We start from the raw sequence: 55,270 nt of genomic DNA, 5'->3' as shown, positions 1-55,270 counted from the left end.
CCCCCCCCCCCCCCCCCCCCCCCCCCCCCCCCCCCCCCCCCCCCCCCCCCCCCCGTTTCTGTGTCTGCTCCTGCCCTCTCTCCGCCCTGAAACAAGAGCCGGACGCCGGACCTGTATCCAGGTCCGGCGTCCGGCTTTCTGTCTGAGGCTCAGGCCTTCTGGGCCGTGCCCTCTGTTTTGGCCGCCGCCTCCGCCTTTGGCTGAGGCTTGGGCACAGGGACGACCTTCTCCCCCAGGCTGTCCTGGGGGACCAGCTCCCGGCCGGCCACCGCGTCGGTGATGCTGCGGCCGCTGGCCTGCTTAGCGTGGCCCTCCACATCCATCCGATTGCGGGGGCTGCGCACCAGACAGCCGGCCCCCTGGACACAGCCGCCGTCACAGGCCATGCCTTCGATGAAGTTGCCGTCCAGCACGCCCCGTTTCGCCTTCAGCAGGGCCACCTCGCAGGCTTCGATGCCGCTGCACGGCACTGCCTTCAGCTGGAACTCCTTATCCAGCCCCTTCTCCTTCAGGGCCTCCGCCACCGCCTGGGCCACACCGCCGCTGCGGGCGAAGTTCCGGCCGAAGGGGCTTGCCTCGTCCAGCGGGGCCTCCTCCAGGGATTCCAGGTCGATGCCGCGGGACTCGAACATGGCGAACAGCTCCTCGTAGGTCAGGGCGCAGTCAATGGCGTTCATGGTGCGGCCCAGCTGGAACTCCTTCTTTTTCGCCACGCAGGGGCCGATGAAGATCACCTTGGCATCCGGGTCCTTCTCCTTGATGTGCAGACCGATCATCACCATAGGGGACGGGGTGCGGGAGATCAAATTCTCCATCTCCGGGTGCTTTTTCTTGATGTACCCCACAAAGCCGGGACAGCAGGAGGAGCACAGCATCCCCTTCTCCACCAGCTCTTCCGACTCCCGATCTGCCACCATATCAGCCCCCAGAGCCACCTCGGCCACTCCGTTGAAGCCCAGCTTCTTCAATCCGGCCACCACCTGGCCGTAGGAGGCGGGGGCGAACTGCCCCACGATGGAGGGGGCCAGCACGGCATAGGTCTTGTAGCCCCAGTGCTCAGCACCCATGATCATGTGGATGGCATCGGTGATGAAAGACTTGTCCTGAATGGCGCCGAATGGGCACTGATACACACAGTTCCCGCAGGCGATGCACTGGCTCACGTCAATGGATGCTTTCCGGTCCGGGCCCATGGAGATGGCCTTGGCCGGGCAGCCCTTCTCACAGGGCCTCTGGGTCTTGAGAATGGCGCTGTACTGACAGGCGGATACACATCGGCCGCAGGAGATGCACTTTTCATGGTCGATACAGGCCCGGTGATTCACAATAGTGATGGCATCCTTGGGGCAGGCATGGACGCACCGCGTGGCCAGGCATCCCCGGCAGGAGGGCCCCACGGTGATCTCGGTCACCGGACACTCGTCACAGGCGATAGGCAGCACCTCCACCAGGCAGGGGTTGCTCTTGTCCCCTCCCATAGCCAGCTTGACCCGGCTGTTGATGATGGCCCGCTCCTTATAAATACAGCAGCGCAGCGTGGCCGTGGGCCCGGGGATGATCTTCTCCGGGATGTCCAGAATAGCAGTCCCGGTCTGGAGCCTGTCCTCCCAGGTCAGGCGGGCCACCTCTGTAAGCACCGCGGTCTTCAATTCCTGGATCTTCGTTTCAAATGTACGCATTGTCTCCCTCTTCTCTCTGCCAGTCCCGTTTTCCCGGTTTTTCCGCTGGCATCTTCTCTTCTTCCCTCAACTTTTGCAAGTTTTCTTTCATTTTTTATGTCATTTTATCGCAACTCTTCCACCTCTGTCAATACAAATTTCCAACAGTTTTCCACCCATGTTTCTTTTTCTCTTTGGTCACCCAAGTCCCGCCGCACCTCTCCCCCCTCCGCCGCATAGTCTGAGATAGAAAATCAGAGGCACGGGGGAAATTTTCCCTCCGGCGCCCAAAAACGGAGGGTCGGCCATGTCACCTGTCAATTCGATACAGTATTTTCTGGGGGCAAACTCCCCCACAGGATTCTATTCTCTCTACGACCAGCTTCTTCCGCCGGAGCAGGCCTCCGCCATCTACATCCTGAAGGGCGGCCCCGGCTGTGGGAAATCCACCCTGATGCGCCGCGTGGCTGCCCTGGCCCAGGAGGCAGGCGAGCCCGTGGAGTACATCCTCTGCTCCGGTGACCCGGATTCCCTGGATGCCATCCTCCTCCCAGGCAAAAAGGCCGCTCTGGTGGACGGCACCGCCCCCCATGACACAGCACCATTAGGACACCCGGCGAAAAAAGTCAGGATTTGCAAGGGGTTGCGGGATCAGCTTTTGGACGGCACAAGCACCGGGCACGGTTACTTAGGACACTTTTGTAGGACAAGCTATTTGATAAGAGGCGTAACTGCTCAAAAATAAATTTTCCGAATTCGGAAAATTTAACGAAAAATCAAATCAACTTTTCTGAGTTCGGTATTTATTCGAAAGAGAAGGGTAAATGAAGGGTTGCCTATAGAAAACGCCTGCGCTTCAAGAGTTGGAAACCAAACCATTCAGGTGTGGTATTCACGGCGGAATTCGAACCCATATACCATTACACATAACGGATTTTGAGTCCGTTGCGTCTAACATTTCCATATGGGGCAGTTTAAAAGTGAATATACACGGATTGTAAAGAGGAGTGCGCCTGGCCGTGCTCCCTTAACTTTATCTATTGGGAGGAGAAAAGATGGTTGCAGGACACTTGCAGCAGAAAAAAGGCTATTGGTACATGGTACTCAATTTGCATGACCAGGCCGGGAGACGAAAGACGAAGTGGATCGCCACCCATCTCCCGGTACCGGGCAATCGAAAGCGGGCGGAGGAACTGCTCTTTCAGACCCGGCATCAATATGCGGATTCCAAGGGGGAAAGTGGGCTGCTGTTTGCGGACTATATGCTCCAGTGGCTGGGGATCATGAAAGCAAAAGTATCCCCCACGACCTATACCGGCTATCGGAATCTGGTGGAAAACAGCATCTGCCCTTACTTTTGGGAGAGGCGTATCACACTGGCCGGGCTTCGCGCGTCAGATGTCCAGAGATACTACGACGATCTCCTTGCGTCCGGGGTATCGGGCAATACGATTCTCCACCATCACGCCAATATCCACAAGGCACTGAAAGACGCGGTGCGGCTGGACCTGGTGGACCGGAACGTAGCCGATATTGTGGAGCGGCCAAAGAAAGTACCTTATATCCCGCGGTACTACTCACTGGAGGAGGCAAATGAACTGCTGGACAAGCTCCGGGGGCACTGGCTCTGGCTGCCCGTGATGCTGTGCCTGTTCTACGGCCTGCGCCGCAGCGAGGTGCTGGGGATTCAATGGCGGAGCATTGATTTCTCCGTGGGCACCATTCAGATCCAGCATACCAGGGTCTATCAGGAGGTGGATGGCCGAAAGGTCTCCGTGGGGAGAGACACCATGAAGCAGAAAGCCAGCTGCCGTACGCTACCCATGCCGGAGGAGATCGCCGCCATTTTGCAGGAGGAAAAACGAAACCGCTATGGGGAGGAAACCCCGCCGCCGGAGAACTACCTCTGCCTGAATCCGGAAGGAGAGCCCATCGCGTCCAACTACCTCAGTCAGAGCTTCAAACAGTTTCTCCGGGAGCATAGCCTGCGGGAGATCCGCCTGCATGACCTCCGGCACACCTGTGCATCCCTCCTGATCCAGAGGCGGACGCCCCTGATTGAGGTGCAGCAATGGCTGGGACATAGTACGCTGTCCACGACGGCGGACCTGTATGCCCACCTGGAATATGAAACAAAACTGGCCAGCGCACAGACGCTGAAAAAAATTTAACTGGAGGAATATGCCATGACGATTCAAGGGATTTTGAAAAACCTGTCGGCGGAGGATCTGGAACTCACCAAACGGTATTACAAGAGCATCCAGCCATTTACGGTCCAGCCCAGCGATACCTGTGAATTTGATGCGGAATTCCCAACCGAAGACGGGGAGCGCATCATCGCGGAGATCACATTGGACGAAAACGCAGAGATAGAGGATCTGTACTGCACCTGCCGCGCCGGCGGTCTCTGCGTCCATCTGGCGGCGATGATGTGCGATATGGAGGAACGTAAGACGGTGTTCTTCTCCGGGCGTATGCAAGAGTAAGATGCCAAAAGAAGCTATAAGTCAAGAAAAATATAAAAGCGGCATATTTTTCTTGACTTAACTACAAATTAAAGATATGCTGTACTCGTGAGGTGAGGAATGTGAAGCGCAAGATCGAGGAACAGCTGATTGCCTGGAAACAAAAGACTGCCGACCGCCTGCCGCTGATTGTCAACGGCGCTCGTCAGGTGGGAAAGACCTATATCCTCCGCAAATTCGGAGAGGAGCAGTTCCAGAATGTCGTCTATATCAATCTGGAAACTAATCTGACGATTGCGTCTTACTTCAATGAGAATATCCAGCCGGAGCGCCTCCTGCGGTATCTGGAGGCGTCCACCGGGGAGCGCATCATTTCGGGGGAGACGCTGATCATTTTCGATGAGATCCAATCCTGCGAGCGCGCGCTGACCTCCCTGAAGTATTTCTGCGAGGAGACGCCGGAGTTCCATATCGCGGCGGCCGGGAGCCTGCTTGGGGTGGCGATCAACCGTCAGCATTACTCTTTTCCAGTCGGTAAGGTGGAGACTATCACCCTCTATCCACTGGATTTTGAGGAGTATCTCTGGGCAAGGGGCAAGGAATTTCTCAGCGAGGAGATCCGTGCAGCCTATGACGCCATGGAGCCGCTGCCCGATGCTCTGCATCAAGAGGCTATCGAGTTGTATCGGGAGTATCTGATCATCGGTGGGATGCCCGCCTGTATCAATGCCTTTCTGAAAAGCGGCAGTTTTCTGGATGTTCCGCTGGTACAAAATGAGATCCTAGATAACTATATCGCGGACATGGCCAAGTACGCCAGCAATACGGACAGCGTGAAGATCCGGGCCTGCTACAATTCCATTCCGGCGCAACTGGCTAAGGACAACAAGAAGTTCCAATACAAGGTGGTGCAGAAGGGCGGCAGCGCCACGCTGTTCGGGGCTTCTATCGAGTGGCTGAATCTGGCCGGTGTCGTGCTGAAATGCCAGCGGATCAGTCAGGCCTTTGAGCCAATCGCCGTCTATGCGGATCTCTCAGCGTTCAAACTCTACATGGGTGATGTGGGACTGCTGACCATGAAATCCGGGATTTCACAGCAGACGGTGCTCTCTGGCGAAGGGAATACCTTCATGGGTGCCGTTGCGGAGAACTATGTGGCCCAGCAGCTGGCCGCCAAGGGCTATGACCTCTACTACTGGGAGAGCAGCAGTACCGCAGAACTGGATTTTGTGCTGCAAAAGGGCAACCAAATCATCGGTATCGAGGTTAAAAAGGGGGAGCATGTCCGTTCTCGTAGTCTCAGTGTCTTTATGAGCAACTATAAGCCTGCCTACTCCATCCGGCTGTCGCTGAAGAACTTTGGAGAGAAGGATGAATTGAAAGCCATCCCTCTATATGCGGTGTTTTGTATTTAAGATGCCAATATAGACGGGTCTGTTTCAAAATAGGATTTTGAAACAGACCCGTTGTTTATGAACTGATTATATTCAACTTAACGATAGGATCCCTACACTGTCTGTATGTACCAAGCCTTCAAGGTGCTATTATACGTGGATTTGGGATTCCTCTTTTTCGCAAAGGCTTCATATGTGACATAAATATCAATTCCATTAGTTCCAAATGTGTCCATAATAATACAGTTAGCCTGATTGTTTGTAATGTGGTCTAGATTCCTACTGTTCCAAGCATTGTAGTTCAAGTATTCACTTTTAGCATTTCCGAAGAGTGTCAGTTTCGGCTTTAAAACGTCTAGATAATTAGAGTTTCCTCCAGTTTTTCTTCCGTGATGTGGTGCGAGCAAAATATCAATGTCAGTAACATCGTCTTTGTGGTTTTGCAAAATGTAGTCCCACGTGTTTTCTGCCGAGTCTCCAGCGAAAACTATTTTCTTATTGTTTGTTTTATATAGAATAACATATGAGCAGTCATTATAATCGCCAGACTTATTTGCGGCATCAACTAATCCTTTGGTCGGAGCTAATATATATAAACCATCTGCCCCAGCGTTCCCGTCTTCATCCTCGTTATAGAACTTTGCATGAGCACCTGCATAGTTATAGAGTACCTTGGGATCTGAGTCTGATTTTCTAATTTCTTGATAAAATTCCCAATCTTCTTTCTTGTATTTTCCCCACGAGCTATTGGGGTCAATAACCTTCGTGTTTGCTGTATCCCAGAAGTTTAAGATACTAAAACTATCAAACAATGATTTCATGCCGTCCATATGATCCATATCTGGGTGTGTTAGTATAAAGCGGAAAATTGTAGAGACACCGAAATCTTTTAAATATTGAATGGGATTGACAGGGTAATTCTTCTGTTGATGATTTCCAGAAGCGCTTGCAAATTCGGTAATTGCAGCGGCAGCAGACACATCTATAATGGTGTTCCGTCCAGACGCATGATGAATCCACGTGCAGTCACCTTCATTAACGTTAAGAAAATGAATAATACCCATACTATCAAAGCTCCTTTCTATATTTTATTGAGATGAACTATGCTCATTCATGTATTTCTCAACTTGCTTTTTGACATATTCAGTCTGCTTTTTATAGCTCTTTATAAACAGGATAATCAAAAACACTCCTCCGACCAAGGCAACCAACTTGTTACCTACGGCACACTTCTTAATGATCCAATCATAGATGAAAGAATCATAGAAATAAAATGCGCCTATGCAAATAAGAAGAGAGATTGTTGTCCGATAAGTATTATTCGTTTCCGATAATGTTGCAATGAAGGGATTTGCCTCCGAGGCAGTAGTATATTGCTTGTAATCTGCAAAAACCAAATACGGTTTTCCCTTAATCTTTATTTTTTTCAATGTATCTTCTACAAATATTGAACCTATTCGACTAATAACCATTCCAATGAAATACCACATAAAAAATTGTTCTATAATAGTATCTGTTGCAAAATTGAATCTAGTAATTTTAGTCATGACTGAACAAAAAATAATACCAGGGAACAGGTTATTAAATATGTTGTAGGATGATATTTTTTCAGAAATGGATTTCAGGATCTCTTCCATCTCGCAACTCCTTTTCACTTTTTATTTTATTATACAGCAAGACTTATAAAAGCGAAAGAGGTCGCGACAACATTTCACGAAATCAAGCACAAAAAAACAACCTAAGATCTGACCGTATTATATGCTGGAGAAACAGTTCAAAGCGCTATCGTTTATAAGCAAGTAGGATAATCTCACATTATGTGTTTGCTCATCAAAAGTCAGAAAGGTATGCAAGTTGGCATATTCTTTCTGGCTTGAATTTATGGTCATATACAACCTGTGTTTTTATAATCTCCGCAACAAAGGTGATTTGCTGCGGAAATTATAAAGCTAACATCCTTTTCATATCTAATAAAACTGACTCATAAATTTCCCTGGAGGCGATTTTATGAAAGATCCAACTCTCATCTTAACGGAACAACACCCGTCCAACGATCCGCTCTATACCAGTACCATCATCCAACAAACCATCACCGCCTGGCTCACAAAAGAACTCACCAAATGATCCCTACGCTGCGTTTTGGCGGCGTAGGGATTTCAAATAATTTCTTGCCGGGTAGCTGCTCTTGTGCTACGATCAAGGGGAGCAGTTACGCCTTTAAGGAGGTGTAACATATCCTTTGTGCAATCTATACACGGCTGAGTAAGGAGGACGAAGACAAGTATAAAACGGAATCTGAGAGTATCCAGAACCAGAAATCTCTGCTGATCCACTACGCCGTGGAGCGGGGATGGGACATCTACCACATCTATTGCGATGAGGACTACTCTGGGGCCGACAGCCTGCGGCCTGACTTCAACCGGATGATCCGGGCGGCCCAGGAAAAGAAGTTTCAGATCCTCCTCTGCAAGAGCCAGTCCCGGTTTACCCGGGACATGGAATTGGTGGAGAAGTACATCCACGGCCTGTTTCCCATCTGGGGAATCCGCTTCATCGCTGTGGCAGACAACGCCGACACGGAGATCAAGGGCAACAAAAAAGCCCGCCAGATCAATGGACTCATCAACGAATGGTATCTGGAGGATCTGTCGGAGAACATCCGCATGGTCTTTGACATGAAGCGGCGGCAGGGGCAGTACATCGGCGGTTTTCCCATCTACGGCTACCGAAAGGACCCGGACAACAAGGGCCATCTCCTAGTGGACCCGGAGGCGGCAGAGGTAGTGCGGCAGATCTTCCGCTGGTCCCTGGAGGGCCACGGCAAGCAGAGTATCGCCCACATGCTCAACGATCTGGGGGTGGTTAATCCCACCCGGTATAAGGCGGAGCGGGGCTGGGACAGCAACCACTTCTGCAAGCAGGATTTCGGGCTCTGGAACAAGAACACCGTATGGCGGATCCTCCGTAATGAGATCTACACCGGCGTCATGGTGCAGGGCCGGACCAAAAAGGCCAGCTACAAATCCAAGGCCATTATCGTCATGCCCCGGGACCGCTGGTTCCGGGTGGAGGGCACTCACGAGGCCATCATCGACCGGGAGACCTTTGAGACCGTCCAGCGGAATCTGGACATCCGCTCCCGGGAGGACGGCACCGGCATGGTGCACCCCCTGGCGGGCCTTGTGAAGTGTATGGACTGCGGCAGCACCATGAGCAAGACCTCCAATGGGAAAAAGGGGAAAGAACGGGTGTATTATCTGCGCTGTAAGCTCTATGCCGACAGCGGGACAAAGAAGTTGTGTACCCGCCACTCCATTCGGCTGGACCGGCTGATAGAACTGGTTTCCCAACGCATCCGGGACTACATCGGGGCGTACTACCATTTGGAGGAACTGGAGCTCCCGCCACCAAAGGACGACCACCGGGAGGCCCTGCTGCAGGAGCAGAAGACCCTGAGTGCCCAGTTGGAGAAGCGGAGCATGGCCCTGAAAAACCTGTACCTGGATAAGGTTTCCGGTGTGCTCAGTGAAGGACAGTTTGTGGAGCTGAACCAGGACTTCCTGGAGGAAAAGAGCCGCCTGGAGCGGCGGCTGGCCCAGATCGATCAGGAGCTCTCCGGTCAGGAGCAGCCCCGCAATCAGGAAGAGGTCATGGCCAAGGCCCGGGAACTGCTGGAGCTGAAGACCCTCCCCCGGGAGCTGGCGGTGATGCTCATCGAGAAGATCGAGATCGGTGAGCAGGATCAGGAGACGGGGCGGCAGGAGGTCAAGATCCATTGGAAATTCTAAGAAATATGGGGTCCCCGCCGAAGCCCAGCGGCAGCGGGTTCGGTGGAGAGAGGAGCCGCGCCGGAATGAGTGCGCTTTCGCAGCAAGGCGGAAGCGAAGGATATGAAGGCCGCGGCGACGAGGTGTCCTAAAGGGACAATACCCATGTGGTGGAGCCGAAATATCCAGGGGTGGTGGAGCAGTACATCAATCTGGGGAAGTGCTATGACCACAACGGGATGGAGGGACTCCGCACCGCCATTATTTCCTGTATGCGAGGCTACAAGGGGCACTACCAGCGGGCATACCGCTGTCTGGATGCGGCTGCCGAGCTGATGTACGACGTCCGCTCCACCTTGGACTCCGACGCGCTGGAGGAAAAGCTGTCCAAACGCGCCCGGGGCATCCTGGATCGGGAGCTGAAGCCCCGGAAGGGGGCGCCCGCCGGCACGGTGAAACAGCGTTTTCTCGGCGCCGTCACCCACCGCGGGCAGATGTGCCTCTGGGGGACAGTGGAGTGCCAGTGCCAGCGGATCTATGAGCTCTCCGACCGGTATGGCTTGGCCCACCGAATGCTGGCCCATCTGCTCTCGGGTACCCTGAAGGCAGGCTATGATGTGGTGGCCTGCCCCTCTCCCATGGCGCCGGACCGGCTGGAACACCTGCTCATCCCCCAGCTCTCCCTGGCCTTTCTTTCCTCCTCCCCGGCGCACCCCTACCCCGGCAAGGCCTATCGTCGCCTCCTTCTGGACAACGCCGTCTCCGCCGATCTGCTCCGCCGCAGCAGGCCCCGGCTGCGCTTCTCCCAAAAGATCACCAGCGCCCTGATGGATGAGGCTGTGGATTCCCTCTCCCAGGCCAAGGCCATGCACGACGACCTGGAGGCCCTCTATCACCCCTATGTCAACTTCGAACTGGTAGACGAGACCGCCCTCGCCATTGCTGCGGAGCTCTCCCTCCTTTGAAAGCTGTTTTCTACAGCAAAGCGGCACGCCGTCCCAGATGGCGTGCCGCTTTGTTATGGTGGTCCTATAAAAAGGGGGCCCATCCCTCAGATCTTCTCTCCTACCACTTGGGCCTTGATCAGGTTGGTGGTCCCGCTCTGCCCGATGGGCACACCGGCAGTGATCACCACTGTATCCTCTGCGGACACCACCTCTTCCTTTCTGGCACACTCCACACACAGGGAAAGCAGGCGGTCTGTGGAGTCCACTGACCCGAACAGGAATGGGTGGACACCCCAGGTAATGGCCAGCTGGCGGCGCACCCGCTCCGTAGTGGTGAATGCGGCGATGGTGCAGCCTGGGCGGAAGCGGGAGATTACCCGGGCAGAGTTTCCCGACTGCGTGGCCACTAGGATGGCCTTCGCCTCCAGATCCAGTGCCGTAGTGCAGCAGCTGTGGCTGATGGCATCGCTGATGGGGCGTTCCGCCCGCTTGGAGAACCCCATCTTCTGGAACCTGCCCCAGTAGTTGATGGCCTGCTCCGCCGCCAGCACAGTGTCCGCCATGGTGCGCACAGCCTCCAGGGGATATTTGCCCGACGCGGTCTCCCCAGAGAGCATGACGCAGGAGGTCCCATCGAATACAGCATTTGCCACGTCGGAGACCTCCGCCCGAGTGGGTCTGGGGTTTCTCATCATGGAGTCCAGCATCTGGGTGGCCGTGATGACCGGCTTCCCCTGGTGAATACACTTGGCGATCATCTCTTTCTGGAGCACGGGCACCTGGCAGGCAGGCACCTCCACCCCCAGGTCTCCCCGGGCCACCATCAGCCCGTCTGAGGCCTCGATGATCTCGTTCAGGTTGTCCACACCCTCCAGGTTCTCGATCTTGGAGATAATCCTGATCCCCTGTCCACCGTGCCGGCACAGTTCCTCCCGGATATCCTCCACATCCTCCGCCTTGCGGACAAAGGAGGCCGCCACATAGTCAAAGTCCTGCTCCGCCGCGAACCGGAGGTCCTCCCGGTCCTTTTCCGTCAGCGCCGGCAGATGGATATGTACGTTGGGGATGTTGATGCTTTTGTTGTTGGAGAGAACGCCCCCGTTCTCCACCTCACAGTGGATCTCCGGCCCTCTCACCTCTTTGACCAGCAGATCCACCAGTCCGTCGTCCACCAGGATGTGACAGCCGGGCTCCACTTCGTTTGCCAGGTTCTGATAGGTCACTGACACCCGTCCGGCATCGCCCTCTACCTCTTCCGTGGTCAGGATGAAGGGGGCGCCCCGTTCCAGGCTCACCGGGCCGTCCCGGAAGGCCTTGATGCGGATCTCCGGGCCCTTCGTGTCCAGAATCGTGGCCACCGGGCGCCCCAGCTCATCCCGCACCCGCTTCAGCTTTTGCAGCGTGGCCAGCTGGGACTCGTGCGTGCCATGGGAAAAGTTGAATCTTGCCGCGTTCATGCCAGCCAGAATCAGCTGGCGCAGGGTCTCCTCATCGTCCACAGAGGGCCCCAGTGTGCATATGATCTTTGTCTTTCTCAATTCAGGCATAACTGTTACCTCTTTCCCTGTTTCCTTGCAATTGTCTCGCTTCTTCCGCCCCTATCATACTACATTTTTTGCCGTTTGAATATTTGTTTTCTGTTAAAATCCCGGGGAACGGGGCGCGGTGCGGCGAGAAAAAACTGCGGCTGCTATTTTCGAAATCAGACAGTTTAGACAAATCAGCGTTTTCCTCTTGACGCACTCCGGTTTTCTGCGTATAATATTTAAGCACATATCTCAGCGCAGCAAAATTATGTTTTATTCCGTGTGCGCCGTCTGCCCGCTTCCAGAGCCAGTCATCCCAGACAGGGCCCAGACGTTTCTGATACGCTGGAATAGCTCAGTCGGTAGAGCAGCTGATTCGTAATCAGCAGGTCGCGTGTTCAAGTCACGTTTCCAGCTCCAAAACACCCCGCAAACATACTCGTTTGCGGGGTGTTTTTGCGCCCTTTTGCGGGATACATCAGGGCCTTGGCCCACAAGCTGAAAGAAGCGGAAAGCACTGGAGAAAAGGGATTTGCCTTTTCTCCGGTGCTTTTCCTGTGCTCACATGACATGCGTCATAAAACTCCCCATCTTCTCCGCCGCCTGCTCCTGCACCAGCAAATCCACCGCTTCTTGGGGGATGGAGATTTTTCGGGCATAGGTCGCTGTCTTGGGCCGAGTCACCTTGATCCCTCCGCCCTGGACGACCCACTTGGATACCAACAGTGCTTTGCGCTCCACCTCCAGATTGCTCCAGAGCAGGGCGGCCAGTTCGCCTTTCCGCAGGCCGCTGATTCGTTCCACAAAGAACACAGGGAGCATCCAGCGGGTATCTGCCTTCCTTGAGGCAGGCGCAATGTCCTTTTGCTACAGTTCTTACTGCATCATTGCAAATGGATATCAGGAAGAGAGCCTTCCTTTAAATATTTCGATATATTTTACAAAGAATTTACCGCAGTGCGGTAGCTGAAAAAGCTTTGCTGATATACGATATGTTTCTGGCCCGGTCATAAAAGAAGCATTAAGGAGAAAAACAAGCTGAGCTTGTGCGCGAAAAGCCTGCGGGTGATGGAAAGGCCATCGCCATGATGCTGCATTTCAGCAGCCTCACCACAGCCAGGTTTCAACTGATGGTCACGCTGTTGAAACTTGCCTGGCAAAACCAGAATTTCCTGGAAGTCTGGCGGTGTGCTCCCGCTGTATTCTGTCGAAAATGCCCTCTGAGGCTCGGCCCAGATTGGGCCGAGCCTCAGAACACAATACAAAGATTAGGGCGCTGGGAAGGAAATGGTTCAAACAGTACATCTATCTGCCGCCCAATCTTTCCTCCGGTCTGCTGTCCATCATTACTGCGGGGAAGCGTGTACCTTTTATTGGGTGCGGTTGCAAAAGGTGCACGCCTTGCCCGCATCATTGACAGAGTAGACGACCACGGTAATCAGCTGTGATCCGCATCAAAAAAATTCAGTATTTATTACAAATGGACCACTAATATTTTGTAATAACACGCACTTAAAAAACTTGGACCATGTAAATTTATTACAAAGCGAGGAGCAGAAAAATGCAACATGACATACAGGTTTTAGACCGAGTGAAAAGCGCTTATGCTACCCTGCGCCCCTCGGAGCAGCGGGTGGCAGACCAGGTGCTGGCTGATCCGGAGAAGTGCACCCGGTGCACCATCGCAGAACTGGCAGATCAAGTACAGGTAAGCCAGCCAACGGTGGTCCGGTTTGTGCAGGCGCTTGGCTTTGACGGCTACCGGAGTTTCAAATACTGCCTGCTGCGGGATCGGAGTGGAAAATCTCCAAAGAGCCCCTACTTTGACCACCTGGGTGACTTTGACCTCAAGCCCTGGGACCGCCTGGAGGACCTTCCCCTCAAGGAGACGCGTATTGCGGGGAGACTGTTGGAGGACGCGCTGAAATTCCTCTCCGCCGATGCCCTGAGCCGAGCAGTTCGAATGCTGGCTACAGCCCGGACCATTGACATCTATGGGGTGGAAAACTCCGTCACACCCGCCAGCGATCTGCTCACAAAACTTACCTATCTGGGCCTCAACTGCCGGATGCACACCGACACCTATCTCCAGCAGATCTCTGCCGCCCATCTGGGAGTAGCAGATGTGGCGGTTGCAGTGTCCCATTCCGGGTGCTCCATTGATACTGTTAAGGCGCTTAAACAGGCACGAAAGGCCGGGGCAGGCACCATTGCCATCACCAGTCCCAAAGAGCCCCTGCTGGGGAAATACGCCGATGTGTGCCTGAGCACCGGAGGGCGCGCCCTGTCCATCTATGGCAGTGCCATCTTTTCACGTATCCCGGATCTGGCGGTGGTAGATCTTCTGTACATGGGGATCATCCAAAGCGACTATGAGCGATTTTCCCGCAGTCTTGACAAAAGCGGTGCGGTGATTGCCGACCGGGGATACGGAGACGAATAACAAATCGTTCTCCCTTCCGTGTAAGTTCCTTACACAGAAGGGAGGTTTTTTTGAGCGTTTTTTACTTTTTTATTACAAAAACTTAAATTTGAAGTGCTTGTTTGTTCCGCAATAAAACTGGTAGTATGATGCCGCCGCCGGAAGGATACGGCGGCACGGAACAACAGAATACTTTTCCGAGAGAGGAGCAATATTTTATGCTGGAACTGGAACACATCCAGAAATCCTTTGACGGTGTGCCGGTGCTGAAGGATATCTCCCTGCAGGTGGCAGACGGAGAGATCGTTTCCATTCTGGGCCCCTCCGGCTGTGGAAAGACCACGCTGCTGAATTTGATCCTTGGCATTGTGGATGCTGACAGCGGCCGGATTTGTTACGACGGGCAGGACCTGACCCGTACCCCCATGGAGAAGCGGGGCTTCAACATTGTCTTTCAGGACTATGCTCTGTTTCCCAATCTGAACGTCCTCCAGAACATCACTTACGGTCTGCGCAACAAGCCGGGGATCTCTACCAAAGAAGAGGTGGAGGAGCTCATCGACCTGCTGGGCCTGCGGGAGCATTTGAGCAAGCGCATTGACCAGCTCTCCGGCGGGCAGAAGCAGCGGGTGGCCCTGGCCCGGACCATGGTCATGAAGCCTAAAATCCTGCTTCTGGATGAGCCGCTGTCCGCTCTGGATGGAGTGATCAAGGAGTCCATCAAGGACCGGATCAAGACCATCGCCCGGGAGTATCACCTGACCACCATCATCGTCACCCACGACCCGGAGGAGGCCCTGACCCTCTCTGATCGGGTACTGATCATCGAGCAGGGCACCATCTCCCAATACGCCAAGCCGGAGGAAATTGTTCACCAGCCTAAAAACGACTTCGTGCGTAAGTTCATCCTCAACCAGTTGGAGATCAAGCGCAACAACATCTATGCCCTGTTTGGCGACTGTCCCACATGGGCCGTCCAGGCAGGATAAGGGGAAGCCATGACACGGACCAATCGTGAACTGAAACTGATTTTCGCGGTCATTGTTGTCCTGTTTGCTGTGTTCCTGGCCGGCCCAATTCTGATCTTGTTGGGAAAGTCCCTGTGGGACGGGGGACTGACCGGAGAATTTTATGCCTCGGTACTGTCGCAGAAGGGATTTCTCCCGGCCCTGGGCAACAGCTTCGCGGTAGCCGGGGCCTCGGCGGCAGCGGCCACGCTGCTGGCCTTTCTGCTGGCCTATGGGGTGCACTACACCGGCCTGCCCAAGTGGAGCAAGCGGCTTATCACCTCTGTGGCCACCCTGCCCATGTTTTTGCCCACCATTACCTATGGCTTTGCCATCATCTATTCCTTTGGCAAGCAGGGCCTCATCACCCGCCTTCTGGGGCGGCAGCTGTTTGATATTTACGGCTTTTTCGGCCTGATGGTGGGCTATGTGATCTACACCATTCCCGTAGCCTTTTTGCTCATCCACAATACCATGGGATTTGTGGACAAAAAGACCCTTACCGTCTCCAAGGTAATGGGTGACAAGGCTCTGTCCACTTTCTGGATCGCGGTGCTGCGCCCCCTTCTGGGGACCTTTGCCGGAGCCTTTATCCAGGCCTTCTTCCTGTGCTTTACCGACTTTGGTATTCCTGCCTCGGTGGGCGGAGGCTATGAGGTCATTGCCACCCTGCTCTATAACCAGATGCTGGGCGGGATCCCCGACTTCAACCGGGGCGCTGTCATCGCCATGGTAATGCTGATCCCCTCCCTCGGCAGCATCTGCATTCTGCAGATCCTGGAGCGGTTCAACATCCGGTATAGCCGGATTTCCAACGCGGATCTGCGGAAAAATTCTCTGCGGGATGTAGGATGGGGCCTGTCCGGTACCGTAATTTCCGCGGGAATTCTGGCCATTTTTGCCGTAATCTTTGTGGTTCCCACGGTGGAGGAGTGGCCCTACCAGACCGAATTCTCCTTGGAGCACTTCCAGACGGTCCTCTCAGACAGCAGCCTGCTGGCCGCCTATGGGCATTCCCTGCTCATGGCACTGCTGACCGCTGCCGCCGGTACGCTGATTGCCTACGGAGCGGCCCTCATCACCGCCCGAAGCAACCTGGGTCGGGGATATAAGCGGACCATTGAGAGCATTGCTCTGGTGACCAACGCCATCCCTGGTATGGTGCTGGGTGTGGCCTACCTGTTCCTCTTCTCCGGAACCAGTTTGCAGAACACCCTGCTGTTGATGGTTTTGTGCAACATTGTGCACTACTTCTCCACCCCCTACCTGATGATGAAGAACGCCCTGTCCAAAATGAACGCCGGGTGGGAGACCACCGCCATGCTCATGGGGGACAGCTGGCTGAAGACCATTTTGCGGGTGGTCACGCCAAACGCCCTGTCCAGTCTCATCGAGGTGTTCAGCTACTACTTCATCAACTCTATGGTCACCATCAGCGCCCTCATCTTCATAGCCGGGGCCAGGACCATGGTCCTCACCACCATGATCAAACAGCTGCAGTATGTCAACCGCTTCAACGAGGTGTTTGTACTGTCCCTGTTGATTTTAGCCACCAACCTGGCAGCCAAGGCGCTGTTCTCCTGGCTGGCCGGGTACCGATCCAAACACAGTCCTAAAATAACAAAAAAGGAAGGAATCAAGTGATGAATTACAAAAAAATGATGTCCATTGGTCTGTCTGCCGCCCTGAGCCTCTCCCTGCTGACCGCCTGCGGAGGAAACAACAGCGCCGGAAACAGCGGAGAAAAGCAGGTGGTGATCTACTCCAATGCCGATGAGGAGGCGGTCACCGCCATGAAGAACGCCTTGGACGGCAACGGTTATGAGGGCAAGTACATTTTCCAGACCTACGGCACCTCCGAGCTGGGGGGCAAGCTGCTGGCGGAAGGGACAAATCTGGAGGCCGACCTGGTGACCATGAGCACCTTCTACCTCCAGAGCGCCCAGGAGCAGAACAGCATGTTCCTGCCTCTGGACTTTGAAGTGAATACCCTCACTGAGGTTCCCGACTACACCGCCCCCATCACCTCTCAGGAGGGCGCCATCATCCTCAACACTGAGCTGATGGCCTCCGAGGGCCTGCCCACTCCCACCAGCCTGAAGGACCTGGCTGACCCGATCTACGCGGGTCAGGTGGCGGTCACGGACATCCAGTCCTCTTCCACCGCATGGCTGCTCATCCAGGCCCTGGTGGATGCCTACGGGGACGACGGAGCTCAGGCGGTTCTGTCCGGAATTTATGACAACTGCGGAGCTCACATCGAAACCTCCGGTTCCGGTCCCCTGAAGCTGTGCCGGGCTGGTGAGGTAGCCATTGGCTTCGGCCTGCGCCACCAGGCGGTGGCCGACAAGGCGGAGGGCCTGCCCATCGACTATGTGGACCCTGCCGAGGGCAACTTCTCCCTCACCGAGTCCGTGGCCGTGTTGGACAAGGGGGAGAGCACCAATCCCCTGGCCATGGAGATGGCCCAGTGTATCATTGAGAATGGCCGGGAGGAGCTCCTCCAGACCTACCCTAACCCCCTCTATGAGGGTGAGACCGCCGATCCTGCCAACCAGTCCGCCAACCCTTCCGTCTTTGACGAGCCTCTGACCTTTGAACTGTTCCAGGCCCACCAGCAGCTGTCCGAGTCTGCTAAGGGCTGATCGAAAGGAGCTTTCATACCATGAATACCTATAAACTGCTGACCCCCGGCCCTCTGACCACCACGGATACCGTAAAGCAGGAGATGTTGGTGGACCGCTGCACCTGGGATGACGACTACAAGGCCGTCACCCAGAAGATCCGCCGCCAGCTGCTGGAGCTGGCCCATGTCTCCGAGGATGACTACACTGCCGTGCTGATGCAGGGCAGCGGCACCTTCGGCGTGGAGAGCGTGCTCACCAGCGTGGTGGGCGACCAAGACAAGGTGCTCATCTGTTCCAACGGCGCTTACGGAAAGCGTATGACCGACATCTGCACCCACAGCCGCATCCCCTTTCTTCACTATGCTCAGGACTACGACAAGGTGCCTGACGCCGCCCATATGGCCCAATTGCTGGCCCAGGACTCCTCTATCACCCATGTGGCCATGGTCCACAGCGAGACCACCAGCGGGATCCTTAACGATATCCAGTCGGTGGGCAAAGTGGTCCGGGACGCGGGCAGGACATTCATTGTGGACGCCATGTCCTCCTTCGGCGGGGTGGATATCCCTGTGGCCGACTGGGGCATTGACTTCCTGGTGTCCAGCGCCAACAAGTGCATCCAGGGCGTGCCCGGCTTCTCTTTCATTCTGTGCCGCCGGGACAAACTGCTGGCAAGCGAGGGCAAGGCCCGCTCCCTGTCTCTGGACCTGCTGGACCAGTGGAAGGGGATGGAAAAGGATGGCAAGTGGCGCTTTACCTCTCCCACCCATGTGGTGCTGGCCTTTTCCAAGGCTCTGGATGAGCTGGCCCAGGAGGGCGGCATCCCCGCCCGGAGCCGCCGCTACACGGAAAACAACCGCCTGCTCATTGAGAAGATGCGGGCCATGGGCTTTGCTACCTACATTGACGGAAGCCACCAGGGCCCCATTATCACCACTTTCTTCTATCCTGCCGGGGTATCCTTCCGGTTTGAAGAGTTTTACCGTTACATCAAGGAGCGGGGATACGCCATCTACCCGGGTAAGCTCACCGAGATGGATACCTTCCGCATCGGCAACATCGGGGAAATTTACCCCGAGGATATTGACAAGCTGACCAGCGTCATTGCAGCCTTCCTGAAGGAGAGAAAGGAGCAGATCGCATGATTGAAGCGGTGATTTTTGACTGGGCAGGTACTACGGTGGATTACGGCTGCTTTGCTCCGGTGAAGGCCTTCATGGAGGCTTTTGCCCACCACGGAGTGCCCGTTACCATGGAGGAGACCCGCAAGCCCATGGGAATGCTGAAGCGGGACCACATCCGAACCATGCTGAATATGGAGCGCATCGCTGCGGAATGGAAACGGGTTCATGGCCACGAAGCCACCGAGGAGGATGTGGACGCTGTGTACGCCCAGTTTGAGCCCAAGCTGTTCTCCATTCTGGACCAGTACGCCGCCCCCAAGCCCTTTGCTGTGGAGACGGCAGCCAAGCTGCGGGAGATGGGGGTGAAGATCGGCTCCACCACCGGCTACACCGATGCCATGATGAATATTGTGGCGCCCAAGGCGGCCCAGCAGGGCTATGCCCCCGACTTCTGGATCAGCCCTGACGGAGTGGGGGGCAGGGGCCGCCCCTACCCCTACATGATCTTTGCCAACATGCAGGCCCTGGGACTTACTGCGGTAGGAAATGTGGTCAAGGTGGGGGATACCATCTCGGACATCAAGGAGGGCGTCAATGCCGGTGTGTGGACGGCAGGCGTTATCGAGGGCAGCTCCGAGCTAGGGCTGAGCCAGCAGGAGTACGAGGCCATGTCTCCCCAGGAGCGGGAGACGGCCTGCCAGAAGGTGGAGGAGCGATTCCGGAGGGCTGGTGCCCATTTTGTTGTCCGGGATCTGTCCCAGTTACCAGATCTGGTTCATGCTTGCGGCTTTAAGAACATGAGGAGATAACGCCTTTATCAAACAGTTCTCCACTTATAGGCTACAGTGATTCATGCCGTACCATTTTTCTTATGTGTGATAAAGAAGTAATAGAAGTGTAAAAAATTTTGCCGTTCCTATCCGGCACTTAGCTATTGTGTCGGATAGGTCGGGCAGTTATTTGGGCAAGTCCACCTTGCCAACAAAAGAATAATAAATCTCAATGTCTTGTCTGCGGGGCTTGTTTTCGTCATAGCCCGTCCCGGATGGGGCGGGTCTTGGAATAGGCAAGCACCTGCCGTTGCAGCCCCTTTTCCCGTTCAGCCTCTTTTCCACATTTTTCAGCTCTGTAATGCTTTTCTGCATGGCGGTATAGGCTGCGGAACAGGCTTCGTCCAATTTCTCCGGGGAAGAAAAGCCGTACTGCTGGTAGGCAGTAACGGTAGCCGCATCTGCTTTAGGTTGTGCTTTGCCGCCCAGCGGTCATAGCCCATGCCTTTGCCCTCGGCTCGCTTGGCTTCCAGATCAACCATGCGCTGCAAGGTGTTGGCTACTGGGGTGGTTTTGAAGCTTTCTCCCTCTGTAACGGCTCTTTGACAGCGGCAGGGTATTCGGGTAATAGCAGAAAAACAGGGTGTGGAGCGGAACTATTTTGAAAAATCCGAAAAAATATTTTGAGGGATTTTCAGCAACACAAGCCGCATGGCAGGGTTTGGGGAAGTCACTCCCCAACAAGATTCCCGCAGGGGCAAAAATGAGCAGAAAGTGAATTTTGGCACCTCGGTAGAATCTTGCTCTAAGAAACTGCCGGACTGCCGCTCACTTCCTACCGCCACTTTTTCGGGCTTCACTCCTTACTACTGGGCATTTGGAAATTTGCCAAACAGACAACAAAAAAGCAGCAAATCGGTTTCAGATTTACTGCTTCATGTGCCACTGCGGGGCGGCGGATATTCAGTTGTAAATAACAAAAGAGGGCGGTAGCACTTTGGGCTCCCCTCCTACAAATGGAAAGTTGTAATATTACTATTCCAACCACATCATATTAGTATATTCATGCCTGATTTGTAGTCATCCAAGATATCGGGCTTGACTGGCTTTCCCCAATTCCATGAGGGGTCTCGCTGATGTACATATTCTCCCAACCGGTCAGCCTCTTGCAGACTAATCTGATTTAATGTCCACCCAGCGGCAGCTCGTTCTTCGGGTGGCAATGACATAACGTAATCCTTTATAATTTCGCTCTCAATCTCTCCACCACTCATGCCGCCGTTCTTTTCCATTCTCTCAAACACCAAAGATTTTATCTTATTTGCAACGCCCTCGTCAACAGGGACAATGCGGCGAAAATCCGTTCGACCTGTAATATCCATTCCCTCCGGACAATATGGGTTAACATGACCCTTTGGCGGCAAAGAGCCATTTGGAAGTTTAGGGGTTAAGTGCGAATTTTGAACCTTATAATTTTGTTGCACAAATCGTGTCATTCCTGTAATCGTCATAAGAACACCTCCAAATAATAATAAACCCTGTTTTAAGAATAACTGTCATAACCATAGTTTACAGTTATACGAGCCGTTGCTGCAGAAACATCCCCCACAAATATAATCGGCACTTTTGGCAAAAATATAATATCCGCACAAGATTTTATCGTTACAAAAACACAAATTTATTCTGCTTGTTTAATAAAGAATTTTATCTGCTTTATTATATTTATCGCACGATTTTCAAAAAATGAAACACATAACAAAAAATGTAACCCGGAATAGTGGGCTGCTATCTATCAAATTTTTGTTTGTTACTTTATGACATATGAGCATTGGGGCAAGTCACGTATTTATCAATTGTTAACAATGGAAGAGAGAACAGGCGGCCTACAGGCGACACCAGCTCTTGGACAGCCGCGTTTGTCCTGAAGTAAAGAGAGTATTTTAAATCTCTCCATGGAAAATTTCGACCTGCCCCGTTTGGTCAATGCTTTAGATGAAGCGATTCTGGAGGATAGTTGCCAGTTATAATCTTCAACTGCCTGCCCAGCAGCAAAAAAGCCACCGAAAAATGATTCTCAGTTGCAACCATCTACCTTAGAGGGGTCATATCACATTGCGCTGTTTTACAAAGTGTTCGGACGAAGTCACGCCAAGTCGCAGTATAGGAATGTCAAGATCCATGGGTGCAGGTGTTGTCAGCAGAAAAATGGCGGCCGTAGTTCCGGCGGTGATCCCCTCCACTGCCCATTTCACCACATCGGCGGAGCGGGCAGCGGACAAAGGGATATCCGGAAGTTGGAGGCGGCGGGCTGATCGATACTCTCATGCTGGCAGGGGACAGCCCCCTCGCCAGTCTGGTCAGCAAAGCCCTGAACCGGCGTTCACCACCGCCGCGGGCTCCTTCCGGAAAGTATGGAAACTGACCGAGCAGATCAGCTAACGCGGCCTGTCAACGAGTCAGTTGACAGGTCTTGATGATTTCAATATACTGATAGGCAGAAGGAGGGTTCGGTATGGACTTTCAAAGCTATTTCCCGGTTTGGAACAAGCTGACACCGGCTCAGCAGGAACGCATCCTTGGCAGCCTGATGGAGCGCAGGGTAAGCAAAGGGACCGTGATCCACAATGGAAGCATGGACTGCACCGGCCTTCTGTTGGTGAAGTCCGGCCAGCTTCGGGCCTATATTCTCTCCGACGAGGGGCGCGAGATCACCATCTACCGTCTGTTTGACCGGGATATGTGCCTGTTTTCCGCCTCCTGTATCATGCGTTCCATTCAGTTCGAAGTGACCGTTGAGGCGGAAAAGGACACTGACCTTTGGGTAATACCTTCCGAAATTTATCAGAGCATCATGGAAGGATCTGCGCCTGTTTCCAACTATACCAACGAACTGATGGCCTCTCGCTTCTCCGATGTCATGTGGCTCATGGAGCAGGTCATGTGGAAGAGTCTCGACAAGCGTGTAGCCGCATTCTTGTTGGAGGAAGTGTCTATCGAAGGGACCAGTCATCTGAAAATCACCCATGAGACCATTGCCAATCACCTGGGTTCCCATCGGGAAGTGATCACCAGAATGCTTCGATATTTTCAGAATGAGGGGATGGTCAAGCTGTCCCGCAGCAGCATCGAGATCACCAATGCCAAAAAGCTGGAAGAATTGAACGGTCAATAATAAAATGTCCGCCGAGTTGAACACAAGGCGGACATTTTCAGCTTTTTATCTGATTTTCAGCAGCTAACGCCCAGCTTTTTCCACAGCGGCTTTGAAGGCGTCGTCTGTTGCAGGTCGATCCAGCCTGACAGATGCTGTTTTGTCCTCCAGACTGACGGACTCTTCCGCAATACCGGGCAGTTCTGCCGCACACCGCTCCACTCTGGTGGACCAGTGCATACCGGTAATATCAAACTGTTCTCTTTGCATAGCAGCCCCTTTTTCTGTCTGTATCCCTTTGCAGGATCATATATGAGTTTGATTTACTGATCCATATTGCAATCTGCTTCTGAGGCTGCCACTTACCACAGCCTTACGACTCGTCAGGTCCTTGCCATGCCGTCCACGCTCAGCACAACGCCGGTGATGTAGGACGCCTCATCGGAGGCCAGGAACGCAAATGCGTTGGCAATATCCTCCGGCTGGCCCAGGCGGCGCAGCGGGATTCTGGCGATCATAGGCTCGATGACCTCCTTGGGCACCGCTTTCATCATATCAGTCTCCGTAATCCCAGGAGCAACCGCGTTCACGCGGATGCCCTTGGGTCCCAATTCGCGGGCCAGCGATACGGTCAGTCCATTCACCGCAAATTTGGATGCGGGATAGGCAAAACCGCTGGGCTGACCGGAGATGCTGACCATTGAGGACGTGGAAAGGATCACGCCCGTCCCCCGTGCCACCATACACTCTGCTGCGGCGCGGGTGGTATTGAATACGCCCTTTACGTTCAGATCCATGACCTTATCAAAGGTCTCCTCTGTGTATTCCATAAATGGGGTGCTTTCGGAAACGCCTGCGTTATTGACCAGGATATCCACACATCCATACTTCTCAGTGGCAGACCTGAACGCTTCCCGCACAGACTCCAGACTGGCCAGATCAGGGCTGATGCCGGCGATGATCGCATCAGGATATTTTTCTTTCAGCCGTTCAACCGCCTTTTCGGCAGAGGCTTGTGAACTTGCGGTCAGGATGACCCTAGCACCTTCTCCCAGGAACTTATCCGCCGTAGCATAACCAATGCCGCGGCTGCCTCCGGTGATGATCGCCACTTTATCTTTCAGCCTCATGGGAAGTGCCCCTTTCTGTTTTGATTTTCCCCTCAGTGTACAGAGGGTATGCTCATATTTTACCTAAAGAATACCGGCCGTTCCGTGATGACATCACACTTTGCTGTTCCGCGCCTTGCAGACCAGCTGGGTCATGGTCCCCATAGGGCAGTACACACACCAGCTGCGGGGTTTGAACAGCACCATGGTGATCAGGCCAAGAACAGTGGAGGTCAGCATCACGCTGTAAAATCCAAAGGCGAACTGCGCCACGCCGGGATGGAGGAATGTTCCGTGATAGCCCCACTGCCAGGGCAGCTTGAACGTCCACAGCAGCGTCACCACCTGCTTTAAGTCCTGTGCTTCCGCAAACACCAGATAGGTGTTCCAGAGCATCACAAAGAACATGGCAAAAAAGAATACCAGAAATCCATATCGGAATCCTTTGCTTTTCATCCACTTTGGAATGTCCTTTCTGCGGGAGAGACCGAAGCGGCCCCCCAGCAGGCCAAACAGCTGCCCTCTGCCGCAGTAGCGGTTGCAGTAGCCTTTTGTTCCTTTCACAGCGGAGATGATCAGCGGGATAAAGAAGCAGAAGAGCCCCAACCATGCAAACAGGATATTGAAAAAGCCCAAGATCAGATAGGTCAGAGAAACGACCCAGAGATGATCATACCAATGTCTTTTCATCTTTCCACCTCCCGGATCTCGACGACGCTGGCGGGACACTCTTTCGCGCATTTCCCGCATCCCACGCAGTTGTCCATATTCACCTGCGCCATTATGCCCTTCATAATCTGAATCGCTCCCAAAGGACAGACTTTCACGCAACAGCCACAGGCAACACAGTCCTCCTGCACAACAAAGGCTTTTCGTTTCTTTCTGATAGCAGACATAAGCACCCTCCCGTCATTGATCGGCATCATTATACCGGAGAGATCCACTTTCTTCCGTGATGATATCACCTTTTGAATATAGAAAAAGCCACGCTCTCCTGATGGAAAGCGCGGCTTTGGCAGTTTGCAGTTATTTGTCCATTCCACAGCTCATGGCTCTTTCAACCAATGCCCGGTCGTTTGTTACCGCATCATAGAAGCGGAACCCTCCGGCGAAGTTATAGGCTTCGTGGCCGTTGGCTTCCAGAATGCGGCAGGCAATATAGCTGCGCAAGCCGCTCTGGCAGGTCACATATACAGGCTTACCCGGCTCTATCTCATCCAGCCGGTCCCGCAAGTCATCCAGCGGAATATTACCGAATCCTTCCATATGGCCCCCAGCGTATTCGTCCGGGGTCCTGACATCCAGCAGGATTGCACTTCCATCCCTTGGAAGATGGTCAACGTCCTCCAGATACCACTGCTTCATGGTACCGTTTGCAATATTGTCGATCATGAATCCCGCTATGTTCACAGGGTCCTTGGCGGAGGAGTAAGGAGGTGCATAGGCCAGATCCAGGTTTTTGAGCTGAGTTGCTCTCATGCCTGCATGGATGGCGGCAGCCAGCACATCGATCCGCTTGTCCACACCCTCGTAACCTACGATCTGAGCGCCCAGCAGGCGGCAGGTCCCCTTCTCAAAGACCACCTTCATGGTCATCAGCTTTCCGCCGGGGTAATAACCCGCGTGGCTCATGGGGGACAGGATCACTTTGTCCACATCCAGCCCCGCCTTTTTTGCATTGGTCTCGTTGATGCCGGTAGTGGCGGCAGTTATATCAAATACCTTGATCACGCTGCTTCCCTGAGACCCCAAATAGCGGCTGTCGCCGCCGCAGATATTGTCCGCAATGATGCGCCCCTGCTTGTTGGCGGGACCGGCCAGGGAGATCAGGGCATCCTCGCCGGTGACATAGTGCTTCACCTGCACCGCATCGCCCGCGGCATAGATGTCCGGCACAGATGTCTCCATCCGGTCGTTGACCACGATACTGCCCTTGATCCCCAGTTCCAGACCAGCTTCTTTCGCGAGAGCGGTGTCCGGCGTGATGCCGATGGCCAGCACCACCATATCCGCATGAAGGGGAGCGCTGTCCTTCAGCAGCACATCCACACCGCCGTCCTTTTCCTCAAAGCCTTCCACGGTATATCCCAGGGCCAGCTTCACACCGTGCTTGCGTGCCTCTGCGTGGATAAAGGATGCCATATCCGCATCGAAGGGATTCATCAGCTGCTTGGGGCGCTGGACGATAGTGACATCCATGCTGAGCTCCCGCAGATTTTCCGCCAGTTCCAGACCAATAAAACCGCCGCCCGCCAGAACGACAGACTTGGGGTTATGCTTATTGATGTGATCTTTGATCCGGAAGGTATCCTCCACGGTGCGCAGAGTGAACAGATTCTCCAATCCAACGCCGGGGAGGCGGGGTTGAGCGGGCTTCGCACCAGGGGACAGGATCAGCTTGTCATAGCTCTCTTCGAATTCTTCTCCGGTCTCCAGATTTTTTACCGATACCGTTTTCCTGTCCGGGTGGATAGCCTTCACCTCGTGGCGGACCTTCATGTTCACACGGAACCGGGCGAAAAAGCTCTCCGGTGTCTGAAGGGTCAGTTCTTCAGGGGCAGTGATCACATCTCCGATGTAGTAAGGCAGACCGCAGTTAGCGTAGGAAACAAAGCCTGAACGCTCGAACACCACGATCTCAGCCTGCTCATCCAGTCTGCGGAGCCTTGCCGCGGCTGTGGCTCCGCCTGCCACACCGCCTACGATCACGACTTTCATATTATCGTTCCACCTTTCCCGCATAAGCTGCAATGCCGCCGATGTTGTTTACATTGCGATATCCCATACGCCGCAGCAAGCCGGCAGCCTGACGGCTCCGGGCGCCAGAGTGGCAGTAGACATACAGTGCCATATTTTTATTTTCTGCGACAGAGGCCACCTTGTCAAGAGCCTGAAGCGGAACATTTTTGCTGCCGGGGATATGGCCGTCTCTGTATTCTTCAGAGGTACGGACATCCAGCAGGACAGCACCGGGCGTGGCCAAATATTCCTTTACGCCCTGATCGATATCGGCTTGCTGGAAGAGATCGAAGAACCCCATCGTCATCCCTCCCTACAGCATCCCAAGAATTGCATTCTTGGGTCTTGCACCTATAGCCTGATCGACGATCTTTCCGTTCTTCATGACGACCAAGGTAGGAATGCTCACCACGCCAAACCGGCTCGCCAGCTCCGGCTGCTCGTCCACGTTCACCTTGCCGACCTTGATATCGTTGCGCTCCCGGGCGATCTCCTCCACGATGGGGACGACCATGCGGCAGGGACCGCACCAGGGAGCCCAGAAGTCCAGCAGAACGGGCTTGTCGGAATTCATCACTTCACTCTGGATGTTGTTCTGATCGATATTGATAGCGGACATATTCAGATCCTCCTTCTTGTTTCTTTATGGCTCTATCATAGCCAGATCCCGGCTGCATTTCCGTGATGACATCACTTAACGCGGGATTCCGCTCTCCAACTGCCAGCATCTTCTGAGTCGCTTCCGCCATGGCACTGTGCTCATGCTGCCGGGTGGAACGGACTCTCTGCCGGCCTTCTCTGACATTCAAAAAACTTCGTGACCAGAAAAGGGCACCACGCCTGTGGGAGAAATACAGGAGAGAATAAAAGCCGCAGGGAAACGTCGTGACGACTTGCCCTGCGGCTGTCCTTGATCCAGCATCGAAACAGAAGGAGGGCGGGGCGGCTGTGCCGTCCCGCCCTCCTATTCATGCAGGGGCGATTTACTTTACTTGGTCAGGCTCTCCACAAAGCGCATGAGGATGGTGGCCACCTGCGCCCGGGTTGCGCTGCCCTGAGGGGCCAGCAGGCCGGCATCTGTACCGGAGATCAGGCCCTCGCCCACGGCCCAGCGCACAGCCTCCAGGGCGTAGGCGCTGACGCTGGCGCTGTCCCCGAAGGAGGACAGGGAGCCGCCCCCAGTGGGACTGCCCGCATAGCGCCACAGCATGGTGGCAAGCTGCTCCCGGGTGATGGAACCGTCGGGATCAGAGCCGTCAGAGATGCCGTTCTCCCTGGCCCATTCCATGGCCTTTTCATACCACACAGCCCCGCCGGTGGTGTCCTGTCCGTCAAAGCGGGCCAGAACAGTCATCAGCATGGCACGGGTCATGGGGCTGTCAGGGGTGAAGGCGGTGTCACTGGTACCAGAGAACAGCTCATGGGCTGTGACGAAGTTGATGGCGTCCTTCGCCCAGTGGTTCCGAGTGTCATCAAAATTCCTGCTGCGGTCCACCAGCACCAGTTCAGCGGAGCCGGCCAGCTTGACGGTCATCCCCTCCTTAGTGGGGACGGACAGCTTCACCACCTCGCCGGTGTCCGTGTCCACGGCCACAGTGCCGCAGTCCACGTCGGCAGGGATGATCACAACGGCCTCGCCCACGGACTTTGGGACGGTGATCTCAGCAGTCACATCCTCGCCCGGCTCATCCACGGTCTTGATCTTGACACCGTTTTTGGTTGTCTCGGTGGTGGTCACAGTGCCGTCCTTCTGGGTCTCCACCACTAGGATGGAGCCGTCCTGGAACTTGGTGGTCTCAGTGACGGTGCCGGTTTTCTTGTCTGTGACAGTGGTGGTTTTGGAGCCGTCCCTGTTGGTGGTGGTCTCCGCGGTAGTGCTGCTGGAGCCGCCGCCACCGCCGGAGGAGCGGCGGGAGACGGTCACGGTGCATTCGCTGCTCCCTGCGGTGTAATTGTTCGTTTCAGCACAGGATGCGGTAAAGGTGTACCTGGCATCCCTGTTGTCCAGCTTGACAGATACGGTCCCATCCGTCAGAGTCAAAATCTTGGCCTCGCTGCCTTGGTCATCAGTCTGGGTGACGGCCACAGTGCTGTCCGCGGGGGCGGCCTTGACTGTCAGTTCCACAGTACCGCCGCCGCGAAGCTCGGCTTTGTCGGAAGAAATGGTGATGGCGGGGACAGCCTTGGCGATCTTCACAGTCACATTGCCGGTCACATCGTTGTGGTTGGCCTTGGCAGCCCTGTAATAGACGGTATATTCTCCTGCGTCGGTAAAGGTGGGATTCGTCTCGCTGTACGTGCCGTTCTCCGTGGTGGAGTAAGTCACAGCCGCGCCCTCTGCCGTTACAGTGATGGAGTGCGGCTGGCCGTCATAAGTGCCGTCGTAGCCCTGAGCGGTGACAGAGAAGTCGGCGTTGCGGATGGTGATCTTTGCAGATGCGCTTGCACTGCCATAGTTGTCCGTTTCGGCCAGAGTCGCCTTGGCATAGTAGATGCCCGCGGCAGTGGGAGCGGTTTCAGACTCATCCTTGGAACAATCTTCATTGGTATAATACCGGATGGTGATGGTACCATCTGTAATCGCATTGCCCGCGCTGGTCTTGGCCGCAGCAGTCATCGCATATGCAGTGCCATAGGTCACAGATACATCGGACATTGCAACAGTGGGGGCGTTGTCCCTGGTGATCTGGAATGTGACCTCGGCGGAATCGTTTCCGATCGTAACGGTGACCTTTGCCTCACCGACATCGATGTTATTGGAGTAAGAAACGGTATATCCACTGTTCAAAACCGTTTCACCACTCTTAATGATAACAGTGGGCTTGATCTCCTTGCCAGTGTAGACATGACCCTGGATAGCGTTCACGGTGTATGGAGTGGACTCACCAATTTTTTTGGTCCACTGGGCGTACAGGGTGGTTCCGTTGGGGACGGTGGAGGCCACCGCATCTGCCGCATAGGCTGTCCCCGTACCATCCGGTTTTGTATTCCATCCGGCACAGGTGTAGTCGGCTCTGGTAAAAGTACTGTTCATCAATTTCGTGGTCTGATCGCCTTCGGTGACCGCCTGAGCTTCCATGGTGCCCTCGCCGCCGTTGGCATCAAAAGTGATATTGTAGACCCACTTGGCGTAGTAGGTCTTGCTATTTTGATAGATATAGTCACCAGCCTCATTCTTGTTCGCCGGTGTCTGGAAGTTGGCATCTTGATACCAGCCGTCGAAGATATAGCCATTGCGTTCCACATCCATCAGCGTGTTACCTTCGCTGTTACCAATGGCTATGCCACCGTTAGTAACAGCAAAGGTATTTTGACTGGTGTAATTGGACTTCTGATTCTCAGCGGGAATATAAATAAGCTTATATCGAGTGGTTCCATAAGGTTTGATCTGATGGACTGTTCGACTTGTATCTAATATGCAGTTATCACTTGTAGATACCCAGCCAAGTGAAAACCCTGCTGTCAGTGTGCTGGGAACCCGAATTAGGCTGGTGACTTTTCCGTTATGGAGAATGCTATCACCTATCGACTCTACACCTTCAGGAATAATGAACTCGTTAACCGTTGCACCGGCAAATGCACCTGTGCCGATTTCTTTTAATTCAAAGTTCTCTGCGAATGTAACCGAAGTCAGAGGACACCCGGCAAACGCATTGATTCCTATGCTTTGCACCCGCGCAGGAATCGAAATCGCAGTTAGTTTTGATCTGTGGAAGCAACTTCTTCCTATCGTTTCTACGCTGTCCGGCAGATCAATGGAGGTTAAGGCTGTTGCGGTAAATACACCTACATCGCTGGAACTGGAGCCTGATAAGTGCTTTACCACGGAGCCAGGCGCAAAGGTTACAGACGTCAGCTTGGAACAGCTATAAAATGTTGCACTCAAGGTTTCCACCCCTGCCGGGATCGTTACATCTGTTAGACTGGTGCAGTATTGGAAAGCCATCCCACCAATCGATACAACATTCTGAGGAATGTCACATTTTCCATCTACGTTCGAGTTGAAGTGTTCCAGTGCTTTACAAGAGCCAAATGCACTGTCTTCAATGATAGTCAACTTCTCCGGATCCTGAAAGGAAACCGTTTGAAGTGCGGTACATCCATAAAACGCGGCTCCCCCGATCTCCACCAACGAGGCAGGGAGTTCAATGGATGTTAATTGAACCAGTGAATGGAAGCCATTCAGGTGGATTTCCTTCAATGCGCTTCCTGCTTCAAAGTTCACATTTTTGACAGCTTTGCACCAGACAAAGGCATTGGCACCAATGGTGGTCACATCTTTTCCGATTGTGATTTCAGTAATCGCCGTTTGAGCGCCTTTATCAGGAAAATACAGATACCAAGGAGCCTGACCCGCGTCAGGAAAATCCGCCATCGCACCGCTTCCGGAGATGACAAGCGTATAGGTGGGAGTAGACTCATCACCGTTGTTTTTCTCCAGATAGGCAGTGATATTGTTTCCCTCGCCCTCAGCGGAAATATCCCACGGATTTTCTTGTGTACCCTCTTCAGCTGTATATTCCAGCAATTCCACAGGGTAGAGAGCCATAATCACGGCATTGATGGTTTCATCGTTTTCCGCATCAAGGCCGTGTTCCTCGGCATAGGCGTAGATCTCGGAGATTTGGTCGCTGATCCTCTCCACCTGCTCCTCGTCCTCCGGATCAATATCAGCTGGGTCAGGCAGAGCCGCGATCAGCGCCGTAAGCTGTTCCTCCGCCGTGGGGCCGACAGGTTCTCCCTGTTCACCCGCCGGCTCCTGCTGCTCATCAGCAGGAGCCTCATAGGTGCAGGCGGTATAGTCCGCCGTGCAGATGGGGCAGTCCGTGTTCACGGTCTCCCCGGTACAAAGGGACTCGCAGATGCAGGCCGGCTCTTCCGGCCCGGCCGCCTCCTCCACCGGAGGCTCACCGTGGACCTCTCCAGGCTCCTCTGTGACCACGGCAGGAGCCACATTCTGCGGTCCCTCCGCCGCCAGCGCGCTCACAGGCATCAGCGATAATACCAGTACCAGCGATAAGAAACTTGACAATATCCGTTTTTTCATTTCTCGTTCCTCCTGTTACGATTTTCCAGACCGGGAATTAGAGCTGACCGGCCCCATTTTATTCCCATTCTTCCAGCGCCCGCCGACAGCGTTCCAGCCGTTTTGGGCTGACTTTCCCGGCGCAGACGGGAACAGCCGCACTTCTGCGGCCCCGCCCTGGAATAAATGGCGGCCTTCCAGATATGACCGTTGGGACACTCCCGCCAAGCCATCCGGCGGCTTCCCGCTGTCACGTGCTCCGGGGTTAGGTCGGGGGACGCACCACTGGGCGGCCACCTCTCGGGCCAGTAAGTACGCCAGTTCTTCTGTCTCCTGCCATAGGACCCCTCTCTTGGCGTCAGCGTCCTGTTTTTGACCGGTGCCCACTGGGTCAGCAGGACCAGCTCATCCCGCTCCGCGCAGTAGTCGTAGAGAGTCATTCGCAATATTTATCGCCTCCAATCTTTTCAGAATTCTCATTCTGTCCCATCATTTGCTGTATAGGCCATACAAAGAGAGATAAAGCGAATGAAAGGCGTCTTTTGCTGTTCTAAAAACAGGTAAAAAGCCGTAGCAAGGAAAGCCGCAAAAATATTCCATTTTGCGGCTCATATTTTTGTGCTCAAAAGCAGGTCCCGCTCTTGCTCTTTTGAAAAGAAAGTGGTAATATTTACATGGAATATGTAATTCTGGCAGTTTTATATTTACAGCAAATGAGACAGAATGAGAATTTCGACTTTACGATACAAGTCCCAGTCGGTCCAGCTGCCGCTGGTGTTCCGCCCCGGAGGTCAGGAGGTAGATGCGTGTGGTCTCGAGGCTGGAATGGCCCAGCACATCCGCCAGCTTCACGATGTCACGGCTGGCCCGGTAAAAGGCCGCGGCGAACAGATGGCGAAGGTTGTGGGGAAAGACCTCGCTGGCCGCGACCCCCGCCGTCTTGCACAGCCCCTTCATCTCCGCCCAGATCTGACGGCGGCTGAGGGGCGTCCCGTTTCTGGTGAGAAAGATCTCGCCGGAAGCGGTTTTTTGCTGTTTGGCGTATTTCAGCAGCTTGCGGCACAGCTTGCTGGGGATGAGGATGGTGCGGATCTTGCCTTTCAGGGCGACCTCCGCCCGGCCCGCTCTGGCCGCCTCCACGGTAATATACTGCACCTCGCTGACCCGGATGCCGGTGGCGCAGATGGCCTCCATCAACAGAGCCAGCCGCGTTTTGTTCTGCGCCTTTGCCGCAGCGGTGAGGGCGTTGTAGTCGGACCGGGTCAGGTCCCGGCTGTCATCCCGGAACATTCGCCGCTGGACCTTGAGAAACTTCACCCGGCAGTCCCCGAAGCCCAGAAAGTCCAGCAGACTGTTCAGGGCGGAGAGCATGGCATTGACGCTGGCGGGGGCGTAGCCCCGCTCCACCAAATGGGTCTTCCACGCCGCCGTCCGCTCCTTGGTGATCTCCCGCCCCTCCAGCCAGCGGGCGAAGGCCCGGACGTCCCGCAGATATTTCTCTACGGTGGCGGCGCTTTTTTCTTCCAGCCGAAGATGGTCCGCATACGCCTGGATGTGTTCCAATGCTGGTCTGTGTTCGCTCATGGTACTCCTCCTTGATGGTTCTATATGGCTATTTTACGGGTAAAGCAACGCCCACAGCGGCAAATACCTCTGTGGGCGTTCCGATACTGTCCCGCTTGCCGTGCTGACAGCTTGCCACTGACAGAGGGAACCTATGCGCTCGGCTGACGGTTTGACTTTGGGCGGTCACCGACACTTCGCCGCTCATGAGGCACATGCAGGCTTTTTCCATCTGCTTGGTCACACAAAAGCCCTCCATCCAGGTGGAAGCCGGTACACTGCGCAGCGCTTTATATTCCCGTTCGCTCATGTCAAAACCTCCGCAGGCCGCATTTGAGCGGCCGGTTTTTGATTTTTTTCTTCACTCCCCGTTTACTTTCATAGATTAGCCTGTTAAAATATAAAAAAGCGCGGCGGGACCTTGTTGGGCCGCCGGGAGGCAAGATTTTCTCTGGAGAAGGAGCACCCAATATGTCTAAATTTTTAGAGAAGGAATCCAGCGACACTCTGTACCGAGCCATCGTGTCTTTACAGGACGTGGATGAGTGCCGCCGCTTTTTTCAGGATCTGTGCACCGTGTCCGAGCTGAAAGCCATGGAGCAGCGGATGGAGGTAGCCATGCTGCTGGACCAGGGGCTGATATACAGTGACATCCTGGAGCGCACCGGCGCCTCCAGCGCCACCATCAGCCGCGTCAACCGCTGTCTTCACTACGGCGCCGATGGCTATCAGGCCGTCATCCCCCGTCTGAAGGAGCGTCAGGAATGAACAGCTATGGATTTCTGGCCGGCTGCTACGATGAGTTCACCACCGATGTGGACTACGCCGCCTGGGCCGAATACATCCAGCGCCACTTTGAACGGGCGGGCCTGCCCGGCTCCACTGTGCTGGATCTGGCCTGCGGCACCGGCTCCCTCACCCGCGAGCTGTCCCTGCGGGGATATGAGATGATCGGGGTGGACCTCTCCCCCGACATGCTGGCCCAGGCCGCAGAAAAGAACCGGGATGCGGAGGGGATCGCCCCCATTTTTCTGTGCCAGAGCATGGATCAGCTGGACCTGTATGGCACCATCGACGCCTGCGTGTGCTGTCTGGACAGCATCAACTATGTCACCGACCCAAAAAAGCTGCGGAGGGCCTTTCAGCGGGTCCACCTGTTCCTCATGCCCGGCGGGCTGTTCCTCTTTGACGTCAACACCCCCGCCAAGCTGGAGGGCCTGGATGGCCAGGTCTTTCTGGACGAGACAGAGGACGCCTACTGCGTCTGGCGGGCAGAGTATTCCCGCCGCCGCCGGGTCTGCTCCTACTTCATGGATATCTTCCGCCTGGAGGAGGAGAGCGGCCTGTGGGAGCGGGGAGAGGAGCTCCACGAGGAGCGGGCCTACACGCCGGAGGAGCTGACCAGCTATCTCCGCGACGCCGGGTTCACCCAGATCAAGCAATATGGAAATCTGAAGCACCGTCCCCCCAAGCCTGGGGAGGACCGCATCTTCTTCACCGCACGAAAGGAAGTCTGATCATGTCCGACCATATCATCCGCGCCATCACCGCCGACGGCTCGGTCAAAGCTGTCGCCATCACCGGCCGGGACCTGGTGGAGCGTGCCCGCACCATCCACACCCTGCTCCCCGTGGCCACCGCCGCCCTGGGCCGCACCCTGCTGGCCGCCTCCATGATGGGGGATATGCTGAAAGAGGACAACGGCGCCCTCACCCTCCAGATCAAGGGCGGCGGGCCCCTGGGCACCATTCTGGCTGTCTCCGACTGCGGCGGGAACGTGCGTGGCTATGTGCAGGATCCCCATGTAGAGCTGATGGAGAAGGTCCCCGGTAAGCTGGATGTGGGGGCCGCCGTGGGCACCGACGGCAGTCTCACCGTCATCAAGGACCTGGGACTGAAGGAACCCTATATCGGCTCTATCGGCCTGTTCTCCGGGGAGATCGCCGACGACATCGCCATGTACTTTGTGGAAAGCGAGCAGATCCCCACCGCCTGCGCCCTGGGAGTTCTGGTGGACCGGGACCAGAGCGTCCTGGCCGCCGGCGGCTATCTGATCCAGCTGCTGCCCGGCGCAGAGGAGGGCCTGATCGACAAGATCGAGGCCGGCGTTCGCCGGGTGGGCTCTGTGAGCCACGCCCTCTCCCGCGGGCTGGACGCCCAGGGCCTGCTGGAAGAGGTGCTCTCTGACTTTCAGCTGGAGGTCCTGGAGACCCACCCGGTGGAGTACCGGTGCAGCTGCAGCCGGGAGCGGGTGTCCCGAGCGCTGATCAGCATGGGACGTGAGGAGCTCTCCTCCCTCATCGCGGAGCAGGGACAGGCCGACTTGTCCTGTCAGTTCTGCGACAAGGTCTACCACTTCTCAAAGGAGGAGCTGGAGGGGCTGCTGTCCTCTATGTGACACCCCCTCCTATTGGGAAAGGATAAGGGCAGGAGCCCCCACGGAAAACCGTGGGGGCTCCTGCCTGCTTTTTATCTGTTTTCTTCCATGAGGTATTGTTCGATAAAATGGGAGGCCGTCGCCCCGTCCGCCGTGGCGGTCACGATCTGCCGCAGGGGCTTGGTCCGCACATCCCCCACGGCGAAGACCCCCGGCAGCCCGGTGCGGGTCGTCTCGTCAGCCTTGATATACCCCTGCTCGTCCAGTTCCACCTGCCCCCGGAAGAGCTCTGTATCCGGGACCCGGCCAATGGCCACAAAGATGCCCTCACAGGCCAGCTCCCGCCGTGCCCCGGTCCTCACATCCTCCAGTACCAGGCCGCTCACCCGCTTATCCCGCAGGAGCCCCACTGCCCGGCTGTTCCACAGGATCTGGATACCGCTGTCCTTCAACGCGTCCATGTACACCTTCGAGGCCCGCAGGGTATCCCGGCGATGAATCAGATAGACCTCTCTGCACAGCTTGGACAGGTAGAGTGCGTCCGCCACAGCGCTGTTCCCTCCACCCAGTACCGCCACTGTTTTATTTCGGTACATCATGCCGTCGCAGGTGGCGCAGTACGCCACCCCCCGGCCCCGCAGCTCCTGCTCCCCGGGCAGTCCCATCTCCCGTGGAGAGGCCCCGGTGGCCAGCACCACAGCCCTGGCCCGCACCTCCCCCTCACTGGTCTGGATGACCTTGGGAACCGCAGCCAGCTCCACACCGGTCACCTCGGCGAAGCGGGTCTCCACCCCGAAGCGCTCCGCCCCCCGCTGCATCTTCTCCCCCAGCTCGAAGCCATCCACTCCCCCTTCGAACCCTGGGTAGTTGTCCACCTGTCCGGTGGTTGCCATCTGTCCCCCAGGGGACAGCTTCTCCAGCACCACCACTGAAAATCCGCTGCGGGCGCAGTACAGCCCAGCGGTATATCCCCCCGGCCCTCCGCCGATAATCGCTACATCATAGAGCTTCTGTTCCACCTTGTGACCCTCCTCTCATTTCTGTGCAGGCAGGGCTCCTCAGCCCTCTATCGCGCCCTGCCCCTTCAGCCACTCCAGGATCGCCGCTTTGGAGGCCGGGTTGATGAGCTGCTCGCTGGCCTGCCCTCCCCGGAACAGGATCAGGGTGGGGATGGTCTCCACTTCATATTTCTGCGCCAGCACCTGAGCGTCGTCCACGTTCAGCTTGGCCACTGTCACCCGCCCCGCCAGTTCCTGCTCCAGCTGCTCCACTGCGGGGCCCAGCCGGCGGCAGTAGCCGCACCAGGGGGCCCAAAAATCCACCAGCACCGGCTGGTCAGCCTCCAGCGCCTCAGCCTGAAAATTGTTTAAATTCAGCTCCAACATGATCGTTTCCTCCTCTGTAGTCGTGTCAGTTTTTGTCTTATACTGTAATTATAATATTTACAGTTTGGATTGTCAACCCGTCCATGGCATTATTTTTACCTCACCCCTACGGTTTGTTCCCATCCCGCAGGGACAGAAATCGTAAAGAGAGACTTCCCCCAGGGACACACCATGAGACTGTGAATTATTTTTTCCGTTTTCCCTGATCTCATGCAAAAGCAGGCGGCAGATCAAAGATCTGCCGCCTGCTTTCTCCTCTTGTCACTGGATCGGCCCGCACTTCAGCGGGACCTGATTGTGCATGGCTTCCAGCACTTCGTAGCGCTCCATCTGGAGGTGCTTGGTCATGTTCAGCGCCTTCTCAATGGGGATCTCCACCAGATGTCCCTCGTTGGTGCCCACGATGCAGTTCATCCGGCCTTCTGCCAAGGCCTTGACCGCAGCATAGCCCATCCGGCTGGCCGTCTCCCGGTCCCGCGCCGTAGGAGAGCCGCCCCGCTGGATGTGTCCCAGCACGGTGACCCGGGGATCGATGCCCACCGTCTCCTGGATGCGCTTGCCGATCTCTACGGCACTGCCCGCACCCTCGGCCACCACGATCATAAAGTGGGTGTTGCCTGCCAGACGGGACTCCCGGATACGCTCCACCACGTCCTTCTCAAATGCTTTGATTGCCCATGAACGGGCCATGAATCTGGCATCGAATGTGGTCGTGGACATGCAGATGGAGGGAGTGCAGATATCCCTGGAGCCCTCTCCGACAGATCTGCGCGGCTTGACCCACCGTGAGCTTGGCGATCACACGGATACGCTGGCGCTTTTAATGGAAGCCCCCAATCCCGCCCAGGGCCGCCTGCGTGACCGCACCGATGAGGCGCTCGTCCTGACAGGCAAGTCGGAGACTTATGTGAAGGCCGGTGAGATTGGGCAGCTCTATGTGCCCTATGACGAAAATGGATGGCCCATTGAGGTGCGCTGTGCCCGCCATGTGTTTGGAATAGAGCGTATCCTGGCCAATTACAGCGAAATGTATGAGGAGCCGATCATTGTCACCGGGATGCCCAGCTATGATGAACTTGTGAAAAATGGAATGGGTCCCTACCTCAATGAGCCTACCACGTGATCAAGGCAGGATCGACAGAAATGAAAAAAGAAATAAAGTGGTCGATTGCGGCAGTACTCCTTCTGTGCATGGGAGTAGTTGTGTACTTTTTGTTTTTGAGGCCTGCTCCGGTGTCACATACGACCTTTTTCCTGGCTGAGGGGCTTGCAAGTCAAACTGAGTGTCACATCATGGACTCTGGGAAGGAGGGGCCGACAATTTTCCTGCTGGCCGGCACGCACGGGAATGAACCCGCCGGATTCAAGGGTGCGGAGCAGCTGCTGGAACGGCTTGAACCAAAGACGGGACGCATCATTCTTGTACCGCATGCCAATCAGCAGGCCATTGAGTTGAACCAAAGGACCGCATCGGATGGCGTGGATATGAATCGTTCCTATCCTGGCGCAGAGGATGGAAATCCCATTCAGGTCTTGTCTGCACAGATTATGGAGCTGATCCAAAAATATCAGCCAGTCTGCGTGGTTGATATGCATGAGGGAGTCAATTTCTACGGCGTAAACGGCAGCATCGGAAATTCTATCGTGGTGGGACAGACACAGAGCGGATTTATCAATGCTCTGGATATACTGGAGATGGTAAACAGCCAGAATGGCGATTATCCTGATTTTGCTCTGGAAGGAAACGCACCTGTTGGAAGTCTGAACTGTACGGCATCCAGGGAGCTGGGGATTGATGCGTTTACAATAGAAACCAGCCAAAAGCTGCCCATGGAAGTGCGGGTCAGCCAACAGGTTTTGATTGTTACAAATATCCTGCAGCAATATGGGATGGAGTTCAAACTGCGCCCGGAGTCCGGAGGATAACAAAGAGCACAGGCGTACAGAGCCAATTCTGTACGCCTGTGCCTTGTTGCTGTGCATGCTTGTTTAAAGAGGATTTTCCGCCGCAAGAGTGAAAAACTTTGCATTTTGCATTGGTTTTTGCTATTCTAAAAAAGAGCCCCTGTTGGGAAGTTTTGTGATTGTGAGGCCAGTATGGGGATAAAACGATTGTCTATTACTTGGAATGCGGTGAGAGTCTTCCAGGCGTTGGGACTGATGGCAGTTGGATTACTGACCCCTCTGATTTTTACAGAGCGGAATTTCCGGATCTATGATTTGCTCTATCAGGCGATGAATGAGCTGGATTCCGGTTTTCTGGCATTAGGGGCCATTCACCTGATTGCCCTGAATACCCTTCGTTCTGGTCCTGACTACTTGGCCATAACGCTTTTGATGGATGGGATTAGCATTCAGTGGAATGGACGGGAGATCCCCTTTGTTAAGATTCCATTCTGCTGCCTGTTCCAAATTTCACTTTACCAGGTCGTATATATGGTCTATTCCCTAAGACTGGACATCGGCATGCCAGCTATCTTAGTGTTTATCTGCATTGAATTGCTGACTCGGTTTTCTTTCCGCCTGCATTACAAGCTGATCATCATCACCCTGTTTCTCATTACCGTGCAGGGGCTGGATGTTTTGCCGGTCATGACAAAATTGGGATTTGGAAATGGTGAGATCTCCACTGATATCAAGGCCATAGCGCCCATTTTGGACGCTGAATTGCTTCTGACTTATTTTGTGCTGTTGCTTCTGTGCTTTTTTGCCACCGCTACTGTTTTAATGGGGCTTCTGGATCTGGAACAGCAGCATTTGATTCAGGCCCACCGAAAGGCGGAACAGGATGAGCTGCAGCTCTACCAGGCTAGAATGAAAAATATTGAAATGAGGTCGTTTCGGGAGATACAGAATTTGGTCCATGACCTCAAGACCCCGCTTACCACCATTCAGGGGCTGGCTGGACTTTCGGAGGAGCTGGTAGAGGATCCAAAACTGGCCAAATATCAGAGGAGGATTGTGAATGCGTGTGACCGGATGGGACAGATGGTTTCTGAAATTCTCTATGAGGACCGAATGTCCCTGGTCCCGACAGAGCGGCTTCTGCGCCTGACGCTCTCCTGCATGGCGTCAAACCCCTTGGTTTCTCGAATTTCTGTCCACAATGAGTGTCCTGAGGTTCGGGTATATGTGAATTCCATCCGTATGGCTCGAGCATTGGTAAATCTGCTGGAAAACGCATGTAAAGCGATTGACCCGGAGAAAGGGGAGATCCAGCTGATTGTATCCTGCTGCAGTGGGACAACCCATTGGGAAGTAGTGGACAACGGTATTGGCATAAACCCAGAGATCCTTCAGCGTATGTGGACGCATGGCTATTCTGAAAGCGGCTCCACAGGACTGGGGCTCAGCTTTGTGCAGCAGGTGGTTGACCTTCATCACGGAACAATAGAGGTAAAGAGCAGTCCCGGAGAATATACAAGGATCACGATCATCCTGCCTCAAAATAAAGGAGAGCACAATGGGAAAGAACATTTTATCAATTGATGATGACGAAGACATCCTCTATACAATTCAGGAGATCATTCTTCATCAAGGATGGACGCCCCTGCTGGCAAGAAACTTCAGAGAGGCCGAGCACATTCTGACGCAGTATGGAAATGGAAGGCTGGATCTGATCCTTGTGGACTATCACCTGCCTCAGCCGGACGGAATCCAGATTGTCCGCCGTATGAGAGAAATGGGGATCAATGTGCCGATTGTTGTGCTTACCATTGAAGAGCAGACAGCAGTCATGGAGCGTTTTCTAGAAGCCGGCGCAGATGACTATGCAGTCAAACCCATTAAACCTGTGGATTTGGTCTCCCGCATCAATACCCATCTGCGCTACCACGAGAAAGAGCAGTTTTACTCTGAGGCGGATAAGGGCATCAACCAATCTACATTGGAGATCATTGTATCCTGCCTTTCCTGTTCGGAAGACTATTTGGACGTAGGAGTCATTCAACGGCAGACAAATCTCAATCCCAAAACGATACATCGATATTTGCGATATTTGATTCGTGAGCAGATGGTTGAGGTCAAAAATACCTATGGAAAACGGGGGAGACCCAGAGCATTTTACCGATGGGCAGGCCGAAAAAGATAGATATCACAAAATCAATTGGAAACGTTCACCGTTGATAACCTGCATGCATACATATACAGGCTGGCCGGCGTTGCCGAATGCCACACTGCGGACCAGGAGCAAAGGTGCATTTTTCCGCAATTTCAGCCAACGAGCCTCCTCGGTGGTAGCCCGGCAGATCTCAACGATTTTTTTTGAGCCGTCTATGACCAAGTCTTTTTTCTCGCGCAGGACCTGGAAAAGCGACCCGTCCAGATTCTCTTGCAGCAGGAAAGCATAGTCCAGTGGAAAATAGCTGGTCTCAATTACCATAGGCTCGTCATTTACATATCTAAGCCGGACAATTTTTACAGTCTGGGAATTCTCATCCAGGCCAAGACTCTCCAGAATACTGGACTTTGGAGCAACGATTTCCTTCTGCAACAGCCTGGCGCCTGGTTTAAGCCCGCGTGCAAGACAAGATTCAGAGAAGCCTTGAATATGTGTATAATCCCGGCCATATTTAGGGGAAGTCACAAAGGTGCCCTTCCCCTGTTTCTTTTCAATAAGTCCCTGAGCTGCCAATTCATCCATCGCTTTTCGTGCGGTGATGACGCTGACCTGGTAATATTTCGCCATTTCGACTTCGGGGAGCAGTCTATCTCCGGGCTTCAATATTCCGGAGGTAATTTCTTTCTGCAGCTTTTCCATCAACTGCCTGTATAGTGGAACGACAGCATTGGCCTCCAAAATCGGTTTGCTCATGGATAATTACCTCCTATATACTCGGTAATCATATTATAACGACTGTTTTGGATTCTGACAACTGATTTCCAGTGTGATAGGATTAAATATTTTCTTGAAAGTATAGCTTTTTACAAATAGAAGAGTTTCTTCATTTTTGCAAGGCATCAGAAATAGCGAGCGGAGTGGTGGGTGAGGGGGTGTAAAGAGATTTTTTTAGTACGTATTGTTATATCTCGTTGGTCCCTTCACAGCACTCTTAAACTAGCATAGGAAAATATGATTAGGCAAAATCCGAGAAAGACGGCAAGGAAAGGCATCTAGAGCAGTTATAATATACGGAAAAGTATGCTGAAAATTTAATTGCTTTTCCCAAAATGTAATTTTAGGATTTAATGTATATGGGCTCTCGTTGCTGGTAAGGGAGGGACGGACGCTTGACACCGGGGGCGTGACATGCCATAATGAAAAGACCTTGAGGAAGAAGGAGAGCGTAAGGAGGAAAGCACCATGGCAAATATGGTAAAGCGGATCGGCATCCTGACCAGCGGAGGAGACGCCCCCGGCATGAATGCGGCGGTGCGGGCGGTGGTCCGCACCGCGCTTGGCAAGGGCATTGAGTGCGTGGGCATCCGCCGGGGCTGGAACGGGCTCATCAACAGCGACTTTTTTCCAATGGACAGTGACAGCGTCAGCCACATCCTGGACCGGGGCGGAACGATTCTGTTCACCGCCCGCAGTGAGGAGTTTATAAACGAAGGAGGCCGGAAGAAGGCGGTGGCCACCTGTAAGCTGCTGGGTCTGGATGGCATCGTGGCCATCGGCGGCGACGGCACCTTCCGGGGCGCGCTGGAGCTGTCCCGGATGGGCATCCCGGTGGTAGGGATTCCGGCCACCATCGACAACGACATCGGCTGCTCCAACTACACCATCGGCTTTGACACTGCCTGCAACACTGCCATCGAGTGCATCGACAAGCTGCGGGACACCATGCAGTCTCACGAGCGCTGCTCGGTGGTGGAGGTGATGGGCCGCCATGCGGGCTATCTGGCCCTCTATGTGGGCATTGCGGTGGGTGCTACCGCCGTACTGATCCCCGAGCGGGATGTGGACTTCTAAAATAATGTAGGTGGAAGTGGTTCCCGTTGAAGGGGACTGTTTCAGCGCCCTGAGCCTGCTCTGGTCATTGCCAGCACTGCCCCAACCAATGCAGAAGGGAATGGTGAGCTTCTCAGCCGGAAACGCAGTCAGAGAGTAGGTGGGATACTGCTGGGTCAATTCTTTCAGCATTAAGGTGTTGGTGGTCAGCTCAAAGCGATGCTGAAGTCGGTAGGTCAAAAAGGGCATCCCTTGCTGCTGATTAAACTGCCGTAGACGATCCCAAAGCGTCTGCCGCTCTGACTCGCTGAGGTCTTGGGGAGAATCAATAAACACCACGCAGGCTGTCGTCTCTCGTATGGCGGTTGCATCTAACTGTCGCAAAAAATCCTGAGATGTGATACAGTATTAAGATGCGTTCGAAAGAAATTGGGTCGTAAATGCGACAATTGCGTATATACACAGCCTCGTTTCTAGCCTGTTGGGGAGACTAGCTCCATTACGGAGTATTTATGCCCGCCGCCATATCACCAATGCCCTGGACGCCCTAGAGCTGATGAACATGGACGTGCAGTTCCTGGGTTATGGTGTGTTTATTGCCGTTATCATCGGCCTGATAATGGGCTTCCCCTCCTGGCAGATCCGCCTGGTAGAAGCCACCATCGTGGTTGCCTCCGGCGTGCTTACCGAGCATGAGGCTACGGCAACTATCAGCTGGTGGAGTGGGCTGCACCTCTGGGCTATCTGTTGGCCACCCCGCTGTCTTGGGAGGTCCCTGTATGAAGCGGAAGATATCCTGGCGTCTGCCCCTCCTGATGGTCCTGGCCCTTCTCTTCCTTTGCCGACCGGAAGTTCTGGCAGGCACACCCCGCCATCACCCTGGATACCCTGGACGAAAGCCGGAGCTACCAGGTACTGGAGGCCTTCTATTCCAAGGCATTCCTCCAGACGGAGGAGAATGTGTTCCGCTTATAGCAGTGCAGCGAACTCAGTGCTCAACTCAGGACACCTTTGATGAGTATGTGGAGCAGGTCCGGGGAAGTAGTTTTGTATGATACCGGCGTGGCGGCGGAGACGGCGGAGAACTGCTGACCCTGGTGCCAAAACGGTCGCTTTGTGGTGGTGGCCTACTGTTCTGCCCAGCGGCACTTGAGTCCCTGCGTCCGGGCGGCGTGGAGTCCCCCCACACAACTCTGGTCATTTAGGTGAATTTTGGTGGGTGCTTTAGGTGGACAACCTTTACATATTTGCAGGGCCGAAGCAAGAGAGACCATCCAACCTTGGCAGAGAGTCGGCCATACGATCTGTAACACCTGAACAGTTTTATATTCTGTTATTGTACATATGTGAGGTTGCCGTTATTTTCCCTACATTGATCGGACAATATCATAACCTATGTAAGCAATGCATGACCGTGAGGCTGTGCGGTTCGTTTTGTTGTCAGTCCTTCATGTAAGCGTCTACGATGCGTGCTTCCACTTCCCGGTTCCGCTCCAATGCCTTGCGGAGTTCTGGCAATTCCAGCAGACCTCTGGCGTTGGCGACGATGAGGGTGCGGTTGAGACTGGCCCCCACCCTGCGGACTTCGTAGATCAGCTTCGGCACATCGACGAAGGGTGCCTCCCGGATGGCAGCGCTGTTGATACACTGCCGGATAAACCGCTCACGGGAGCTCCGTATCTTGGGACCCTTTTCATTGAGGCCGGCAAGCTCCTCATCGGACAACCAGACGTTAATTTGGTTTGTTCTGCTTCGCATGGCTTCTCCTTTCTCCAGAGGCATAGGGGTGGAAGCCCTGTCAAGCGGACGGGTTCGGCTTCTTTCGCAGGGGCTGTGCTGAGAATATTTCTCATAGTTCTGTTTGACCCGTTCCACGCTTTGGCTATGGCATCATAGGTAATGCCATTCTCATAGATAGCTCGCACAAAAGTGACATCACCTGTGATGCCACGCAAAGGTGACGGAAAAACTGCCGTCATGGTTAGTCTCAGTTGGTTGAGTGACGGCAATTCTGTCGTCGCCTTGTGGTAGACGGCAAAATGCCGCCATGACAGCTTTGAGGGAGATTAAGTGACAGCAATTTGCCGTCACACTGTTTTGCCGTTTTCTCTAAATGGTGTTCCTGCCTCTGTTCAGCCGCGTTGTCTCGCTCTCCCCATGGCGGAGGTCATGGCGGAGCACCTCATTCAGACGGTCATTCAGTTGTTAGGGCAAAAAGAAGCCGGTACATCAAAACCAGCTCCAGCGGGATTTTTCGTTCTGCTGAAGCAAGTTTGATGTACCGGCCTTGTATTTCACAAGCGGCAAAAGGATGTGCTTATATGTGTTTGTGTTATTTAATTAGCCAATATATAAATGATTTTTCACCATATAGAACAAGTGTTTGTAAATATCTCACAGCCTGCGCTTAGCAAAAGCATTCACAATTTAGAAAACGAACTTGGAGTCAAACTTTTTGATCGAATAGGGAATCGCATTCATTTAAACCAATTAGAAAAGGAGTTCGCTCATTACGCAGAGTAAAGTTTGAACACACTACAGGTGGGACTACATTCTCTGGAGCAAAACAAATATGATTTTCAGGGGAAAATTCGCATTATCTGCCACGTGTTTGCCGACGGAATTTTGGACTGTATTTCGGAGTATATGAAACTAAACCCCTCTGTTCACGTCTATTTGTTTTAATCCAAATCAGGAGATACTCATCTGGCAGAGGGGGCAGACTTTTTACTGTGCTCCCAAGGCGAGTTGCAGAGCATCTGGGGTAAGTCAAGGATCGCAATTTCTCTGTATCAGGAGCAATATTACATTGTTATCTCTCCCAAATATCGGGTCTATCCCCCGGATATGGATTCCATCTCTCCCCTCTCCCTAAAAGAAGATTGGTTTATTGGAGACCTTATTTTCCCCGATCACTTTGGCTATGTGGATATACTGACCCATCTGGGAAACAATTTTGGCTTTATTCCAAAGGTTCGTTTTTGCACAGAGGACTTTTCTTCCAAGCTTACGATGGTGGGGGACGGACATGGCATCGCGGTTCTGCCCACCTCATGTATTCGGGCGGCAAAAAAGGTAAGATCGGGCCTTCAAATATTTCCCATTGAGAATTTTAACGAGACCAAAACCTCCTGTTTAACAAGAAAACCCGATTACCAGCTCTCAGAAGTCGGATTGGATTTTTGGTCATTTGTCCAGGTCTACTATCAGCAAATGAAATACCGAGGACAAGAAATTATTCTTGAATGATGTCTGCTCAATGATTCCAGGCTTATAATTGAAACCGCTTTCTGGTGCAGGGCCCTGTAATGTTCTCTCTTGGTGGAAGCCAAATGAACAGGTTTGTACTGATTTGGTGCGGAAAAAGCCGGTTACATACGCAAACCAAACGGAGTCCAGTAGGACACAGTCTGTCCTGCTGGTACGGCACGTATGTGACCGGCTTCTTTTTGTCCAAAAAGTTTTATGAAAAAGTTCTGTTTTGCACATGGAAAGTTGTAGTAGGAGATGGGGAGGTGTTCTTGCTTTCCTGGACTGCCCATCTCCCTTTGGACTTTCAAAATCTCCCTGTCTTGTGGAATAGCGAGCATCGGATTTCGCCCCCCCCCCACGGGGCAGAATCCATCCCCAGGGGAGTCCCCCTGAATACCCCCTTCCACAGCGGAAATCAGACAGAATGGAGGAATTATTTTGCGTACTAAAACTGAAAAAGTACGGCTGAAAATCAGATTGGATGAAACGGAAAAAGCCAAGCTGGAACATGGCGCTGCCCTGTGCAGCCTGACCCGATCCGAGTATCCCCGGCAACTCTGCCTGGGTAAGCAGCCCCGCCCCAAACAGCCGCCGGAGTTCTGGGACCTGCTGGACGCCCTGTATGAAGTCCACGGCCAACTGGAGCGGCTGGCAGCCTACCGCCTTGAAGTCGCCGAGGAATGTTCCCGGCTTGAGCGGCTTGTCCTACTCTTGCAGGAGGTGGCGTGATGGCGACCACCAGCCTGTGGCACATCAAAGGACGGCTCAGCGACCTGATCGCCTATGTGGAAAACCCGGCGAAAACCGTCCCCAAGGGCTCCGAGGACTTCTTCAATGTGTTTTCGTATATCCAGAACCCGCAGAAAACCGCGGACGGCTCCTTTGTCACCGCCCTCAACTGCCTGAAGCAGACGGCCCTCCAGCAGATGATCCTGACCAAACAGCAGTACGGCAAGGAGGACAACTACATCGCCTGGCATGGGTACCAGAGCTTCAAACCGGGAGAAGTCGCCCCGGAGCGGTGCCATGAGATCGGTGTAAAGCTGGCTCGTGAGATGTGGGGCGAGCAGTTTCAGCTCATCGTCACCCCCCATCTGGACAAAGGCCACCTGCACAACCATTTCTGCTTCAATTCAGTTTCTTTTCAGGACGGGCAAAAGTACAACTATTCCAAGGCTGAACGACAGCGTTTGCGGGACATCTCCGATAGCCTTTGCCGGGAGTATGGCCTGTCCGTGATCGAGCATGGCCGCAAAGCCCCCAGCCGCCCCGTCTGGCTGGACGAGCAGAGTGGTAAACCCACCCGGTACAACCTCAGCCCTGGACGCCGCTCTCAAGGTCAGCGTGGACGGGAACGACCTGCGGAAAGCCCTACAGGGAGCAGGGCTATGAGCTGGACGCCGACCCTGCCTGCCAATACGCCACCCTGCGGCGGACCGGGGGCAAAAAGGCGGTGCGGCTCTATCGGCTGGGGGAGGTAGCAGAACAGGGGCTTGTGGCAAACCTGGTGGTGAAAGACCACTCCCGGCTGGGCCGCAACCGCCTTGTGGTGGGGCAGCTGCTGGAGGAGGACTTTGTGCGGCTGAATGTGCGGTACATTGCCATCATGGACAACATCGACATCGCCAGGGGCGTGAGTGACATCGTGCCCATGCAGGATTTATTCAATGAGTGGCACGCCAAAAACACAAGCGACAAGGTACGGCGCGTCATGCAGAGCCGGGGCAATGCCGGAATACCCCTGACCACCAACCCGCCCTTTGGGTACAGGAAAGATCCGGAGGACAGGAACAGGTGGCTGGTGGATGAACCGGCAGCGGAGGTGGTGCGGCGTATCTTTCGCATGAGCGTGTCTGGCCTGGGGCCGACCCAGATTGCTAAAAAACTGCGCTCCGAGGGCGTGATGACCCCTAGTGAGTACCAGCACAGCATCGGCGTGAAATGCCCGGTAAGGCCCCCGGCGTTCCCACACAACTGGTGTTCCGCCACCGTAACAGACATCCTGGACAGGCAGGAGTACACCGGCGACACGGTGAACTTCCGCTCGTTCAGCCGGTCCTTCAAGCAGAAGAAACGGCTGAACCGACCCCAGGAGGAGTGGAAGGTGTTCCCGGACACCCACTCTGCCATCATCGACTGGGAGACCTTCGCCTTGGTCCAGGACCTTCGCCAGCACCGCCGCAGGCCCACAAAAACCGGCATTGTCAGTATGTTTTCCGGGCTGCTCTATTGTGCCGACTGCAGCAGTAAGCTGGGGTATAGCGCCACTAATAACTACAAGCATGAACAGGCATTTTTCTTTTGCTCCGCTTATCGTGGCAATTCCGATCTATGTTCCGCCCATTTTATTCGAGAGAAAGTGGTTGAAGAATTGGTACTTGAGGGCCTGCAACAGCTGTTGTGGTACGTTCAGGTCTATGAAAAGCAGTTCGCCCAGGAGCAGATGGAGCAGTTTGGTCTGCAAGAGCGGAGGGAACTGGATGCCAGACAGCGGGAATTGGAGAAGGCCAAACAGCCCGTGATAGAAATAGACGGGCTGATTCAGAAAAGTTACGAGGACATGAGTAAGGGGCTTCTCAGTGAAGAACGATTCTCCACGCTGACGGTATCGCTGGAAAGCGAGCAGAAGCGGTTGAAAGAGGCCATCCCGGAGATGGAGGCAAGTGTGGAAACCGCCACGGACAAGGCCAATGACCTTCAACATTTTATTGAGCGGGCCAGACAGGTGACGCGGCTGACGGAGTTGACGCCGGAGATCGTCCACGAGTTCATTGAGAAGATCATGGTGTCCCAGGCTGACAAGGTGGATGGCAAACGCCATCTGCAGGTAGATATTTACTACAAGACCATTGGCCTGTGGTGCGCCCCCTCCCCAGAAGAAATGGAAGAACTGTTCCAGAAATATCTTGCGGCACAAAAGAAAAAGACGGCGTAGCGACCGCCACAACGTCCAAAATTAAGGATCAATTTCTTTACAGATTAGACGAAGGCCGACACTTCCTTACGGAGTGTCAGCCCTGTGGCAGGTTGCTGCTCGGAACCAAAATAGAGACAGAGGGGTACCCTCTTCACTAGGAAATACTCTCCCCTCTGATAAAAAATCGGAGCAAGCGCACAAACGCTTACTCCGACCATGTCTTGTCCAAACACTATAGATGCCGTCACTCCCTAGTTCGTACTCAAACCACATCACAGCCCAGCAAAGTGGTTATGATGCGGAAGAAGGAACAGCAGAATGAGCGCACTCTAATTTCAATAAAAATCGGAGCAAGCGATATAACGCTTGCTCCGACGCTGGAGGTGCCACCCAGATTTGAACTGGGGGTGGAGCTTTTGCAGAGCTCTGCCTTACCACTTGGCTATGGCACCAAAAATATGGAGCGAGTGACGGGGCTCGAACCCGCTACCTCCACCTTGGCAAGGTGGCGCTCTACCAGATGAGCTACACTCGCATATTGTGCCCTGACGGGATCATTCTTATCCCGTCAGGGACTTGGTGCCTCCGGTCGGAATCGAACCAACGACACGAGGATTTTCAGTCCTCTGCTCTACCAACTGAGCTACAGAGGCAAATGGCGACTCGGAAGGGACTTGAACCCTCGACCTCCGGCGTGACAGGCCGGCGTTCTAACCAACTGAACTACCGAGCCAGGTAGTCATGGGATGGGGCCAATGTGGTGGGAACAACAGGGCTCGAACCTGTGACCCCATGCTTGTAAGGCATGTGCTCTACCAGCTGAGCTATGCTCCCCCGGTTTGCTGTCGCTGTCTCACGACGGCTTGCTTATTATACTAAAGTCTTTCCATCTTGTCAACCACTATTTTCACTTTTTTTGCGCAAATTTTGGTTTCCTCTTTTTTGCTGCCCCGGACCAGCAGACAGCAGGCCCACCGGTCCGGAGGCATCCCTATTTCTACATCTTCCGTTCTGCGGGGGCCGGGGACTTCTCCCCCTCCCGGGCGAGCTCCGTACGGAAGAAGTGGAGCAGCATCCCTCCGCTGCACAGGAAGGTGATGAAGTCCGCCACCATCTGGGTCATCTCCAGCCCGGTGAGATCAAACAGCCTGGGCAGCAGGAAGATCAGAGGGATAAAGAACAGCCCCTGCCGGCATACGGCCAGGAAGGAGGCCCTCCAGGAGCACCCCAGCGACTGGAAGAGCATGTTGGCAAAGACCAGCACCGCCCCCAGGGGAAGGCTGACACACTGGAACCGGAAAGCCCGGGCCCCGATGGCGATCACCTCCGTGTCCTCCCGGAAGAAGTGGATCACTTGGGGTGCGAAAAGAAACCCAATGACGGCCGCCGCAGTCAGCACCAAGGTGCAGGACTTCATGGAGAACTTCACGCTCTCCCGCACCCGGTCCAGCCGCCCCGCACCGTAGTTGAAGCCTACTACAGGCTGAAACCCCTGGCCGAAGCCGATGACGACGGACATGATGAAGGTAAACACCTTGGTCACGATCCCCATGGCGGCCACCGCCGGGTCGCCGTAGAGCCCCGCATTGAGGTTCAGAGACACGGAGGCCACACTGGACATGCCCTGCCGCAGGAAGGATGGCAGACCGCTTTTCAGGATGTCTCCATACACCTTGGCCTCTCGAGCGATGAGCCGGGGGCTGACCCGGATGTCGCTCTGCCCTCGCACAAAGAAGGAGGCCAGGATAGCCAGGCTGACGCACTGGCTGAACAGGGTGGCGATGGCCGCCCCGGAGATGCCCATGTCAAAGGTGAAGATCAGGATGGGGTCCAACACGATGTTCAGCAGTCCGCCGAATCCCAGGCCGATCACCGACCGGTTGGCCTTTCCCTGCCACCGCAGCAAATTGTTGAGGATATAGGCCAGGATCATCACCGGGGCACCGAAGATGATATACCTGGCGTAGTCTAGGGCGTAGGGATAGATGGTGGGGGTGGCCCCCAGCAGCCAGACCAGCTCATCGATCCAGACGAAGCAGACGGACATGAGCAGCAGCCCCAGCACCAGTCCCAGAATGACGGCGCTGGATGCGTACTGGTCCGCCCGCTCTTTCCATCCCTTCCCCAGCAGCCGGGAGGTGATGCTCCCCGCCCCCATCCCCACGGTGAAGCCCACCGCCTGGATGATCGCCATGAGGGAAAAGACGATGCTCACCGCTCCGGAGGCGCTGGTGGCTCCATCCCCCGCGCCGATGTGGGAGACAAAATAGGTGTCCGCCATGTTGTAGATGGAGGTCACCAGCATGCTTATGATGGTGGGCACCGCCAGCCTGCCGATCAGTCCCGGGATGGGGGCCTCCAGCATCTGTTTCCGCTGTTCTTCCGGACTTTCCCGCTTCACTTTTTTCTCCTTTCCGCCTTTCCCGGCTTCTCTCCCTGCCTTCCTCTCTCCGCCGCCCGCCAGCGGTAAAAAAGCGCCCCATCCCTCCGGTCTCTTCCGGGGGGATGGGGCGTCGTTCCTCTTAAAACGGCAGTCCGAGCCCGCCGGTCAGTTTCTGCATGGTGGAAGCCGCATCGTTTTCCGCAGCCCGCAGCGCCTCGTTGACGGCGGCCACGATCATGTCCTGGAGCATCTCCACGTCATCCGGGTCCACCGCCTCAGGATCGATCTCCAGCGCCTTCAGCTCCCGCTTGCCGGTCACAGTGGCAGTCACCACCCCGCCGCCGGCGGCGGCCTCGTACTCCTTCTCCTGGAGCTCCTGCTGCATGCGCATCATATCCTGCTGCATCTTCTGGGCCTGCTTGAGCATGTTGGCGTTCATTCCCATGCCGCCCATGCCGCCGCGGCCTCCAAAGCCCTTTGCCATATCCATCCACTCCTTATTCCGATATAACCATATCACTTGATGATGATATTGTCAAACTGTTCCCCAAACTCCAGCAGGGCGTCCAGGGCGTCCCGCTGTCCAGCTTCCGGGGACTGCCCCGTGCCCAGGTCCTCCGGAGAGGGCTTCCCGATTTGGAAGGCTACTCTGGCCTGCCCGCCGAACCGCTGCCCGGCGGCCTGTGCCAGCACCTCCGTGATGTTGGGCTTGTTGAGCATCGCCTTGGTGAATGCACTGTCCACCCACAGGGTCAGCACCCCGTTTTTCCAGGTCCCCACCGTCTTTTCCGGGTTCACCAGATAGGGCCCCGCGGAGGGCAGCTTTCGCTTGGCCTCCGCCGCGAAGGCGGGCCAGAAGGAGCTCTCGCCCCCAGCGACGGCCGGCTGGGCAGGCGGGACCGCCGCAGGCCGTCTCTCCGGCTCTTCCAGGGTCCGCTCCTCCTCCGGTTCCTCCGGCAGGGGCGGACGCTCCTCCGTCCAGGGAGGAGCCTCCACGGGCGCCGGCTGAGGCCGGGCGGGCTGCTGCGCCGCCCCGCCGTCCCCCGCCGAACCGGCCGTCTGCGGAGCCGGGACGCCGGAGGCCAACTGCTCCTCCAGCCGGGCGATGCGGGCGGACAGTCCGGCCGCCGAGTCGTCCAGCGTCTCGTCGCACAGGCGGATGAGGCACAGCTCCGCGTCCGTCCGCCGGCTGCTGCTGCGGGGCAGCAGCGCGGCAGTGTCCTGAAGGCGGTTGAGCATCTGGAGCAGGCGGGGCGCGGTGAGCAGCTCTCCCAGGCCGCGCATGGTGGTCTCGTCATATCCACCGGTCAGCAGGGCACTGCCGCCTCTGGGGGCCGTCTTTCTCATCAGCAGATCCCGGGCCAGGGAGGACAGCTCCCCCAGCACCGCCCCCACGTCCTTTCCCCCGGCGTACAGCCGGGACAGGGTCTCCAGGGCGGCGGCAGTGTCGTGCCGGGCGGCCAGCTCCATCAGCCGGGCGGTCTCCAGATTTCCCGCCAGCCCCAGGGTATCCAGCACCGCCTGCTCGTCCACCTGCTGTCCGCCGCCGGAGCACTGGTCCAGCAGGGAAAGGGCGTCCCTCAAGCCGCCATCAGCCAGCCGGGCCAGAAGGGCCGCTCCCTCCGGGGTCAGGTCGATGCCCTCCTGCCCCGCCACATACTCCAGGCGCTGGGCGATCTGTCCGGGCAGGATGCGTTTGAACGCGAACTGCTGACACCGGGAGCGGATGGTAGCCGGCACCTTGTGCAGCTCCGTGGTGGCCAGGATAAACATCAGGTGGGACGGCGGCTCCTCCAGGATCTTCAGCAGCGCATTGAAGGCTGGGGTGGAGAGCATATGGACCTCGTCCACGATATAGACCCGCTTACGGACCGCCGCCGGGGTATAGACCGCCTCATCCCGCAGGGCCCGGACCTGGTCCACGCCGTTGTTGGAGGCGGCATCCAGCTCCAGCACATCCAGGATAGAGCCGTTTTCAATGCCCAGGCAGGCCGGGCACTGATTGCAGGGGTTGCCGTTCACCGGGCTCTGGCAGTTCACCGCCCGGGACAGGATCTTGGCGCAGGTGGTCTTGCCCGTCCCCCGGGTCCCAGTGAACAGATAGGCGTGGGACAGCCGCCCCCCCGCCACCTGCTGCTTCAAAGTGTCGGTGATATGGCTCTGGCCCACCACATCGTCAAAAGTGCGGGGCCTCCATTTGCGGTACAGGGCCTGATACACGATATCACCTCAAATCCTTTTCTCTGCCCATCCGGGCAAAAAATACTCGATGCAGAGCAAGGCCGCACACCGGCCTTTGAAGCGTACACTATACCCGTTACCTGGACAGCCGGCTCAAGAACAGTAACCCCGCGGCACACGCGGCGGGCCGCTTAGTGCTGCTCGGTTCCCCGCCTGACACGGTTCACGGAGCCGCGTTGCGCGGGACCGGTCTATCATCGCTGCTTATCCAGGTCAGACAGCACAATGCACGTCCGGGGGCCGGGATTCATCCCTGCTGAAGCGGGTTGCAGGAACAGGGCACCGCTATCTCCCCGACTAGTGCGGCCTTGCCCCACACCGAGGTCTGGAACAAAGCTGGGATATATTATACTGCATCCGGCAGAATTTATCAACAGGATTTTTCACGGCCTTTTCCCATCGGAGGGAGCGCCCCAGCTCTCGCGCAAAAAGGCGCCCCCGGGCCGTCGGTCCGGGGGCGCCCGCCCTCATTGGATGTGCACATGGTCGTTGATATGCTTCATGCAGTAGCAGTAGTAGCCGTTGCATTTGGAACAGTAGCGGAACTCCATGTTGGGGTCGTCCGCGTCGGTGATGCCGCACACGGCGCATTTGTGGAGATAGCCCTTCCGGTTCTGGACTTCCTTCTGAGCCTTTTTGAAGTTGATGGTCTGAGGATCGACCCGGTGAGCAGCCCGGCTGCTCCCCCGGCGGAGGATGGCCATCAGATCGTCCCAGAAGAAGATGAAGTAGTTCAGGATGGCCACAATGGGGACCATTCCCTGGACCCAGTTGCCGTTCATAAAGTAATGACCAATATCAAAGGCAAAGAGGGCCGCATCCACCCAGGCCAGCCACTTCACTTTCAGGGGCAGGATCCCGTAGAGCAGCACCCGCATATCCGGGTACAGGGTGGCGAAGGCAAAAAACATGGACATGTTCACGTAGTACATGCTGGCAGTCTCCAGGAAGGCACCAGAGATCCAGTAAGTCACCATCCCGGTGAAAATGTTCAGCAGGACGCCCACCCCGTAAAACACGGTGAACCGGGTAGACCCCCACTGGTTTTCCAGAGCGTTTCCGATGTAGTAGTAGAACAGGGTGGTCAAGGCAAACCACAGGATGAAACCGCCGCTGGTGGGGACGAAGATAAAGGTGAGCAGCCGCCACACCTGCCCCTCCATGATCAGGGCCGGGTAGAACCGCAGCATAGCGGAGAAGTAGCCGTTGCTGAACATATCCATCAGATAGACCGCTACATTGGCGATGACGATGTACTTCATCAGACCTGGGATGCCGAGCCGGGGATGCTTGTAGCAGAAGCGGTCCAGCCAGCGGGAAATCGCGCCCATACAGGAGCCTCCTAACATTTGTGTCAAATCGTTTTTCATTGTACCCCGGTTTTCGGGAATTGTCCATGACAAATCTGTAAATTATTTGTCTTTGTCTCCCATGGGCCGGAAAGTTTTCTCATTCAGCATTGAATTTGTCTCCGAAACATTGTAAAGTAAAGAAAGAAATTTTTTAGTTTCGCCCACGAAAGGATGGTCT

Annotated in this window: 54 protein-coding genes, 6 tRNA genes, 1 other RNA gene and 2 pseudogenes; 28 read left to right on the top strand and 35 right to left on the bottom strand. The window is 55.0% G+C overall.

The window, feature by feature from the left end:
• Positions 1-149: 149 nt before the first annotated feature.
• Entirely contained in the window at positions 150-1,679 is a 1,530-nt protein-coding gene (locus tag NE584_RS05830) for a 4Fe-4S dicluster domain-containing protein (RefSeq protein WP_108980716.1), read from the bottom strand.
• A 286-nt stretch (positions 1,680-1,965) separates the two neighbouring features.
• Here NE584_RS05830 and NE584_RS05825 point away from each other — a divergent pair, with 286 nt between their 5' ends.
• The 4 genes from NE584_RS05825 to NE584_RS05810 all read left to right on the top strand — a co-directional run bounded on the left by NE584_RS05825 (position 1,966) and on the right by NE584_RS05810 (position 5,538).
• Positions 1,966-2,403 carry an AAA family ATPase gene (locus NE584_RS05825; RefSeq protein WP_256182127.1) on the top strand — a complete coding sequence of 146 codons (438 nt, stop codon included), beginning with the start codon at positions 1,966-1,968 and terminating at the stop codon, positions 2,401-2,403.
• A gap of 310 nt (positions 2,404-2,713) precedes the next feature.
• Entirely contained in the window at positions 2,714-3,829 is a 1,116-nt protein-coding gene (locus tag NE584_RS05820; protein WP_108980715.1) for a site-specific integrase, read from the top strand.
• A 15-nt stretch (positions 3,830-3,844) separates the two neighbouring features.
• A complete protein-coding gene (locus tag NE584_RS05815) occupies positions 3,845-4,144 on the top strand; it encodes an SWIM zinc finger family protein (protein WP_108980714.1) in 300 nt (99 codons plus the stop codon).
• A 101-nt stretch (positions 4,145-4,245) separates the two neighbouring features.
• Entirely contained in the window at positions 4,246-5,538 is a 1,293-nt protein-coding gene (locus NE584_RS05810) for an ATP-binding protein (RefSeq protein WP_193955467.1), read from the top strand.
• Positions 5,539-5,630: 92 nt separating this feature from the next.
• On the opposite strand, the gene NE584_RS05805 is transcribed toward NE584_RS05810, so the two are convergent.
• Together NE584_RS05805 and NE584_RS05800 are read right to left on the bottom strand one after the other, a co-directional pair.
• Positions 5,631-6,581 (bottom strand): ComEC/Rec2 family competence protein, encoded by a 951-nt coding sequence (locus NE584_RS05805; protein ID WP_108980712.1) that lies wholly within the window; start codon positions 6,579-6,581, stop codon positions 5,631-5,633.
• 24 nt (positions 6,582-6,605) lie between these two features.
• Positions 6,606-7,154 (bottom strand): hypothetical protein, encoded by a 549-nt coding sequence (locus tag NE584_RS05800; protein ID WP_108980711.1) that lies wholly within the window; start codon positions 7,152-7,154, stop codon positions 6,606-6,608.
• A 597-nt stretch (positions 7,155-7,751) separates the two neighbouring features.
• On the opposite strand from NE584_RS05800, the gene NE584_RS05795 reads away from it, so the two are divergent.
• Together NE584_RS05795 and NE584_RS05790 are read left to right on the top strand one after the other, a co-directional pair.
• Positions 7,752-9,305, top strand: coding sequence for a recombinase family protein (locus tag NE584_RS05795; RefSeq protein WP_108980710.1), 1,554 nt, complete (start codon positions 7,752-7,754; stop codon positions 9,303-9,305).
• Between the two features lie 146 nt (positions 9,306-9,451).
• On the top strand, positions 9,452-10,249 hold the full coding sequence (locus NE584_RS05790; protein ID WP_108980709.1) for a hypothetical protein: 798 nt from the start codon (positions 9,452-9,454) through the stop codon (positions 10,247-10,249).
• Between the two features lie 86 nt (positions 10,250-10,335).
• On the opposite strand, the gene pyk is transcribed toward NE584_RS05790, so the two are convergent.
• Positions 10,336-11,778: a pyruvate kinase gene (gene pyk, locus NE584_RS05785; protein WP_108980708.1), complete on the bottom strand. Its 1,443-nt coding sequence runs from the start codon at positions 11,776-11,778 to the stop codon at positions 10,336-10,338.
• Between the two features lie 323 nt (positions 11,779-12,101).
• Between pyk and NE584_RS05780 the strand changes: the two genes are divergently transcribed.
• Positions 12,102-12,177 (top strand) — tRNA-Thr (locus tag NE584_RS05780).
• Between the two features lie 141 nt (positions 12,178-12,318).
• Here the strand turns inward: NE584_RS05780 and NE584_RS05775 are convergent.
• Together NE584_RS05775 and NE584_RS05770 are read right to left on the bottom strand one after the other, a co-directional pair.
• Entirely contained in the window at positions 12,319-12,570 is a 252-nt protein-coding gene (locus NE584_RS05775; RefSeq protein WP_133248302.1) for a hypothetical protein, read from the bottom strand.
• A gap of 194 nt (positions 12,571-12,764) precedes the next feature.
• Positions 12,765-12,917, bottom strand: a complete 153-nt coding sequence (locus NE584_RS05770) for a hypothetical protein (protein WP_154669729.1) — start codon at positions 12,915-12,917, stop codon at positions 12,765-12,767.
• A 401-nt stretch (positions 12,918-13,318) separates the two neighbouring features.
• Here NE584_RS05770 and NE584_RS05765 point away from each other — a divergent pair, with 401 nt between their 5' ends.
• The 6 genes from NE584_RS05765 (at position 13,319) to phnX (ending at position 19,746) form a co-directional block, all read left to right on the top strand.
• The gene (locus NE584_RS05765) at positions 13,319-14,200 is read left to right on the top strand and encodes a MurR/RpiR family transcriptional regulator (protein WP_108980707.1); all 882 of its coding nucleotides are present in this window, start codon (positions 13,319-13,321) and stop codon (positions 14,198-14,200) included.
• A 197-nt stretch (positions 14,201-14,397) separates the two neighbouring features.
• Positions 14,398-15,168 carry an ABC transporter ATP-binding protein gene (locus NE584_RS05760; protein WP_108980706.1) on the top strand — a complete coding sequence of 257 codons (771 nt, stop codon included), beginning with the start codon at positions 14,398-14,400 and terminating at the stop codon, positions 15,166-15,168.
• Positions 15,169-15,177: 9 nt separating this feature from the next.
• A complete protein-coding gene (locus tag NE584_RS05755) occupies positions 15,178-16,830 on the top strand; it encodes an ABC transporter permease subunit (RefSeq protein WP_108980705.1) in 1,653 nt (550 codons plus the stop codon).
• Positions 16,830-17,831, top strand: a complete 1,002-nt coding sequence (locus NE584_RS05750; protein WP_108980704.1) for an extracellular solute-binding protein — start codon at positions 16,830-16,832, stop codon at positions 17,829-17,831. Before NE584_RS05755 ends, NE584_RS05750 begins: the two co-directional genes overlap by 1 nt.
• Positions 17,832-17,851: 20 nt before the next feature.
• Positions 17,852-18,958: a 2-aminoethylphosphonate--pyruvate transaminase gene (locus tag NE584_RS05745; RefSeq protein ID WP_108980703.1), complete on the top strand. Its 1,107-nt coding sequence runs from the start codon at positions 17,852-17,854 to the stop codon at positions 18,956-18,958.
• Positions 18,955-19,746, top strand: a complete 792-nt coding sequence (phnX, locus tag NE584_RS05740; RefSeq protein ID WP_108980702.1) for a phosphonoacetaldehyde hydrolase — start codon at positions 18,955-18,957, stop codon at positions 19,744-19,746. The genes NE584_RS05745 and phnX overlap by 4 nt, the downstream gene beginning before the upstream one ends.
• A gap of 223 nt (positions 19,747-19,969) precedes the next feature.
• Here phnX and NE584_RS05735 read toward each other — a convergent pair.
• Together NE584_RS05735 and NE584_RS05730 are read right to left on the bottom strand one after the other, a co-directional pair.
• A pseudogene (locus NE584_RS05735) lies at positions 19,970-20,335 on the bottom strand (relaxase); the annotation flags it as partial.
• A gap of 421 nt (positions 20,336-20,756) precedes the next feature.
• Positions 20,757-21,218 carry a DUF3879 family protein gene (locus NE584_RS05730; protein WP_009260164.1) on the bottom strand — a complete coding sequence of 154 codons (462 nt, stop codon included), beginning with the start codon at positions 21,216-21,218 and terminating at the stop codon, positions 20,757-20,759.
• A 1,001-nt stretch (positions 21,219-22,219) separates the two neighbouring features.
• On the opposite strand from NE584_RS05730, the gene NE584_RS05725 reads away from it, so the two are divergent.
• Entirely contained in the window at positions 22,220-22,879 is a 660-nt protein-coding gene (locus tag NE584_RS05725; RefSeq protein WP_050623674.1) for a Crp/Fnr family transcriptional regulator, read from the top strand.
• A 63-nt stretch (positions 22,880-22,942) separates the two neighbouring features.
• On the opposite strand, the gene NE584_RS05720 is transcribed toward NE584_RS05725, so the two are convergent.
• The 12 genes from NE584_RS05720 to NE584_RS05670 all read right to left on the bottom strand — a co-directional run bounded on the left by NE584_RS05720 (position 22,943) and on the right by NE584_RS05670 (position 33,605).
• The gene (locus tag NE584_RS05720) at positions 22,943-23,128 is read right to left on the bottom strand and encodes a heavy-metal-associated domain-containing protein (RefSeq protein WP_077138721.1); all 186 of its coding nucleotides are present in this window, start codon (positions 23,126-23,128) and stop codon (positions 22,943-22,945) included.
• A 113-nt stretch (positions 23,129-23,241) separates the two neighbouring features.
• Positions 23,242-23,988, bottom strand: a complete 747-nt coding sequence (locus tag NE584_RS05715; protein WP_108980701.1) for an SDR family NAD(P)-dependent oxidoreductase — start codon at positions 23,986-23,988, stop codon at positions 23,242-23,244.
• Between the two features lie 93 nt (positions 23,989-24,081).
• Positions 24,082-24,657: a hypothetical protein gene (locus tag NE584_RS05710; RefSeq protein ID WP_050623672.1), complete on the bottom strand. Its 576-nt coding sequence runs from the start codon at positions 24,655-24,657 to the stop codon at positions 24,082-24,084.
• The gene (locus tag NE584_RS05705; protein ID WP_050625422.1) at positions 24,654-24,863 is read right to left on the bottom strand and encodes an ATP-binding protein; all 210 of its coding nucleotides are present in this window, start codon (positions 24,861-24,863) and stop codon (positions 24,654-24,656) included. The genes NE584_RS05710 and NE584_RS05705 overlap by 4 nt, the downstream gene beginning before the upstream one ends.
• Positions 24,864-24,993: 130 nt before the next feature.
• Positions 24,994-26,685 (bottom strand): FAD-dependent oxidoreductase, encoded by a 1,692-nt coding sequence (locus NE584_RS05700; RefSeq protein WP_108980700.1) that lies wholly within the window; start codon positions 26,683-26,685, stop codon positions 24,994-24,996.
• Position 26,686: 1 nt separating this feature from the next.
• Positions 26,687-27,007, bottom strand: coding sequence for a rhodanese-like domain-containing protein (locus tag NE584_RS05695; RefSeq protein ID WP_050623670.1), 321 nt, complete (start codon positions 27,005-27,007; stop codon positions 26,687-26,689).
• 12 nt (positions 27,008-27,019) lie between these two features.
• Positions 27,020-27,325 carry a thioredoxin gene (trxA, locus tag NE584_RS05690; RefSeq protein ID WP_050623669.1) on the bottom strand — a complete coding sequence of 102 codons (306 nt, stop codon included), beginning with the start codon at positions 27,323-27,325 and terminating at the stop codon, positions 27,020-27,022.
• The gene (locus NE584_RS05685; RefSeq protein WP_256182123.1) at positions 27,285-27,455 is read right to left on the bottom strand and encodes a hypothetical protein; all 171 of its coding nucleotides are present in this window, start codon (positions 27,453-27,455) and stop codon (positions 27,285-27,287) included. Before NE584_RS05685 ends, trxA (NE584_RS05690) begins: the two co-directional genes overlap by 41 nt.
• Before the next feature lie 239 nt (positions 27,456-27,694).
• Positions 27,695-31,753 (bottom strand): leucine-rich repeat protein, encoded by a 4,059-nt coding sequence (locus tag NE584_RS05680; protein ID WP_256182122.1) that lies wholly within the window; start codon positions 31,751-31,753, stop codon positions 27,695-27,697.
• On the bottom strand, positions 31,750-32,172 hold the full coding sequence (locus NE584_RS19835; protein ID WP_108980697.1) for a zinc-ribbon domain-containing protein: 423 nt from the start codon (positions 32,170-32,172) through the stop codon (positions 31,750-31,752). Before NE584_RS19835 ends, NE584_RS05680 begins: the two co-directional genes overlap by 4 nt.
• A gap of 298 nt (positions 32,173-32,470) precedes the next feature.
• Positions 32,471-33,316 carry a tyrosine-type recombinase/integrase gene (locus tag NE584_RS05675; protein WP_108980696.1) on the bottom strand — a complete coding sequence of 282 codons (846 nt, stop codon included), beginning with the start codon at positions 33,314-33,316 and terminating at the stop codon, positions 32,471-32,473.
• A gap of 28 nt (positions 33,317-33,344) precedes the next feature.
• Positions 33,345-33,605, bottom strand: a complete 261-nt coding sequence (locus NE584_RS05670) for a hypothetical protein (protein WP_256182121.1) — start codon at positions 33,603-33,605, stop codon at positions 33,345-33,347.
• A gap of 161 nt (positions 33,606-33,766) precedes the next feature.
• On the opposite strand from NE584_RS05670, the gene NE584_RS05665 reads away from it, so the two are divergent.
• Genes NE584_RS05665 through hslO form a run of 3 tightly spaced genes read left to right on the top strand, consistent with a single transcriptional unit; the run spans position 33,767 to position 35,693 of the window.
• Positions 33,767-34,063: a YerC/YecD family TrpR-related protein gene (locus NE584_RS05665; RefSeq protein ID WP_050623662.1), complete on the top strand. Its 297-nt coding sequence runs from the start codon at positions 33,767-33,769 to the stop codon at positions 34,061-34,063.
• The gene (locus tag NE584_RS05660; RefSeq protein ID WP_050623661.1) at positions 34,060-34,812 is read left to right on the top strand and encodes a class I SAM-dependent methyltransferase; all 753 of its coding nucleotides are present in this window, start codon (positions 34,060-34,062) and stop codon (positions 34,810-34,812) included. Before NE584_RS05665 ends, NE584_RS05660 begins: the two co-directional genes overlap by 4 nt.
• A 2-nt stretch (positions 34,813-34,814) precedes the next feature.
• The gene (hslO, locus tag NE584_RS05655; protein ID WP_050623660.1) at positions 34,815-35,693 is read left to right on the top strand and encodes an Hsp33 family molecular chaperone HslO; all 879 of its coding nucleotides are present in this window, start codon (positions 34,815-34,817) and stop codon (positions 35,691-35,693) included.
• A gap of 71 nt (positions 35,694-35,764) precedes the next feature.
• On the opposite strand, the gene trxB is transcribed toward hslO, so the two are convergent.
• The 3 genes from trxB to NE584_RS05640 all read right to left on the bottom strand — a co-directional run bounded on the left by trxB (position 35,765) and on the right by NE584_RS05640 (position 37,747).
• Positions 35,765-36,691, bottom strand: a complete 927-nt coding sequence (gene trxB, locus NE584_RS05650) for a thioredoxin-disulfide reductase (protein WP_108980694.1) — start codon at positions 36,689-36,691, stop codon at positions 35,765-35,767.
• Between the two features lie 39 nt (positions 36,692-36,730).
• Positions 36,731-37,057 carry a thioredoxin gene (trxA, locus tag NE584_RS05645; protein ID WP_193955466.1) on the bottom strand — a complete coding sequence of 109 codons (327 nt, stop codon included), beginning with the start codon at positions 37,055-37,057 and terminating at the stop codon, positions 36,731-36,733.
• A 261-nt stretch (positions 37,058-37,318) separates the two neighbouring features.
• Positions 37,319-37,747: a 6-phosphofructokinase gene (locus NE584_RS05640; protein ID WP_256182120.1), complete on the bottom strand. Its 429-nt coding sequence runs from the start codon at positions 37,745-37,747 to the stop codon at positions 37,319-37,321.
• Between NE584_RS05640 and NE584_RS05635 the strand changes: the two genes are divergently transcribed.
• The 4 genes from NE584_RS05635 (at position 37,746) to NE584_RS05620 (ending at position 41,147) form a co-directional block, all read left to right on the top strand.
• Positions 37,746-38,180, top strand: a complete 435-nt coding sequence (locus tag NE584_RS05635) for a hypothetical protein (RefSeq protein WP_133248300.1) — start codon at positions 37,746-37,748, stop codon at positions 38,178-38,180. The two genes, NE584_RS05640 and NE584_RS05635, sit on opposite strands and share 2 nt — an antisense overlap.
• On the top strand, positions 38,177-38,983 hold the full coding sequence (locus NE584_RS05630; RefSeq protein WP_050623654.1) for a succinylglutamate desuccinylase/aspartoacylase family protein: 807 nt from the start codon (positions 38,177-38,179) through the stop codon (positions 38,981-38,983). Before NE584_RS05635 ends, NE584_RS05630 begins: the two co-directional genes overlap by 4 nt.
• Positions 38,984-39,154: 171 nt before the next feature.
• A complete protein-coding gene (locus NE584_RS05625) occupies positions 39,155-40,546 on the top strand; it encodes a HAMP domain-containing sensor histidine kinase (RefSeq protein ID WP_108980690.1) in 1,392 nt (463 codons plus the stop codon).
• A complete protein-coding gene (locus NE584_RS05620; RefSeq protein ID WP_050623656.1) occupies positions 40,521-41,147 on the top strand; it encodes a response regulator transcription factor in 627 nt (208 codons plus the stop codon). The genes NE584_RS05625 and NE584_RS05620 overlap by 26 nt, the downstream gene beginning before the upstream one ends.
• 3 nt (positions 41,148-41,150) lie before the next feature.
• On the opposite strand, the gene NE584_RS05615 is transcribed toward NE584_RS05620, so the two are convergent.
• Complete coding sequence (locus NE584_RS05615; protein ID WP_242850292.1) at positions 41,151-41,870, bottom strand: GntR family transcriptional regulator; 720 nt, start codon at positions 41,868-41,870, stop codon at positions 41,151-41,153.
• Between the two features lie 489 nt (positions 41,871-42,359).
• Between NE584_RS05615 and NE584_RS05610 the strand changes: the two are divergent.
• Positions 42,360-42,965, top strand: a pseudogene (locus NE584_RS05610) (ATP-dependent 6-phosphofructokinase); the annotation flags it as partial.
• A 1,422-nt stretch (positions 42,966-44,387) separates the two neighbouring features.
• On the opposite strand, the gene NE584_RS05605 reads toward NE584_RS05610, so the two are convergent.
• A complete protein-coding gene (locus NE584_RS05605) occupies positions 44,388-44,705 on the bottom strand; it encodes a hypothetical protein (protein ID WP_108980689.1) in 318 nt (105 codons plus the stop codon).
• A 312-nt stretch (positions 44,706-45,017) separates the two neighbouring features.
• Here NE584_RS05605 and NE584_RS05600 point away from each other — a divergent pair, with 312 nt between their 5' ends.
• From NE584_RS05600 to NE584_RS05575, 6 genes are all read left to right on the top strand, one after another.
• The gene (locus NE584_RS05600) at positions 45,018-45,224 is read left to right on the top strand and encodes a hypothetical protein (protein ID WP_256182116.1); all 207 of its coding nucleotides are present in this window, start codon (positions 45,018-45,020) and stop codon (positions 45,222-45,224) included.
• Between the two features lie 78 nt (positions 45,225-45,302).
• The gene (locus NE584_RS05595) at positions 45,303-45,470 is read left to right on the top strand and encodes a LysR family transcriptional regulator (RefSeq protein ID WP_108980688.1); all 168 of its coding nucleotides are present in this window, start codon (positions 45,303-45,305) and stop codon (positions 45,468-45,470) included.
• A 225-nt stretch (positions 45,471-45,695) separates the two neighbouring features.
• Positions 45,696-46,196, top strand: a complete 501-nt coding sequence (locus tag NE584_RS05590) for a LysR family transcriptional regulator substrate-binding protein (RefSeq protein ID WP_157954723.1) — start codon at positions 45,696-45,698, stop codon at positions 46,194-46,196.
• A gap of 441 nt (positions 46,197-46,637) precedes the next feature.
• Entirely contained in the window at positions 46,638-46,928 is a 291-nt protein-coding gene (locus tag NE584_RS05585; protein WP_108980686.1) for a hypothetical protein, read from the top strand.
• Complete coding sequence (locus NE584_RS05580; protein ID WP_108980685.1) at positions 46,928-47,680, top strand: relaxase/mobilization nuclease domain-containing protein; 753 nt, start codon at positions 46,928-46,930, stop codon at positions 47,678-47,680. The genes NE584_RS05585 and NE584_RS05580 overlap by 1 nt, the downstream gene beginning before the upstream one ends.
• The gene (locus tag NE584_RS05575; protein ID WP_256182112.1) at positions 47,653-49,134 is read left to right on the top strand and encodes a recombinase family protein; all 1,482 of its coding nucleotides are present in this window, start codon (positions 47,653-47,655) and stop codon (positions 49,132-49,134) included. The genes NE584_RS05580 and NE584_RS05575 overlap by 28 nt, the downstream gene beginning before the upstream one ends.
• A gap of 360 nt (positions 49,135-49,494) precedes the next feature.
• Here NE584_RS05575 and NE584_RS05570 read toward each other — a convergent pair.
• The 10 genes from NE584_RS05570 to NE584_RS05525 form a co-directional block, all read right to left on the bottom strand.
• Positions 49,495-49,568, bottom strand: a tRNA-Cys gene (locus NE584_RS05570).
• A gap of 7 nt (positions 49,569-49,575) precedes the next feature.
• Positions 49,576-49,651, bottom strand: a tRNA-Gly gene (locus NE584_RS05565).
• 42 nt (positions 49,652-49,693) lie between these two features.
• Positions 49,694-49,769, bottom strand: a tRNA-Phe gene (locus tag NE584_RS05560).
• 3 nt (positions 49,770-49,772) lie between these two features.
• Positions 49,773-49,849, bottom strand: a tRNA-Asp gene (locus NE584_RS05555).
• A gap of 25 nt (positions 49,850-49,874) precedes the next feature.
• Positions 49,875-49,950 (bottom strand) — tRNA-Val (locus NE584_RS05550).
• Between the two features lie 163 nt (positions 49,951-50,113).
• Positions 50,114-51,517 carry an MATE family efflux transporter gene (locus tag NE584_RS05545; RefSeq protein ID WP_256182110.1) on the bottom strand — a complete coding sequence of 468 codons (1,404 nt, stop codon included), beginning with the start codon at positions 51,515-51,517 and terminating at the stop codon, positions 50,114-50,116.
• Positions 51,518-51,638: 121 nt separating this feature from the next.
• On the bottom strand, positions 51,639-51,983 hold the full coding sequence (locus NE584_RS05540; RefSeq protein ID WP_050623644.1) for a YbaB/EbfC family nucleoid-associated protein: 345 nt from the start codon (positions 51,981-51,983) through the stop codon (positions 51,639-51,641).
• Positions 51,984-52,015: 32 nt separating this feature from the next.
• Entirely contained in the window at positions 52,016-53,719 is a 1,704-nt protein-coding gene (gene dnaX, locus NE584_RS05535) for a DNA polymerase III subunit gamma/tau (protein WP_108980683.1), read from the bottom strand.
• 62 nt (positions 53,720-53,781) lie between these two features.
• Positions 53,782-54,046: signal recognition particle sRNA large type (ffs, locus tag NE584_RS05530), an RNA gene on the bottom strand.
• A 161-nt stretch (positions 54,047-54,207) separates the two neighbouring features.
• Positions 54,208-55,071 (bottom strand): rhomboid family intramembrane serine protease, encoded by an 864-nt coding sequence (locus tag NE584_RS05525; protein ID WP_242850290.1) that lies wholly within the window; start codon positions 55,069-55,071, stop codon positions 54,208-54,210.
• Between the last annotated feature and the right edge of the window lie 199 nt (positions 55,072-55,270).

The organism is Clostridium sp. DFI.5.61 (assembly GCF_024462915.1).
Taxonomy (GTDB): Bacteria; Bacillota; Clostridia; order Oscillospirales; family Oscillospiraceae; genus Lawsonibacter; species Lawsonibacter asaccharolyticus.
Note: the sequence above shows the minus strand (reverse complement) of the source record. Positions and strands in the feature narration are given on the sequence as shown.

Bases quoted from the DNA above. Each gene is read 5' to 3' on its own strand.
- NE584_RS05660 (WP_050623661.1), top strand. From the start codon at position 34,060: ATGAACAGCTATGGATTTCTGGCCGGCTGCTACGATGAGTTCACCACC.
- NE584_RS05680 (WP_256182122.1), bottom strand. From the start codon at position 31,753: ATGAAAAAACGGATATTGTCAAGTTTCTTATCGCTGGTACTGGTATTA.
- NE584_RS05615 (WP_242850292.1), bottom strand. From the start codon at position 41,870: ATGAGCAAACCGATTTTGGAGGCCAATGCTGTCGTTCCACTATACAGG.
- NE584_RS05760 (WP_108980706.1), top strand. From the start codon at position 14,398: ATGCTGGAACTGGAACACATCCAGAAATCCTTTGACGGTGTGCCGGTG.
- NE584_RS05705 (WP_050625422.1), bottom strand. From the start codon at position 24,863: ATGTCTGCTATCAGAAAGAAACGAAAAGCCTTTGTTGTGCAGGAGGAC.
- NE584_RS05805 (WP_108980712.1), bottom strand. From the start codon at position 6,581: ATGGGTATTATTCATTTTCTTAACGTTAATGAAGGTGACTGCACGTGG.
- pyk (WP_108980708.1), bottom strand. From the start codon at position 11,778: ATGCCTGAATTGAGAAAGACAAAGATCATATGCACACTGGGGCCCTCT.
- NE584_RS05675 (WP_108980696.1), bottom strand. From the start codon at position 33,316: ATGAGCGAACACAGACCAGCATTGGAACACATCCAGGCGTATGCGGAC.
- NE584_RS05750 (WP_108980704.1), top strand. From the start codon at position 16,830: ATGAATTACAAAAAAATGATGTCCATTGGTCTGTCTGCCGCCCTGAGC.
- NE584_RS05730 (WP_009260164.1), bottom strand. From the start codon at position 21,218: ATGACGATTACAGGAATGACACGATTTGTGCAACAAAATTATAAGGTT.
- NE584_RS05815 (WP_108980714.1), top strand. From the start codon at position 3,845: ATGACGATTCAAGGGATTTTGAAAAACCTGTCGGCGGAGGATCTGGAA.
- NE584_RS05720 (WP_077138721.1), bottom strand. From the start codon at position 23,128: ATGCAAAGAGAACAGTTTGATATTACCGGTATGCACTGGTCCACCAGA.
- NE584_RS05635 (WP_133248300.1), top strand. From the start codon at position 37,746: ATGAATCTGGCATCGAATGTGGTCGTGGACATGCAGATGGAGGGAGTG.
- trxA (WP_050623669.1), bottom strand. From the start codon at position 27,325: ATGTCCGCTATCAATATCGATCAGAACAACATCCAGAGTGAAGTGATG.
- NE584_RS05820 (WP_108980715.1), top strand. From the start codon at position 2,714: ATGGTTGCAGGACACTTGCAGCAGAAAAAAGGCTATTGGTACATGGTA.
- phnX (WP_108980702.1), top strand. From the start codon at position 18,955: ATGATTGAAGCGGTGATTTTTGACTGGGCAGGTACTACGGTGGATTAC.
- hslO (WP_050623660.1), top strand. From the start codon at position 34,815: ATGTCCGACCATATCATCCGCGCCATCACCGCCGACGGCTCGGTCAAA.
- NE584_RS05715 (WP_108980701.1), bottom strand. From the start codon at position 23,988: ATGAGGCTGAAAGATAAAGTGGCGATCATCACCGGAGGCAGCCGCGGC.
- NE584_RS05825 (WP_256182127.1), top strand. From the start codon at position 1,966: ATGTCACCTGTCAATTCGATACAGTATTTTCTGGGGGCAAACTCCCCC.
- NE584_RS05745 (WP_108980703.1), top strand. From the start codon at position 17,852: ATGAATACCTATAAACTGCTGACCCCCGGCCCTCTGACCACCACGGAT.
- NE584_RS19835 (WP_108980697.1), bottom strand. From the start codon at position 32,172: ATGACTCTCTACGACTACTGCGCGGAGCGGGATGAGCTGGTCCTGCTG.
- NE584_RS05640 (WP_256182120.1), bottom strand. From the start codon at position 37,747: ATGGCCCGTTCATGGGCAATCAAAGCATTTGAGAAGGACGTGGTGGAG.
- NE584_RS05765 (WP_108980707.1), top strand. From the start codon at position 13,319: ATGCAACATGACATACAGGTTTTAGACCGAGTGAAAAGCGCTTATGCT.
- NE584_RS05725 (WP_050623674.1), top strand. From the start codon at position 22,220: ATGGACTTTCAAAGCTATTTCCCGGTTTGGAACAAGCTGACACCGGCT.
- NE584_RS05665 (WP_050623662.1), top strand. From the start codon at position 33,767: ATGTCTAAATTTTTAGAGAAGGAATCCAGCGACACTCTGTACCGAGCC.
- NE584_RS05830 (WP_108980716.1), bottom strand. From the start codon at position 1,679: ATGCGTACATTTGAAACGAAGATCCAGGAATTGAAGACCGCGGTGCTT.
- NE584_RS05620 (WP_050623656.1), top strand. From the start codon at position 40,521: ATGGGAAAGAACATTTTATCAATTGATGATGACGAAGACATCCTCTAT.
- NE584_RS05695 (WP_050623670.1), bottom strand. From the start codon at position 27,007: ATGGGGTTCTTCGATCTCTTCCAGCAAGCCGATATCGATCAGGGCGTA.
- NE584_RS05670 (WP_256182121.1), bottom strand. From the start codon at position 33,605: ATGAGCGAACGGGAATATAAAGCGCTGCGCAGTGTACCGGCTTCCACC.
- NE584_RS05755 (WP_108980705.1), top strand. From the start codon at position 15,178: ATGACACGGACCAATCGTGAACTGAAACTGATTTTCGCGGTCATTGTT.
- NE584_RS05605 (WP_108980689.1), bottom strand. From the start codon at position 44,705: ATGCGAAGCAGAACAAACCAAATTAACGTCTGGTTGTCCGATGAGGAG.
- trxA (WP_193955466.1), bottom strand. From the start codon at position 37,057: ATGTTGGAGCTGAATTTAAACAATTTTCAGGCTGAGGCGCTGGAGGCT.
- NE584_RS05525 (WP_242850290.1), bottom strand. From the start codon at position 55,071: ATGGGCGCGATTTCCCGCTGGCTGGACCGCTTCTGCTACAAGCATCCC.
- NE584_RS05595 (WP_108980688.1), top strand. From the start codon at position 45,303: ATGATTTTTCACCATATAGAACAAGTGTTTGTAAATATCTCACAGCCT.
- NE584_RS05580 (WP_108980685.1), top strand. From the start codon at position 46,928: ATGGCGACCACCAGCCTGTGGCACATCAAAGGACGGCTCAGCGACCTG.
- NE584_RS05710 (WP_050623672.1), bottom strand. From the start codon at position 24,657: ATGAAAAGACATTGGTATGATCATCTCTGGGTCGTTTCTCTGACCTAT.
- NE584_RS05700 (WP_108980700.1), bottom strand. From the start codon at position 26,685: ATGAAAGTCGTGATCGTAGGCGGTGTGGCAGGCGGAGCCACAGCCGCG.
- NE584_RS05625 (WP_108980690.1), top strand. From the start codon at position 39,155: ATGGGGATAAAACGATTGTCTATTACTTGGAATGCGGTGAGAGTCTTC.
- NE584_RS05685 (WP_256182123.1), bottom strand. From the start codon at position 27,455: ATGGCGGAAGCGACTCAGAAGATGCTGGCAGTTGGAGAGCGGAATCCC.
- NE584_RS05800 (WP_108980711.1), bottom strand. From the start codon at position 7,154: ATGGAAGAGATCCTGAAATCCATTTCTGAAAAAATATCATCCTACAAC.
- NE584_RS05540 (WP_050623644.1), bottom strand. From the start codon at position 51,983: ATGGCAAAGGGCTTTGGAGGCCGCGGCGGCATGGGCGGCATGGGAATG.